The 57,671-nt window shown below is 33.8% G+C and carries 37 protein-coding genes (2 of these 37 cut by a window edge); 24 read left to right on the top strand and 13 right to left on the bottom strand.

The annotated features are described in order from the left end of the window. The 10 genes from DFQ06_RS05830 to DFQ06_RS05785 all read left to right on the top strand — a co-directional run. On the top strand, positions 1-122 hold the final stretch of the coding sequence (locus DFQ06_RS05830; protein ID WP_133966626.1) for a sulfatase family protein. It extends 1,561 nt beyond the left edge of the window; only the last 122 of its 1,683 coding nucleotides appear in the window; its start codon lies off the left edge, out of view; the stop codon is at positions 120-122. A gap of 10 nt (positions 123-132) precedes the next feature. Further along, entirely contained in the window at positions 133-1,752 is a 1,620-nt protein-coding gene (locus DFQ06_RS05825; RefSeq protein WP_133966624.1) for a DUF5060 domain-containing protein, read from the top strand. A 128-nt stretch (positions 1,753-1,880) separates the two neighbouring features. Beyond that, on the top strand, positions 1,881-3,428 hold the full coding sequence (locus DFQ06_RS05820; protein WP_133966622.1) for an alpha-L-fucosidase: 1,548 nt from the start codon (positions 1,881-1,883) through the stop codon (positions 3,426-3,428). A gap of 320 nt (positions 3,429-3,748) precedes the next feature. Continuing rightward, positions 3,749-6,121, top strand: a complete 2,373-nt coding sequence (locus DFQ06_RS05815) for a glycoside hydrolase family 3 N-terminal domain-containing protein (RefSeq protein WP_133966620.1) — start codon at positions 3,749-3,751, stop codon at positions 6,119-6,121. Between the two features lies 1 nt (position 6,122). After that, positions 6,123-7,529, top strand: coding sequence for a sulfatase-like hydrolase/transferase (locus DFQ06_RS05810; protein ID WP_133966618.1), 1,407 nt, complete (start codon positions 6,123-6,125; stop codon positions 7,527-7,529). 35 nt (positions 7,530-7,564) lie between these two features. Further along, complete coding sequence (locus DFQ06_RS05805) at positions 7,565-9,076, top strand: sulfatase family protein (RefSeq protein WP_133966616.1); 1,512 nt, start codon at positions 7,565-7,567, stop codon at positions 9,074-9,076. Between the two features lie 34 nt (positions 9,077-9,110). Then, positions 9,111-10,520 (top strand): 3-keto-disaccharide hydrolase, encoded by a 1,410-nt coding sequence (locus tag DFQ06_RS05800; protein ID WP_235833496.1) that lies wholly within the window; start codon positions 9,111-9,113, stop codon positions 10,518-10,520. A 14-nt stretch (positions 10,521-10,534) separates the two neighbouring features. Then, positions 10,535-11,854: a Gfo/Idh/MocA family protein gene (locus DFQ06_RS05795; protein ID WP_133966614.1), complete on the top strand. Its 1,320-nt coding sequence runs from the start codon at positions 10,535-10,537 to the stop codon at positions 11,852-11,854. Positions 11,855-11,858: 4 nt separating this feature from the next. After that, a complete protein-coding gene (locus tag DFQ06_RS05790; RefSeq protein ID WP_042504585.1) occupies positions 11,859-13,040 on the top strand; it encodes a Gfo/Idh/MocA family protein in 1,182 nt (393 codons plus the stop codon). 105 nt (positions 13,041-13,145) lie between these two features. After that, a complete protein-coding gene (locus DFQ06_RS05785) occupies positions 13,146-14,315 on the top strand; it encodes a cytochrome-c peroxidase (protein WP_133966612.1) in 1,170 nt (389 codons plus the stop codon). Positions 14,316-14,397: 82 nt separating this feature from the next. On the opposite strand, the gene DFQ06_RS05780 is transcribed toward DFQ06_RS05785, so the two are convergent. From DFQ06_RS05780 to DFQ06_RS05730, 11 genes are all read right to left on the bottom strand, one after another. Further along, the gene (locus tag DFQ06_RS05780; protein ID WP_133966610.1) at positions 14,398-16,557 is read right to left on the bottom strand and encodes a right-handed parallel beta-helix repeat-containing protein; all 2,160 of its coding nucleotides are present in this window, start codon (positions 16,555-16,557) and stop codon (positions 14,398-14,400) included. A 157-nt stretch (positions 16,558-16,714) separates the two neighbouring features. Then, positions 16,715-17,920, bottom strand: coding sequence for a carboxypeptidase-like regulatory domain-containing protein (locus DFQ06_RS05775; protein ID WP_133966608.1), 1,206 nt, complete (start codon positions 17,918-17,920; stop codon positions 16,715-16,717). A gap of 108 nt (positions 17,921-18,028) precedes the next feature. After that, a complete protein-coding gene (locus tag DFQ06_RS05770; protein WP_133966606.1) occupies positions 18,029-19,585 on the bottom strand; it encodes a sulfatase family protein in 1,557 nt (518 codons plus the stop codon). A 19-nt stretch (positions 19,586-19,604) separates the two neighbouring features. Then, positions 19,605-21,122: an alpha-L-fucosidase gene (locus tag DFQ06_RS05765; RefSeq protein WP_133966604.1), complete on the bottom strand. Its 1,518-nt coding sequence runs from the start codon at positions 21,120-21,122 to the stop codon at positions 19,605-19,607. 10 nt (positions 21,123-21,132) lie between these two features. Then, positions 21,133-23,988 (bottom strand): glycoside hydrolase family 2 protein, encoded by a 2,856-nt coding sequence (locus DFQ06_RS05760; protein ID WP_133966602.1) that lies wholly within the window; start codon positions 23,986-23,988, stop codon positions 21,133-21,135. Next, complete coding sequence (locus DFQ06_RS05755) at positions 23,985-25,244, bottom strand: glycoside hydrolase family 117 protein (protein WP_133966600.1); 1,260 nt, start codon at positions 25,242-25,244, stop codon at positions 23,985-23,987. Before DFQ06_RS05755 ends, DFQ06_RS05760 begins: the two co-directional genes overlap by 4 nt. 8 nt (positions 25,245-25,252) lie before the next feature. After that, the gene (locus DFQ06_RS05750; protein WP_133966598.1) at positions 25,253-26,605 is read right to left on the bottom strand and encodes a glycoside hydrolase family 28 protein; all 1,353 of its coding nucleotides are present in this window, start codon (positions 26,603-26,605) and stop codon (positions 25,253-25,255) included. Between the two features lie 24 nt (positions 26,606-26,629). Beyond that, positions 26,630-27,517, bottom strand: a complete 888-nt coding sequence (locus tag DFQ06_RS05745) for a family 16 glycosylhydrolase (RefSeq protein WP_074935642.1) — start codon at positions 27,515-27,517, stop codon at positions 26,630-26,632. Positions 27,518-27,548: 31 nt separating this feature from the next. After that, entirely contained in the window at positions 27,549-29,390 is a 1,842-nt protein-coding gene (locus DFQ06_RS05740) for a sulfatase family protein (RefSeq protein WP_133966596.1), read from the bottom strand. A 6-nt stretch (positions 29,391-29,396) separates the two neighbouring features. Beyond that, positions 29,397-30,776 carry a glycoside hydrolase family 28 protein gene (locus DFQ06_RS05735; protein ID WP_133966594.1) on the bottom strand — a complete coding sequence of 460 codons (1,380 nt, stop codon included), beginning with the start codon at positions 30,774-30,776 and terminating at the stop codon, positions 29,397-29,399. 4 nt (positions 30,777-30,780) lie between these two features. After that, entirely contained in the window at positions 30,781-32,082 is a 1,302-nt protein-coding gene (locus tag DFQ06_RS05730) for a sulfatase-like hydrolase/transferase (protein WP_133966592.1), read from the bottom strand. Between the two features lie 489 nt (positions 32,083-32,571). Between DFQ06_RS05730 and DFQ06_RS05725 the strand changes: the two genes are divergently transcribed. The 8 genes from DFQ06_RS05725 to DFQ06_RS05690 all read left to right on the top strand — a co-directional run bounded on the left by DFQ06_RS05725 (position 32,572) and on the right by DFQ06_RS05690 (position 45,539). Next, positions 32,572-34,218, top strand: a complete 1,647-nt coding sequence (locus DFQ06_RS05725; protein WP_133966590.1) for a sodium:solute symporter family protein — start codon at positions 32,572-32,574, stop codon at positions 34,216-34,218. A gap of 20 nt (positions 34,219-34,238) precedes the next feature. After that, positions 34,239-36,518, top strand: coding sequence for an FAD-dependent oxidoreductase (locus DFQ06_RS05720; protein ID WP_133966588.1), 2,280 nt, complete (start codon positions 34,239-34,241; stop codon positions 36,516-36,518). A 22-nt stretch (positions 36,519-36,540) separates the two neighbouring features. Then, positions 36,541-39,735 (top strand): glycoside hydrolase family 2 TIM barrel-domain containing protein, encoded by a 3,195-nt coding sequence (locus tag DFQ06_RS05715; RefSeq protein ID WP_133966586.1) that lies wholly within the window; start codon positions 36,541-36,543, stop codon positions 39,733-39,735. A 5-nt stretch (positions 39,736-39,740) separates the two neighbouring features. Beyond that, a complete protein-coding gene (locus DFQ06_RS05710; RefSeq protein WP_133966584.1) occupies positions 39,741-40,862 on the top strand; it encodes a glycoside hydrolase family protein in 1,122 nt (373 codons plus the stop codon). Between the two features lie 6 nt (positions 40,863-40,868). Continuing rightward, entirely contained in the window at positions 40,869-42,605 is a 1,737-nt protein-coding gene (locus tag DFQ06_RS05705; RefSeq protein WP_133966582.1) for a glycoside hydrolase family 2 protein, read from the top strand. Between the two features lie 163 nt (positions 42,606-42,768). Then, positions 42,769-44,070: a glycoside hydrolase family 117 protein gene (locus DFQ06_RS05700; protein WP_133966580.1), complete on the top strand. Its 1,302-nt coding sequence runs from the start codon at positions 42,769-42,771 to the stop codon at positions 44,068-44,070. A gap of 12 nt (positions 44,071-44,082) precedes the next feature. After that, positions 44,083-44,988, top strand: coding sequence for a sulfatase family protein (locus DFQ06_RS05695; protein ID WP_133966578.1), 906 nt, complete (start codon positions 44,083-44,085; stop codon positions 44,986-44,988). Positions 44,989-45,056: 68 nt separating this feature from the next. Then, complete coding sequence (locus DFQ06_RS05690; RefSeq protein ID WP_133966576.1) at positions 45,057-45,539, top strand: hypothetical protein; 483 nt, start codon at positions 45,057-45,059, stop codon at positions 45,537-45,539. 39 nt (positions 45,540-45,578) lie between these two features. Here DFQ06_RS05690 and DFQ06_RS05685 read toward each other — a convergent pair whose 3' ends face one another. Next, the gene (locus tag DFQ06_RS05685) at positions 45,579-46,595 is read right to left on the bottom strand and encodes a LacI family DNA-binding transcriptional regulator (protein WP_042504606.1); all 1,017 of its coding nucleotides are present in this window, start codon (positions 46,593-46,595) and stop codon (positions 45,579-45,581) included. Between the two features lie 109 nt (positions 46,596-46,704). After that, the gene (locus DFQ06_RS19385) at positions 46,705-46,842 is read right to left on the bottom strand and encodes a hypothetical protein (RefSeq protein WP_159140076.1); all 138 of its coding nucleotides are present in this window, start codon (positions 46,840-46,842) and stop codon (positions 46,705-46,707) included. A gap of 243 nt (positions 46,843-47,085) precedes the next feature. On the opposite strand from DFQ06_RS19385, the gene DFQ06_RS05680 reads away from it, so the two are divergent. From DFQ06_RS05680 to DFQ06_RS05655, 6 genes are all read left to right on the top strand, one after another. Continuing rightward, entirely contained in the window at positions 47,086-48,327 is a 1,242-nt protein-coding gene (locus tag DFQ06_RS05680; RefSeq protein ID WP_133966574.1) for a family 16 glycosylhydrolase, read from the top strand. A gap of 203 nt (positions 48,328-48,530) precedes the next feature. Continuing rightward, on the top strand, positions 48,531-51,149 hold the full coding sequence (locus tag DFQ06_RS05675; RefSeq protein WP_133966572.1) for a VPS10 domain-containing protein: 2,619 nt from the start codon (positions 48,531-48,533) through the stop codon (positions 51,147-51,149). A gap of 153 nt (positions 51,150-51,302) precedes the next feature. Then, a complete protein-coding gene (locus tag DFQ06_RS05670; RefSeq protein WP_133966570.1) occupies positions 51,303-52,865 on the top strand; it encodes an alpha-L-fucosidase in 1,563 nt (520 codons plus the stop codon). 80 nt (positions 52,866-52,945) lie between these two features. Beyond that, positions 52,946-54,787, top strand: a complete 1,842-nt coding sequence (locus tag DFQ06_RS05665; RefSeq protein WP_133966568.1) for a sulfatase-like hydrolase/transferase — start codon at positions 52,946-52,948, stop codon at positions 54,785-54,787. A 17-nt stretch (positions 54,788-54,804) separates the two neighbouring features. Beyond that, positions 54,805-56,598, top strand: coding sequence for a metallophosphoesterase family protein (locus DFQ06_RS05660; RefSeq protein WP_133966566.1), 1,794 nt, complete (start codon positions 54,805-54,807; stop codon positions 56,596-56,598). A 12-nt stretch (positions 56,599-56,610) separates the two neighbouring features. Continuing rightward, positions 56,611-57,671: the 5' portion of a family 16 glycosylhydrolase gene (locus tag DFQ06_RS05655; RefSeq protein ID WP_133966564.1), read on the top strand. It continues 205 nt past the right edge of the window; only the first 1,061 of its 1,266 coding nucleotides appear in the window; the start codon lies at positions 56,611-56,613; the stop codon falls past the right edge of the window.

Raw genomic sequence — 57,671 nt, 5'->3', positions numbered from 1 at the left:
ACAAAACGATTATTGCCGATTTAAAAGAGCAGTTAATAGCTAAACGTAAAGAGTTAAATGAGGAAGATGGAGCGAAGTATCCTCATATCCAAAAAGTGATTGATGAACATTGGAATGATTAAATAAAAAGATATGAAGTGTTTTTTTAAAGTAATTTTAGTTGCTTTGCTATGTTTTTCTATTAATGGTTTTAGTCAATTAAAAAAGGAAAACTATAAAACGAATAAAACATACCAAATTCCTAAATGGGAAGTATTAGATATTTCTTTTACAAATAATGTTGATGTAAAATCACCATATACAGCTAAATTTAAGGCCGTTTTCACTCACGAAAACGGTTTTATTCAAGAAGTACCAGGTTTTTATAATGGCAATAACGAATGGATTATACGCTTTTCGAGTAGTTTAGAAGGGCAATGGAGATTTGAAACCAAAGCAGACGTTAATAAATTATCTGGTAAAAAAGGAAAAGTAACAGTTACAGAAGCTAAAGAAAACAATCATGGTGCTGTAACTGTTAATAAAGAAGACCCTCAGCATTTTTATTATGAAGATGGAACACCGTATTTTTTATTAGCTTTTGAATGTGATTGGTTATACGCTTTAGATTATCATAATGATAAGAATCTTCCAAAAACAGAACATTTACTGAATTTAATAGAAGAAAGCGGATTCAATCAAGTTGTAATGAATGTGTTTTCGTACGATGTAAGTTGGAAGAAAGATGAAAAATTAAAAGACCATCCAGAGCATGAATTTGGAGGACCTAAAAATATATTTCCTTTTCTTGGTAATAATGAAAAACCAGATTATTCCGCTTTAAACCCAGAGTTTTTTCAAAAATTAGATCGTACCATTAGCTTAATGCACGATAAGAGAATAGTATCTCATTTAATGATTTATGTATGGAACAAACTTGTTGCGTGGCCAGACATGAACACGGAAGCAGATAACATGTATTTCGATTATGTTGTTAAAAGGTATCAAGCGTTTCCAAACGTAATATGGGATATCTCTAAAGAAGCCTTGTTTTATGGTAGGGCAGATGAGGCCTATATTCATGGCAGAATAGAACGTGTTAGAGCTAACGATGAGTTTAATAGATTGTTATCTGTACACGATTTTAAATACTGTTCAAGATTCCCTGAAAAGGTAGATTTTATTTCAACTCAAAATTGGGTTCATGATATTTATAATAAAATGCTCGATGCCAGAAACAAGTTTAAGGACAAACCTGTTTTTAATATAGAACACGGAGGGTATGAAGGGTCGCCGTATAAAGTGTTTACCGGCGATTATACCAATGCCGAAACTTGTTTACGTCGGAACTATATGTGCCTATTTGCCGGAGTATATACAACATACTATTGGCAAGGCGCATCATGGAATGTAATTATTTATAATCCGTTTGAGCAACCAGAGAGTTTTATTAAACCAAAATTTGAATATTTCGAGCATATGCAAAAACTGTTTACTCAATTCAATTTTAGTAAAATGAAACCAACACCATGGAAAAATGGAAGCGCTTATAATTTAACCGATGATAACGAAACTGTTTTACTCTATATCCATAAAGAAAACTATGGAATTGATGCGGCTTTTTTAAGAAAGGAGCATAACAATAGAACGGTTCAGTGGTTTAATACCTTAACGGGAGAATTTAGTGATATTGAAGCGGTTTCTAAAAACGGCAAATTTATATCTCCTTGGCAAGGAAAGGCCGATTCTATAATAATTTCAAGGCTTAAGTAGCCAATAGCGAGTGTTTTAAACATTTGCTCTAGTATAAAAGACATACGTTTTGTTGCTTTTAAGTTGATAATCAGAACTTCGTTAAATAATTTTTAAAAAACCGAAAACCATTTAACAATTTAGTAAATATGAATTTTAGAATATATAAGTTGTTCACCTATTTGTTATGTTCGATAGTTATTTTATCATGTAACAACGACAAAAAAAGTAACAAAGAAGTTGTTCAAACCCAAAAACCAGTTTTCGAGGCAAATTGGGAATCTATTAAAGCCAATTATAAAGACCCGGAATGGTTTAATCAAAAAAAGTTCGGAATTTTTATTCACTGGGGTGCGTATAGCGTACCAGCATATGGTTCAGAATGGTATCCAAGACAAATGTATATGGATACGGCCAACTTTAATGCACAGTTAAATACAGGCCGAAAAGGACCTTCTAAAGAATATTTGCATCATAAAAAAATATGGGGAGATCAAAAAGATTTCGGTTATAAGGATTTCATTCCTATGTTTAAAGGAGAAAAATTTGATGCTAATCAATGGATAGATTTATTTAAAGAAGCTGGTGCAAAATATGTAATACCAGTTGCAGATCATCACGATGGTTTTGCTATGTACAAATCGAATACCACAAGATGGAATGCTTATGACATGGGACCTAAACGTGATGTTTTGGGTGAGCTTTTTACAGCAGGAAGAAGTAAAGGCATGATTATGGGAGCATCTTCTCACTTTGCGTTTAACTGGTCTTTCTACAACAAAAAAGATCATTTTGATACTACAGATCCTGAATATGCAGATTTATATTCTTCAAAAGGAAAAGATCTAAAAGAACCGGTTTCAGAAGAGTTTAAAGCACGTTGGTGGGACAGAACAAAAGATCTTATCGATAACTATCAACCAGATATTTTATGGTTCGACTTTTACTTAGATATTCCAGATTATGCAGACCAAAGACCAAAATTAGCGGCTTACTATTATAATAAAGGGATTGAGTGGGGTAAAGAAGTGGTTTTACAAGATAAAAACTTCTCACACGAGGCATTTCCAGAAGGCACAGTTATTTACGATTTAGAACGAGGTAAATTACCAGGTATTAGAAAGTTACCTTGGCAAACAGATACGTCTATAGGAAAGAATTCTTGGAGTCATGTTACCAATTGGAAATCTAAAACGGCAAATGAAATAGTTGACGATTTAGTAGATATAGTAAGTAAAAACGGAAATTTATTATTGAATGTGGGTCCTAAAGCTGATGGTACTATTCCAGAGGATCAAAAAGAAATTTTGCTTCAAATTGGTGGTTGGTTAAAAACAAATGGAGAAGCTATTTATGATACTAAATATTGGAAAACATTTGGAGAAGGCCCTACGGAAGTTAAAAAAGGACACCATTCTGAAGGTAATAATGAAGGACTATCTTCTAAAGATATAAGATTTACAACTAAAGGAAATAAATTATATGCTATTGTGCTAGATTGGCCAGAAGATGGTAAAGTTAATATTACAACTTTAGCTAAAAATGCAGAATATGCCAAAGATTTAAATATTTCTAATATAGAAGTATTAGGAAGCTCTGAAAAAATTGAATGGACACAAAACGATCAGGGTTTATTGGTAAACATGCCAAAAGTAAAGCCAACTGATTTTGCATATGTAATTGCACTTTCGTTTTAAAAATTTTTGTTTCGCTAGTAGTTAGTTTTAAAAGTGCATTTATTAATTTAAATGTGCTTTTTTTTATTGTTGTAATCAATGCAAATCCAATTTATCAATACGTATAAGATTGTTTTGTGTACTATATTGTTTCCGTTACAACGAAGCTTTAAACATCGTTTTTACACATTCAGGCGGCTTGATAAAATATGGATTAACGTACAATAATTCATCCGTTATACTTTTTGGAACATACGTACTCCGCTTAAAATAGTTCAGTTACTACATTTGAGAGTATTATTATTTAAAATTAAATTAACAAAATAGACTTCAGTGTGTTTATGAAACAAAACCAAAAAAGTATAAAATCTATTTGTTTAATATTCGTATTTTTTAATCTATTGGTGATTCAATCTCAAGAAAACAAACCGTTTCTAACAGAAGAATTGAGTATTAAAGTCGATGAATTAATGGCAACCATGTCTATGGACGAAAAATTAGCGCAAATAACGGGTACTCGCCTAAGAGATATTATGGTAGATGGAAAAGTTTCTATTGAAAAGTGTAGAGAACATATTCCTTATGGTATTGGTCATTTTTGTCAATTTTCTTCAGGTTTAATATTGGAGCCAGAACAATTAAGAGATTTAGTTAGAGAAGTACAGCATTATTTAATGATGGAAACCAATACTAAAATTCCAGCCATTTTTCATGAAGAAGCTATAACAGGTTTTGCAACTCAAGGAGCAACAACGTTTCCACAGCAAATAGGAGTTGGATGTTCTTGGAATCCTGAAATTGTAAAAAACAATGCGAATTCTACTGCGCAAAGCATGCGTGCTGCGGGAGCAACATTTGCGTTATCACCTATGTTAGATTTAAGTCGTACTGCACATTGGAATAGACTTGAAGAAAGTTACGGAGAAGATGCCTATTTAACTTCTAGAATGGGTGTTGCTTTTATAAAAGGATTGCAGGGCAATGATTTAAAAACAGGTGTAGCAGCTACCGCTAAACATTTTGCTGGTTACGGAACGGCTAATGATAATGCTAAAGAATTATATGAGGAATATTTAATGCCTCATGAAGCGGCTTTTAAAATTGCAGGAGCTAAAAGTGTAATGCCTTCTTATGGAAAATATAAAGCATTAGCTGTTTCAGCAAATCCAACAATGTTAGACCAAATGCTGCGTAAAGAAATTGGGTTTGATGGACTTGTTGTAAGCGATTATGGTGCGGTTAATTTAATATACAAAGGGCATAAACAAGCTAAAAATTCTGCTATGGCAGGAGCTATGGCCATAAACGCTGGTGTAGATATAGAGCTATCTTCACCAATTGCTTTTCCCTTATTACCAGATGCTATAAAAGATGGGTTAGTTACAGAAGAGACTATAAATAAAGCGGTTAAGCGATCTTTAGTAATGAAAGCTAAATTAGGTTTACTAGATAAAAACCTTAAAATAGGTAAGGATGGTCCGTTAGATTTTGATCCACCTTCTAATCGAGAATTGGCATATAAAACAGCATCACAATCTATTGTTTTATTAAAAAATAATGGTGTTTTACCTTTAAATAGTGATATAAAAAAGATAGCCTTGGTAGGGCCCAATGCATCAACATATCATTGCTTGTTAGGTGATTATACGTATCAGTCTATGATTTCTTTTTGGCATAGTACAGATTTTGATCCCACAAACCCAAAGTTAATTACATTACTGCAAGGTCTTGAAAATAAGTTAGGAGAAAATGTAGAAATTAATGTAGAAAGAGGATGTGATTGGAGTGCGCCTTTAGAATCTAAAATAGATACGAGTGGTTTAGGAGATGATAGGTTGAGTAAATTAAAAATGCTAACGGTAAAAGGGTTGCCACAACCAGATTTACAGAAGGCAATAAAAATATCTGAAGAAAGCGATGTTATTATTGCTGCTGTAGGTGAAAACTTGTATTTGTGTGGCGAAGGTAGAGAACGAAAAGGCATTCGATTACCTGGGGAGCAAGAAGCATTTGTCGAAAAATTAATAGCAACAGGTAAGCCGGTTATATTGGTTCTGTTTGGAGGTCGTCAACAATTAGTAAGTAAGTTTGAAGATAAATGTGCCGCTATTGTTCAAGCTTGGTTTCCTGGTGAAGAAGGCGGAAATGCTATAGCAGATATATTGGTTGGTAATGTAAATCCATCTGCCAAATTATGCGTAACCTATCCTAAAACAGAATCGCGTGCAGAAATTAATTATAAAAATGGATATGGCAATGGTGATTTGGTTCAATACCCTTTTGGTTTTGGTTTGTCTTATACCGATTATCAATACTCTAATTTGAAAATTAAATCGAAAATAGATATTAATGACGAACGTTTTTCGGTGTCATTAAAGGTGAAAAATATAGGTGATATGGACGGCACTGAAATTGTTCAACTATATATGTCTCCAATTGATAAAGCATCAACTCAAAAACCTATTCAGTTAAAAGGATTTGAAAGAGTAAAGCTAAAAGCAGGAGAAGAGAAAACACTAACCTTTAATGTTTCGCCAGAGCAATTTGTGCAATATAAAAACAATAAATGGATCGTAGAATCGGGTAAATATCAACTTAAAGTCGGAGCATCTTCCACAGATATTCGGTTAGAAGGTGTTATTGAACTTAAAGGAAAAGATGTGATTCTAGAAAATGGTAGAGACGTATTTTTTACAATGAATAAAACTAAATAAAATGAAACAATTCAAGACTTTAAAATTAGTATTAGGTGCTTTTTTAATAAGCTGTTCAATATTAAATGTATCTGCACAGAAGAAAAATATTATTTTTCTTTTCGCAGATGATGCTGGGTATCACGATTTTGGCTTCCAAGGAAGTAAAACGTTTCCAACTCCAAACCTAGATAACCTAGCCTCTGAAGGTATGGTTTTTAATGAAGCCTACACGACAGATTCGGTTTGTGGACCATCGAGAGCCGGATTGTTAACCGGAATGTATCAACAACGTTATGGTATTGAAGAAAATAATGTACCTGGATACATGAGTGATTCTTCTAAATTATTAGGTGACGAAATGGGCTTGCCTTTAGGGATTAATACGGTTGCAGATTATTTGAATCCTTTAGGATACAAGTCGATTGTTTTAGGGAAATGGCATTTAGGTAATGCTGATAGATATCACCCATTAAATAGAGGTTTTGATGAGTTTTATGGTTTTAGAGGTGGTGCTAGAAGTTTCTGGCCGTTAAGCTTAAAAGCAGCTTTAGATCGCCCTGAAGATAGAATGGAAAAGGGATTTGGTTTGTTTGAAGAACCAAAAAAATATTTAACAGATGCCATTGCCGATGAGGCTTGCGATTTTATGGAACGCCATAAGGAAGATCCATTTTTTATGTATGTTTCTTTTAATGCAGTTCATTCTCCGTTGGAAGCCACCGATGAAGATTTGGCGAAAATAAAAGGTTTAACAGGAAACCGTAAAAAGCTTGCAGCAATGACCTTGGCTTTAGATCGTGCTTGTGGTACCATTCTTAAAAAATTGAAAGCACTTGGTTTGGAAGAAAATACACTTATTGTTTTTTCTAATGATAATGGAGGCCCAGACGGAACCGAAACATCTAATTATCCACTAAGTGGTTGTAAATCTAATTTCTTAGAAGGCGGAATACGCGTGCCTTTTATTATGAAATTACCAGGAGTAATCAAACGAAAAACAGAATACAAAAAGGCGATTAGCATGTTAGATATGGTGCCAACATTTGTAAATATTGCAGGTGGTAATGCATCCGAATTAAAAGGATTAGATGGTGTAGATTTAATGCCTTTTATCACCAAGAAAAATAATAACGCACCGCACGAAAGGTTATTTTGGAAAATTGAAAATAGGGGCGTAGTACGCGAAGGTGATTGGAAACTATTGCGTTACCCAGATCGTCCGGCAGAGCTATATAACATAGCCGAAGATATTACTGAAAATAATGATTTAGCTTTAAAACACCCAGAAAAGGTCCGTGAAATGTATAAAACATTGTTTAATTGGGAAGCTGAATTAGAACGTCCTTTATGGCAATTAAAACGCATTTACGAGGTTAATGCCGTAAAACGTATTGATGAAAAAAGAAACCCGGTATTAGATAAATAAAACTTGATTTGGTAAAAGAGAAATTCAATTTAATTATGAAAAAGAACACACTATTTGTTTATTTCTATATCGTTTTTACAACGTTTGTCTTTGCTCAAGAAAAACCTAATGTTATTGTTGTTTTAGCCGATGATATTGGACTTGGAGATATTTCATATTATCGAGAAAAACATTCTAAAAATATTATTCTTGAAACACCAAATATAGATAAACTTGCAAAAGAAGGTATGGCTTTTACAGATGCGCATACACCAGCAGCATTGTGTGCACCAACGCGCTATGCAATAATGTCTGGAAATCATTGTTACAGAAGTTATGCGCCTTGGGGTGTTTGGGGTGCTTATAGGCCTTCGCCAATAGAACCAAATCAACTTACTTTAGGCAAACTCATGAAAAAAGCTGGATATCAAACTTCTTTCTTTGGTAAATGGGGATTCGGGATGGATTTTGCAAGAAAAGATAACCCGAATGTCGTGTATGATTCGCCTCGTATTGAACATGAATTGGATGTCGATATTTCTAAAGTGATAGGTAAAGGTCCTGTTCAAAATGGATTTGATTATAGTTTTATGTATCCTGCAGGAATACAAGCAGAGCCTTATGCTGTGTACGAAAATGGCGTGATGATGCCTTTAAATAAAGACTCAGAAATTGTGTTAATCACCCAAGAAAAAATGAGCAAGCTTAATGTTAAACTTGATAAAAAAGAAGGCTTAGGCGATAGCTATTGGAACCCTTATAATTCAGGGAAATTATTAATAGATAAGGCTGTTGGTTTTATTGAAAATGCTTCAGACGAAGATCCTTTCTTTATGTATTATTGCTCACAGGCTGTGCATTTACCGCACACACCTTCAAAAAAAATGAATGGTACCAAAATAGCAGGCACAACACCTTCTAGTCATTTAGATATGGTGAAAGAATTAGATGTACAAATGGAGATGCTTGTTGATGCCTTGAAAAAGAAAGGTGTTTATGATAATACGTTAATCATCTTTACATCAGACAATGGTGGTTTATTAAAACCAAAAACCATCAAATCGGGACATCAATCGAACGATATTTATAGAGGAGGTAAAAATCAAATGTACGAGGGTGGACATAGAGTTCCATTTATCGCTTGGTGGCCAAGTCAAATTAAAGCAAATACAGTTTCGAATACTCCAATTTTAGGAATAGATATTATGGCAACTTTAGCCGATATCACAAATCAAAAAATAGAAGGAAATAACGCTATGGATTCTTCAAGTTTGTTACCGCTTTTAAAAGGTGAAAACAAACAAGTTCATCCGTTTCTTATGACGCAATCGGGTACCGGTAAACAAACCATTATTATAAAAGATGGTTGGAAATTAATTATTCAGCTTGATAAAAAGGACAAAACCGATCGTAATAGAATGCCATTCGCGTTGTTTAATTTAAGTAAAAACCCTACAGAAAATGAAAAGGACAACCTCATTACAAACCCGAAATTTAAGAATAAAGTAAATGAGTTGTTTCAATTATACAATGAGACTAGGGATAGCGGGGTAATTACAAGAACGTAATAATTTGAATAAATAGGAATAAAACTTATTTGAAATGAGAGAATTTTTTAATTACAAATGGATGTTTTTTTTAGTGTTAATTGTCACAGGGATTAATGCAAATAATAGCTATTCTCAGTCAAACAATGAGGGCTGGAAAATGTTATTTAACGGTAAAAATCTAGATGGTTGGAAACAACTTAACGGAAAAGCAGAATACAAAGTAATAAATAACGAGATTGTTGGAATCTCTACTTTAAAAACTCCAAATAGCTTTTTATGTAGTGTTGAAGAATATTCAGATTTTATTTTAGAATTTGAAGTAATTGTTGACCCAGTAGTAAATTCTGGTGTACAATTTAGATCTAAAAGTTTAGCTGAATATAATAACGGAAGAGTGCATGGCTATCAATTTGAATTAGACCCCAGTGAAAGAGCATTTAGTGGAGGGGTTTTTGAAGAAGGAAAACGTGGTTGGCTATATCCGTTATCTTTAAATGAAAAAGGTAGAAAAGCTTATAAAAATGGAATCTGGAATACTTGCAGAATTGAGGCTATTGGTAATACAATAAAAACATGGATTAATGGAGTGCAATGTGCAAATCTGGTTGATGATGATGCTGCCTCTGGCTTTATAGCCTTGCAAGTACACAGTATTGGCGGCAATAAAAGCAAAGACGGAAAACAAATAAAATGGCGAAATATTAAAATTAAAACCAACAATTTAAAAAAGGAGAGTTGGAGCCAAAACCCTCAGGTTGTCGAGCAAAGTTATTTGGTAAATACAATTACAGAAAACGAAGCACGGTTAGGGTGGCGATTACTTTGGGATGGTAAAACAAATAAAGGTTGGCGAGGTGCTAAGCGCATCGATTTCCCTAAAACCGGTTGGGAAATTAAAGAGGGTGTTTTAAGTGTTCTGGCTACAGATGGAGCGGAGTCAACAGGTCCTGGAGATATTATTACAGAAGATCTATTTAGTAGTTTTGAATTAGAATTGGAGTTTAGAATTACTGAAGGTGCAAATAGCGGAATTAAGTATTTTGTAAATCCAGAACTTAATAAAGGTAAAGGGTCTGCTATTGGTTGCGAGTTTCAAATTCTAGATGATAAAAATCATCCTGATGCTAAGGCGGGCGTTAATGGTAATAGAACCGTTGGTTCTCTGTATGATTTGATAACTGCTGAAGGATTAACAATTGCAGGTAGAAAAAAAGTTTTTAAAGGTGTTGGCAATTGGAACAAAGCTAGAATTGTAGTTAAAGATGGTAAGGTAGAACATTGGTTAAATAATGAAAAAGTTATAGAATACGATAGATTCTCCCAAATGTTTAAAGCACTTGTGGCATACAGCAAGTACAAAAACTGGGAAAATTTTGGACAATGGCCAGCAGGACATATTTTGTTGCAAGACCACGGAAATACAGTAAACTTCAGAAGTATTAAAATAAGAGAGTTCAATTAAATTAAATCAATAATATGGAATCGTCTAGACGAAAATTTATAAAGCAAACGGCTATGGGAACAATGGGGACTCTTATTGTTCCTCAGTTAAGTTTTGGTAAAAATATATTTAATGCAAACGAAACTATAAATGTTGCTGTTATTGGTGTAAGAAGTAGAGCCAAATCTTTAACTCAAGCTATACATAAATATGAGTATGTTAAAATTATATATACATGCGACGTTGATGATGACGTAATTGATGAACACAACATTTTTTTACAAAAGAATATTGGTTACGTGCCTAAAGTAGAAAAAGACTTTAGGAAAATTTTAGATGATAAGGATGTAGATGCTGTATTTATTGCCACACCAGAGCATTGGCATGCTCCAATGGCAATTATGGCATTACAAGCAGGTAAACATGTTTATGTTGAAAAACCATGTAGCCATAATCCTCATGAAAATGAATTATTAGTTGCTGCCCAAAGGAAATATAAAAAAATAGTTCAAATGGGTAACCAACAGCGTTCTGCTCAATCTAGTGCATTAGCTGTTAAAGAGATAAAAGAAGGTATTATTGGTAACGTATACAAAGGCGAAGCCTATTATTCTGCGAATAGAGGTTCTATAGGGACTGGTAAATTAGTTGATGTTCCTAAAACTCTCAATTGGGATTTATGGCAAGGACCAGCACTAAGGGAAGCTTTTAGAGATAATGTACATCCTTATAATTGGCATTGGTTTAAATCTTGGGGAACTGGTGAAATCCATAATAATGGAACACATGAGATTGATATATGTCGTTGGGCATTAGGTGTCGATCTTCCAAATAAAGTAACTTCCTTTGGAGGGAAATATACATTTGATGATGATTGGCAATTTCCAGACAATCAAGAAGTAACTTACCAATATGATGATAAATTAATTACATGGACAGGACATAGCAGAGGTAAAATTCAACCTAGTCAACCAGGTCGTGGAGCATCAATTTACGGTAGCAAAGGTGTTATAACATTAAGTAGAAATAATTATAAATTGTTTGGTTTAGACGGGGAATTAATAAAAACTGTTGATGAAAAAGTTAAAAGTGAAACTACTAATACCGTTGGTGGTGGTGGTTTGGATGTCACACATATTGCTAACTTTTTTAATGCCATTCGTTTAGGGGAGAAACTAAATGCTCCTATCGAAGATGCAAGTATAAGCACCATGATGTGCCATTTGGGTAACATTGCGCAAGATGTAGGTGAAACTATTAACATCGATCCCAAAACAGGCAAAATAGAAGGTAATAAAAGAGCCATGAAAAATTGGAAAAGGGATTATGAAAAAGGATGGGAACCAAAATTATAGGTAAATGAATAGAAGAAAGTTTATACATCAAGGAGGTTTAGTTTCTTTGGGTCTTTTAGCAGGGACATCGACTCTTAGAGCTTTTCAGTTTAATGGTTTTTCTAAAGAAACTATTAATATTGGAGTTATTGGAACGGGAGGGAGAGGTATTGGTCAAACATCATTAATCAATAAAATAGAAAACCTTGAGGTAGTTGCTGTTTGCGATATTCTTCCTTTTAGGTTAAAAGAAGGACTTAAAGCCACTAACAATACAGCAAAAACTTATACAAAATACAATGATTTAATAAATGATAAAAATGTTGATGCCGTTTTAATTGCCACACCATTTAGTGAGCACTACAAAATGGCTATGGATGCGTTGAATGCTGGTAAACATGTTTATTGTGAAAAAACTATGGCAAAAGGGTTGGTAGAATCGGAAAACCTTGTGTCTAAAGTATCAACAACCAATTTAATTTTTCAAGCCGGACATCAATATCATAGTTCAAGATTATATACTCACGTTGTTGGTATGTTGAAAGAAGATGTAATCGGCAATATAAAATCTTTTGAATGCCGATGGTATAGAAAAGGAGACTGGAGAAAACCAATACCAGAAGCAAAATATGAAAAAAACGTAAATTGGAGAATGTACAGAGAATTTTCAGGTGGTTTAACGGCTGAATTAAGTTCGCATCAAATAGATTTTGTGAATTGGGTATTGGATGAAAACCCAAAGAAAATAATGGGAACAGGTGGCGTTAATTTTTGGAATGATGGAAGAGAAACATTTGATAATACGCATCTTATTTTTGAATATCCTAGTGGCGTAAAAGCCCAATTTAAGTGTCTTACAAGTAATATTCCTGGAGGCTATCAGATAAAAGTAATCGGAGATAAAGGTGTTATTACACTTACTACAAATAAAGCTTGGATAAATTATTATAAGAAACCAGAAAAAGTAAAGTATGCCGATGTTGATGGTGTATCAGGTGCCACTGTTCCAAAAGATTATAATGATGAAAAGGGAACACCAATTAATGTGGTGCATTCAAATCCAAGTGAGCAAGCATTAATAGATTTTAAAGAATCTATTTTTAATAATAAACAGCCTATTTCTAATGTAGAAACGGGAGCTAATACTGCAAAGGCAGTACAATTGGCTATAGATGCTATGTTAACAGGGAAAGTACAGTATTGGTAGTTGATTTTAAAATTCAATTCAATTTATACTAGTAATTTTTCTGCTTACAATCCTATAGATTCAGTGTTGAACTACTTTTAAAGTAACAATTTAATTTAAGTATTAATGAAACGCCATATTAACATTTATCTTATCTTTTTGATTGTTTTTAGTGGTTGTTATAATTCAACTAAAAAAAACATAAAGGAGCTCATAGAACCTGATAATGATGGTTATATCCCCTTGCCTGAAAATGTTGCAGAACCTCGAGATAATATTTCTAATCCTGATAAAGTTAAATTAGGGAAATTGCTTTTTTACGATCCTATTTTATCTGGAAATAAAGATGTGTCGTGTGCTACGTGCCATCATCCTGAATTTGGGTTTGCAGAACCTTTAGATCTTTCTATTGGTGCAAATGGTAAAGGTTTAGGTTTTACACGGAAATTTAACGAGCCTAACCATATTCCTTTTGTAAAAAGAAATGCGCATACTATTTTAAATACGGCATTTAACGGAATAGATATTCAAGGAGTATACCATTCAAATGAATCACCGATGTTTTGGGATAATAGAGCGGAAGGATTGGAGGCGCAAGCATTATTGCCTATAGAAACATTAGAAGAAATGCGAGGTGATAAGATTTCTGAACATGATATATTGAATGTTATTATTGCGCGATTAAAAGAAATTCCGGAGTACGTTACTTTATTCGAAAAGGCATTTAAGAGAGATAATGCTATTGATAAAGTTAATTTAGGGAAAGCTATTGCGGCGTTTGAAAGAACGTTAATTACACCAAATTCAAGGTTTGATAAGTATGTTCAAGGTGATGAAAACGCTTTGTCTATGGCTGAAAAAGATGGTTTCGAATTATTTAAAGCAACCAAATGCAATTTATGCCATAACGGGCCTATGTTTTCTGATTATAAAACTCATATTTTAGGTGTTGTAGATAATGAGAAATTACCGTTCTCTGATGGTGGAGTAGATAGTACCTACGCTTTTAGAACACCAAGTTTAAGAAATTTGAGATATACAGCGCCTTACATGCACAATGGTAAATTAAAAGATTTACAGGCCGTTTTAGAGTTTTATGAGGATATTTCTAACGGACCTTCTAAAAACAATCATGTTCCAACAAAACATATCGATTCTTTAGCTAAGCAAGTCAATATAAAGGTTATGGACATGAGCTTAATTATTTCATTTTTGAATAGTTTAAATTCCGAAGATTTTGATAAAGACATACCAGAACAAGTTCCAAGTGGACTTCCGGTAGGAGGTGATATATAAGATGTTTATCGTTTTCTTATTGTTGAAATATCATTTAAAACTAGGGTTACCATTTAGCAACCCTAATTGTAAATTTTATCATTTATTTCTTTATAAACTTAGAATTAAATGAAGCACCATCTCTGGATTTTACTCTAATAATATATGTTCCGGTAACTAAATTTTCTATTGGTATTACAAATGTTGAATTATTTAAGTTTCCTTTTACCTCAGTACTTTTAACAAGAGCTCCAAGCAGCGAATAAACGTCTATGGAACCAGTTGTAAAGTTATTTGGTAATATGATGTTTAAGTTATCACGAACCGGATTAGGAAATAATTCTAGTTTCAATAATTCGTTATCGGTTGTGCTTAAAGCTTCGCCAGTGTCTTCTATGGCATTTACGCCAGCAGTCCATTGTGTACCTAATCTTTCATAAGCGCCAATATCTGGAGCAGTTCCTTTATAAGTTGTTGTAAAACTAGATATAAACCTTCCTGCGTCTAATACTGAGCTTCCAGCAGCAGGCATAAAGTTTTGGTTGTTTGCATCTTCAAAAGGCGAAGTATTTGTTATTATATTATCCTGAATATCGAAATCTGTAGCAGTTTCAGTAAACCAATTACCAGTGTTTGCAAAATTATTATAAATCTTATTATTTTCTTGAGTGTAACCATTTACCCAGGAGTCCATGGCGCGTTCTGCATTCCAAATAGTATTATGATAAAAGTCTAAATTTGTATTATTCCAATTTACTTGATATCCACTCCAAGATACATTCCAAATAACATTATGATGAACCGTATAACCCTTGCTATTATTATCTAAATAGATTCCTGCCGCTTTACCTGGATCGTTTGGATTATGCGAATAAGATGGAGCAGTAGCATCATGAAACCAATTATGATGGATTTCATTATTCTTTAAAGACGCATTTCCAACGGTATAAAATACACCAGAATCACTATTTATTTTTTGTGAAGCAGAAACGTCGTTATAGCCAATTTCGCAATTAGAACCAGATACATACATTCCATCTCTACCTGCATTGGTTATGGTGTTTTTTAATATTTTCATACCATTACCACTCGCTCTTAATGGAGAAGCGTGAATGCCAATGTAGTCTACATTGCTAATGTAGTTGCCTTCAATAGTACAATTTGAGGCAGCCCAACCTCCTATAACAATACCACTTACAGAACTATGGTCTAAAGTACAGCCTTTTATTAAGGTATTATCTCCAAGAACTTCAAGTGCTGCTTCACCAACTTGAGCAGATGTATTTGTTAAACTATCATGACCTTCACTACCGTGAATTATAGAACAATTTAGAATTTGGTTATTGTCTGCATTATTATGAATTTTTACACTCCCTCCAAAAAAGTTTAAACCTTCTAGCTTAATGTAATCGCCTTTTAATTCTGCGGCAAATTTAGATGCAGCATATTCAACGCTACCATTGGCAGGCATAGTTCCATTTGCAGTTTGAAGATAAAGTGTATTAGTTGTCTGGTCATAAAACCATTCGTTAGCATAATCTAGAGCTTCCAATTTATTAAATAAGTATAATTGTCCTCTATTATTTCCTGGGTTATTTCTCCAAACGGTTGGATTATGTGGTGTAAAAGGCCATTTTGTAATATCAACCTCAGTATAGTCTATCCTACTGGTTGTGCTAGCAGTTATTGTCCGTGTCCAACTTGCTCCAGAATGCGCGCCTAGGTAATATACCATGCCACCACTCCAATCAATATTAGGTAAATTACTTGCTGTAAAATGAGATCCGTCTCCGCCTGTTACAGGTGTGCAATCTATAGTCCAACGGTTATTATCTGTGTTATTTGGCCATCTTGCCAAATCCATATATTCGTTGTTGTGATATACGGCTCTAAAGCGGCTTTCAATGGCCATATTTACTGTGGCTTTGTAAATGTTTCCGCTATGTGCTTGCCAACCATTTACTTTATTGGTGGCTCTAATTTCAACATCTTCACCATCGGCAGCTTTAAAGGTTAAATAATTGTTAGAAGTTCCGTTTTTGTTGATTGTAAGTGCGTCTTCATAAACACCACCTCTAATAATACATACATCACCTGCAGACATAACAGATATCGCCTTATTGAAGGTTTTGTAGGGATTGCTTATAGTTCCGTTTCCTGTTGTGTCATTACCATTTGTAGCAACATAAATATCATTAGCGAAACTTATGGTGCTTGACAATAAAAAAAAGAGATAAAAATAAATTTGTGTAATTTTATGCATAGTGATTAATTTTGAGTTAATTCAAAATTAAATAAGTCTAGAACTTAGAAGTATGCTCTATCTCTTTTTATGTAAAACAAATGGTTAAAATGAATCTGCTAAAACTTTTAATTAAAACAGTTGTGTTTTATTCCTTTTAAAGCAAGAAATCAGGTGGCTATTTATTAATTAATTCAAACTGTTTTTCCAAAGGAACACCATAATTACTTTCAAGCTCACTTTTAATTTTTTTATAGAATTTAGTGTCTGGCGGCATACTTAGGTTTCTCCAAAATTGAGGATGATAGGGTAGGTCTAGAGATCCCATATCGGAGTCATCACCAAAACTTTTTATTCTAATTTTCTTTTTGTCAATTTCAATATTATAAACAAAAGCTTCAAGACGGTAACTCATTTTTTCTGCTTCTGTGTTCCAATATTGCTCAGGAATCATATCTCTTTGAAATCCCCATTCGTTGGCATAATAACTTAAATATAACTTTCCGTTTTGGTGCTTCTGATAAATATAAAGCGCCTTTTGTTTTTCTATCCTATAAACACTGTAAGTGTCTATGCCGATATATAGCTTTATTTTATTCCATTGCTTTTTACCTGTACCTTCGAGTATAAGTACATCTTCACCTTCATAAGATGAATCGCCTATTTTCTTCCAAGTAAATTTCTTTAAGTTTGGTTGTTTTTCAGATGGTCTTAAAGGATTTCCATTTGCCATATGATTAATAGAGTGTGTCCATTGCACACGTTTCCAAATTCTATAATCTGCAGATTTTCTAGCTTCAGCCACTTCAACGACTCCTAAAGGATATGCTGGTCCGCGATCTCTGATTTTTATATAGTTTTCCACAAGAAATTTAGATCTGCCGCCTTCGGTTGCTGCTCTTCTGTAAAGCATCTCTATTTTATGAGGTGTACTTATCGTATTTTCTTTTAAGCTTTTTTGTGCGTTTAAAACATATTCTAACGGATTTAGAAGTTTAATCTCATCCATTTCGAAAACACTTTCAACTAAAACAATTTTCTTTTCTTCTTGGTTTAGATAATCTTCAACCTTAATTTTAATAGTATCGTACCCTAAACAGGAAATGGAAAGACTATCTTGTAGTTCGCCTTTTGTTACCAACATTGAAAACTCACCATCTTCTGTACTGGAAGTTCCTAAATATTTTTCAACTATTCCAACAGCGGCATAGGGCACAGGGAAGTTTGTTTCATCTAAAATAATTCCATCAATTTCAACTTTGCCTTCTTGAGATTGACCAATAGTTGGAGTTAGAAAAAAGAGTGTTATTATTAAAAGCGGAAAAAGATTCTTTAAAATTGTATTAAAAATGTTATCATTTTGAGCGCGTGTAATGTATACCATAGTTTATATTTTTATCAGAAATAAGTTGTTCTGTAAAAATATAAATGAGGTTCGCTTTGCGGCATAACAAATGTCTATTAGTTTACCACATATAGTTTCTGGTGATTCTTAATAAAAATCCCAGAAATCGTATTTTTCACCTTGGATGTTCTCTTTTTTATCCCCAATTTCAATGGCTTTTGCTTTCATTTCTAAGCGCATTTCTGCAATAATTTCTTTGTTTTCAGGGAAGAAAGACAAGTCTTGTGTTTCCCACGGATCTTTTTTAATATTGAATAATTGCGTAACTCTAGAACCCGCAATAGATGCTCCGTTTTTATTTGAAAAATCGTTAGCTCTTACATATTCAATTAATTTATAATCTCCTTTTCTGAAAGCTCTTTGAAACTGCCTGTAAGCATGATAAGTTGAGTTTCTAACTTGGTTTACCTCATTTTTTATTACTGGTGTTAGACTTTTTCCAGAAACAGAAGCAGGGATTGGAATCTGCACAAAATCGCAAATTGTGGGATAAATATCATGTATGTAAGATAAAGCGTTAAAGCGCGTTCCTTTGTTTTTTATTAAGTTTCCTGAAAAAATTAAGGGTACATGAATACCATCTTCATCGTAGATGTTTTGTTTTCCCATTAAGCCATGATTTCCAACAGCTAAACCACTATCTCCAGAAAATACAATTAGTGTGTTTTCGTATTGCCCACTTTCTTTTAGAGCAGTTATTACTTTACCAATTTGCGCATCTAAATGGGTTATTATGGCATAATAATCTGCTAATTGTTGTTTTGCAACTTCAGTAGTTCTTGGCCATGGCGCTAATTCTTCATCACGCAAAAACATATGTCCATTATCAAATGGATGTTGTGGCATATAAGAGGGCGGTAATGTTATATTTTCGGCAGGATACATGTCTTTATATTTCTGTGGCGCTTGACGCGGATCGTGAGGCGCATGAAAAGCTAAATACATCATAAAAGGTTTTTTACTTTTATAAGTATTAAAATAGTTGGAAGCTTCATTTGCAATAACCTCTGAGGTATGCGGGCCGTTTTCTTCTGTTCCGGTTGGTCCTCTTTTGGCATCCTTTGGAACGGGTTTACGAATAATGTTTCCTCGATCGTCATAACCCAAAAGGTAGGCATCTTCTTTTTTAAATGCGCCTGCTTTATCCCAATCGTAAAATGGCATTCTAAAATGATCTACAAGATAAAGACCTCTTCCCATTATTTTATCTCCCGATGTAAAACTACGTTTTAGCGATTCGCCATCTTGGTGCCATTTGCCAATAATATGAGTGTTGTAACCTTCTTTTTGAAAGGTTTCTCCAATGGTTTTACTTTTCTCCAGAATTTTATGCCCAGCGCCACCTAATTCAAACAAATTGGTTCCAGTGAGTAACATCGCTCTACTTGCTACGCAGGTTGCTCCTGTAAAAGCGCCCATTAAATAGGTGTTATCAAACGTTACTCCATCTGCAGCCAAAAGGTCTATGTTGGGCGTTTTAACATCCATACCGCCTAAGACATGAACACCAGAGTAGCGATGGTCGTCTGTGAAAATGACTAGTACATTTGGTTTTTTACTACTTTTTTGTCCAAATGAAAGTACTGAGGAAAGTGCAAAAAATATAAAAAATAATTGCTTTAGTGTGTTAAGATACTTAATCATTTTATTTGTATTTATAATGTTATTCTAATTCAAACTTAAAAACAGTTGCGAATTTGTTCATTTCAACATCTGGCATAGTTAAATAAAAACTCTCTGAGGTTAGTTTCCAATCAACTTTCACATCACTACCTAAGAGTTTAATATTTTTGATAGGTGAAGGAGGAATGTTTCTATGATATCCACCTATGGCTCTCATTTGAATTTTTTTACCGACTTCGGGTTTTCCTAGAAAAAAGACATACATGGCCTTTTTATCTTTAGAAATGGTGAAGCGAACATCGTCTGCTGTGTATTTAATTTTTGATGATTGCCCACCGTGAGAGCCATCTACCGCTTTTGCGGGTCCATAGCCAAATATGGTATGTGTCCGAGTTCCATAAACAGCTTCACCATGCACTTTTAACCAATTACCAATTTGTTTTAAAACGTTTCTTTGTTCCTGATTTATAACACCATCTGCTCTTGGAGATACATTAAGTAAAACAATGCCATTTTTACTCCAAACATCAATCATATTTCTTATAACTAAATCGGCAGTTTTATATTTATGGCCTTCTACATACATCCATTTACTTTCACCCAGAGTAATATCTGTTAACCATGGCATTGGGTGAATGTCTCTTCTTCCACCTTGTTCAAAATCTAGCACACTATACTCTAAAGGTAAATCATCTTGTTTATGGGCAGTAATAACTTCTTTATTATGTATTAACCCATTATTAAAATGATGTGCTGCCATTTCCATTCTTTTCTCTTCAGGAATTAAGTTTAGCCAAGAGTCAAACCATAAAATATCAGGATTGTATTTGTCAACAACTTCATTTACTTGGTTTAACCAATATTGGTTAAATTCATCTATCGTTTCAAAATTGCCAAAAAGCTTGCGTAATTTAGGATCTGTAGTTGCTGTTGGTAAATCTGGATGATATACATAATGACTATCATAGGCTGTTTTCCATGCCTCCGGTTTATTGGCATTGCGTTGTCCATTTCTAGCATGATGAAACGTAGCAATGGTTTTCATATTTCTTTGCTTTAAAGACTTGAAAAGTTCACCAAGAACATCTCTTTTTGGTCCCATGTCTGCCACATTCCAGGGGTTAACTTCACTATCCCACATGGCAAAACCATCGTGGTGTTGTGCTACTGGTCCAGCAAATTTTGCGCCAGCCATTTGAAATAAATCTGCCCAATCTTCAGAGTCAAATTGTTCTGCTTTAAACATCGGTATAAAATCTTCGTAACCAAATTCAAAAATACTACCATACGTTTTATCGTGATGTTTACGAACATTTCCTTGGTCTTTATACATGTTGTGCGGATACCATGCGCTTCCGTAAGCAGGTACGCTATATGGACCCCAATGAAAATAGATTCCTAGTTTGGCATCTTGAAACCATTGTGGTGCGGCTTGGTGTTTTTTTAAAGATTTGAATGTTGGTTCGTAACCTTTATCTACTTTTTCTACTTCGTCATTTTTTTTACAACCAATAAGAGAAATGAGGATTATTACTATTGAAATTTTTATAGAGCTCATTTTTGGATTTTTAAAATTCAAACGTCAATTCGATTAGTATGGGATTATCATCGTTTCCAAAATAGTTTTCAGAATTTCCTTGAGGGCCCATTTTATCCCCTGTTTGAAATTTAGTTCCAATTGCAGGAATATTTTTTATGAAAGATATATCGCCTTCAGGAAAATCTACAGATACTCTATGGTTAGGATCCTCCTTTGGTTGCTGCGGTGTTAACAAACGTAAATAGATGTGTTCTGAATTACAATATACCGTAAAACCATTATTGTTTTTACCTTTTACTTTAGCCCAATATAAGTTGGAGAAAAACCCTTTAAATTCAGGATATACAAATCCAGATTCACCGGTTACCGTATTGTTGTATTTGTTTTGCCAAATTTTAAATTTTGTTCCTTTCATTCGGTTTCGCCAAACACGATAAGGACCATCACCTAGCCATTTCATTCCACTCACTTCAGATTCTGGAAAAGAAAACGTAATGCCTTTAAATCCTTTTACAATTTTCTTTCCTTTTATTTCAACATATAAATCTAGAAGCCCATTAGGGTAAACAGTCCATTTAATTACATCTGAACTATATTCTTTATGACTTGCCCAACTTGGTGATTTATCAGTTTTTTCAAAAATTGTAACAATTTCAACTTTGTCTTTAAGTTGATTTATTTTTACAGATTCTATATTGTCTTTATGGTTAAAAATTATAGGTCCGTTGTTAAAAGGAATAATGACATCATTTTTTTTAACTTTTTTTAATAGGCTTGTTTTCTCTGAAAATGTGTATTTAATACCATTTGATTTTATATGAATCAGCCCATTTTCAACCTTAGCTGTTATAGCTCCAGTACTTTTATATTCAATAATGCCATCATTTAATTGTTTTGGTGTTTTTACTGGATAACTCCAAGTAAAAACCTCCATGCCATTAGGATCAATGGCTGTTAAATACAAAACATCTGACGATTGCCAGTTGTTAGGTTTGTTAACTACAAATTCACCTTTTTGTGAAGGATTTAAATTTGGTAATTTCACTTCAGATTCAGAAAGTATTTTTATTTTATCCGTGCCTTTTGACCCTTCAAATTGAACCCATTTTGCAAGTATTTTACATTCGTTTAAATTGGTGAAATGATATCTGTTTTCAACTCTAAATACACCATTAAAACTTGGTTTAATAAATCGATTTTCTATATAAATAGGTGACCAAACTTCTTTAATAGTAAAATAACTAGCCTCTTTTTCGCCATAAGGCCCAACAATGCCATCGGCAGCGTGATTCCCGTCGGTATCAAGAATATTATTTTTATCAGTTCTTACCACAGCTTCATCCGCGAAATCCCATAAAAAGCCACCGGCAGATAAAGGCATATTCCACATTTGCTTCCAGTAATCATCTAGTCCAGCACCGTGACCACCATCATATAAACCATGTAAGAATTCTGTAGGGAAATATATTTTATCTTTTGCATAGGAATCATAAGCAAAAATATGATAGCTAGGGTAGTGCATGGTATTGGTTTTTCTGAAAATATTCCAAGGATGTAATACTTCTCTTTTTTGAATATCCCAAATGGCATAATCATCATCTAATTCGGTGTTCCATCCAGTTTCGTTACCATTTGCCCACAATAATATTGATGGATGGTTTACATCCCGAATTACGGTTTCTTTTACTATTTTTTTACCTACCTCTGTGTCGAGATGCGGAGAATGCCATGTGCAAACTTCATCTATAACAAATAATCCTAAAGAGTCGCATGCTTCTAAAAAATGTATATCTGGAGGATAATGAGACATACGTACGGCATTCATGTTCATGTCTTTCATCATTTTTACATGCTGAATACTTAATTCTTTTGAAGTAGTGCGACCTGAAGACGGATAAAAAGAATGACGATTTACTCCCTTGAATTTAATACGTTTGCCATTTACATAAATGCCATCTGCTTCAACCACCTCCACAGTTCTAAAACCAATTCTTTCGTTTACGGAATGTAAAATATTTTTATTTTTATCTAAGAGTTCGATATTAAGAATATATAGATTTGGCTTTTCAGGATTCCAAGTTTTTATATTTTTAGCTTTAGTAGAAATATGCCATTTCGCGTTTTTAATTTGACTTAATTTGAGGGGTAAATTTTGAAGTTTATTTCCATTTAAATCTGATAAAAACAAGTTGATAGATTCAGTTTTTTTAGACGCAGAAAAGATATCTACATTAATATCTCCATTGGCCTTTGCATCAATAGCAACACGTTCTATATGTTCTTTTGGGGAAACTTTTAAGTATACAGGTCTGTAAATACCTCCAAAAATCCAAAAATCTGCATTTCGTTCAGCAAAATTTATAGAAGTATTACTAGACACTTTGTTTACTTTTATTTCTAGCAAATTTTGTTCTCCGTATTTTAAAAGTTTAGAAATATCATACTTGAATTCGTAAAAAGAGCCTTGGTGTATTTCGCCAGCAGGTTTACCGTTTAACTTTACTTCGGTATCTGACATAACACCTTCAAAAACAATTTTTACATCTTTAGATTTCCATTCTTTAGGAACTGAGAATTCGTGCTTATATAACCCATGTTCATCATGTAATTTTTTGTCAGTTTTATAATCAAACCCATAATTGTAATTCCCGAAACCCTGTAATTCCCAACAAGAAGGTACACCAATTTTTGTCCATTTTTTACTATTCATACCTTCTGAACAGTAAAACTCCCACTCTACCATATGGTCCTTGTCTGTGCCAGATAAATAATGTATCTCTGTAGTATGGTTATTTATTATCTTTTGTGCAGATAGTTTGCCTACACATAATATGAAAACTAAAACAATAAAAAATGGCTTGAAATTATGAGAATGATTAATCATTTTCTATTATTTTGTAATTTTTGGTTTTCTTCGTGTATTCTCGCTTTTTGTTTAGGATTTAAACCTTGCTTAAAAAAAACTTCTGGACTATGATAAACATGATGTTTTTTCATAGCAGGATCATTAACATCTAAACTTAAATCACAATCAAAACGCGCTAAAATAGCATGATTTGTAGCCCAACCATTATAACTTGTAAAATGAGAAATACCCCAAGTAATACCACGACCATCTTTAGTATCTGTAAAAGCGTCTGGAATATATGGGCCAGCCGCAGCAGGCATTAATTCTACTAAAGAAGCTATTTCAAAATTAATACCGTCTTTAGAAAACTGTATGGTATTATGTTCGTTTCCATCTCTAATAGTTAAGGCTGCAATACCTTCTTTAAAAGGGAAAAGTGTAGTTTCATGTCCTGAAGTTAAAACGGGATTTAAAGGGTTTTTTGTAAATGGACCAAACGGACTTTCGGCAGTTGCCAAACCTTGCATTCTTACTAAATTAGGCTTCTCATTAAAATCAGATTTGTAATACAAGTATATTTTACCTTTATAAACTAAAGGGTATGGATCGTGAATTGAGTATTGATCCCAAGTGTCTTTAGGTCCATTTGGAATTACAATTTCATTAGTTGCAGTCCAAGGACCATCAGGAGAATCGGAATAAGACATTAAAACCGGACAATCGTCACCACGTAAACCACTGGCTTCACTAAATCCTTGGTAGTACATATAATATTTTCCTTCCCATTTTAAAATATCTGCTGTAGATACCGAACGATGCCCTAAATTTGGTTTTGGTGGGCGAGGTATAGCGACACCTTGTTCTTCCCAAGTAAAACCATCGGTACTGGTAGCGTACCATATTTCGGATAAATCCCAATCTGCAGATGGTATGGTTTCTGTACTCAATTTAGCGCCTTTTGGAGGGGTTTCTGTTTGCCTGTGTGTATACCAAACATAATATTTTCCGTTTTCAAAAATCACTTTAGAGGGATCTCTTCGGCTTATAGTTCCATCATGATTACTGTAATCTAAACCTTTTATTTCTGTATATTTAAATTGCGTGTAAAGCTCGTTATCTTCTGGTCTTGGTGCCATGTAATTGTCGTAATTACGCTCCATAGCTCTACTTAGAGGTTGGTTTGGTTTTTCTTTTGGTAATTTAAAAGGGAAACTTTGTGAGGTGACTTGACAGGAATTGAGAAATAAACCTGATGTTAATGCTACGAGTAAAAGGGTTTTATATGTTTTCATGATTTATACTATTCTATTATTAACGATTTGCTTCTTTGATCTGGTGAATTAACCTTGAAATTTACATTTGAAATTTTTAAATCTTCAATGTGTCTCGCATACAATCCGTAAGCTGGTAATACTTTGAAAAAACTGAATTCTGGATATCTGGTTTCGTCTTCAGGAACATTAAGTCCATCATCTTTTTTTCCACCACCAGGTAATGTAATATTGATGTTTTCTAATTTTAGGTTTCCAATTTTATGGTTTGGAGTTCCTGTTATTAAAATTCCAGAAGGCGGTGATACTCGAGATTCTTCTAAACTCCTGGTAGTTGCTGTTATATTTTTTATAAGTACATTATTTATAGTGCCAACAGCTTGTTTTTTTGCAGTTCTATAGGTTTTTAATCGTTCACCTAAACGCACAAAAATGGGCATATCTACATTGTCCATTTCAATATTTTCTATGGTAATGTCGTGAATATTGGCACCGTCGACACTTAGTATTTTAATACCACCACCTTTATTGTCGTAAATTTTACAATCTCGAATATCGATGTTATAAAAATCGCCCATGGATTCTGTTCCAAACTTTATGGCTCCCCAATCGCTTTTTAAAGTACAATTTGATACCTGAACATCGTGGGTAGCTAGTGGACTAGTAGATTTTATACAGATAGCATCATCTCCAGAATTGATATTACAATTTTTGATAACCACATCGTGACTCGAATCTAAATCTATACCATCATTATTTTTATTAGCATGATTGTAAATAGAGATATTATCGACTAAAATGTCATAAGATTGAAAAAAATGACAAGCCCAAGCTGCAGCTTCACGAATATGAATATCTTTTAAAGTAATTTTATTAGACTTAACAAAACGTAATAAAAAGGGGCGGTTTTTCCCAAAATTATTATCTGTAACACCTAAGGCTTTTTTAGTTTTTGAAAGATTTTTAGCTAGAAAAGCCGCTCCGTTTCCGTCTATTGTACCTTCACCTGAAACACCAATATTTGTTGCTTTTAGCGCACCAATTAAGCAAGTGCCGCGTTGTTGACCAACGGCATCTACAAAGGTGTCTATACTTTGATAATCTTGTGGATTAGAACTACCTACTAATTTGGCGTTTTTTTCAACCGTAAGGGTTACATTATCTTTTAAAATTATGGTTCCGCTAATAAAAATACCTTCTTTAATAAGTACAATACCACCGCCGTTTTTAGAGCAGTTATCAATGGCCTTTTGTATGGGTTTTGTATTAATGGTTAAGCTATCGCCCTTAGCTCCATAATCTTCTATATTGTATGTTTTAGAATTTGAAGAACAAGCCAGTAAGGCAGTAACAAAACCTAAGAATATTAAGCTTTTTAACATGCTATGTTGTTGTTTTAGTTATATTTATTTTTCGTCTAAAGTCCAAGATCTAACCCAGTTGTATGTGGTTGTTCTATCTTCTTCAGAACCCGTCATGCCGCCATCTTCAGGAACTGGGTTCCAATTATAAGTTTCAACTACCATTCTTAAATACATTTCAATATCATAATCTGCAGGAGGGGCTACTTTTCCTTGTAATTTACCATCTAAATAAAATAATACTTCATCTTTAGATTTCCACCATACACCATAAACATGAAAATCATCATAAACTTTTCCGCCTATTAAACCGCCCGATTTATTAGATCCTTTTTCGTAATCACAGCCCTCAGGAATGTTTCTACTGTGTGTATTTGAATTCATGCTTTGGTCAAAATTTTTCATCCATTCTGCCGGATTTGTTATTTGCCCAACGCTTTCTTGAATATCTAATTCCGTAGTTCGTTTATCGCAACCCTCAAATCCTTTACCTTCATTAATCAACCAAAATGTAGAAGACATAAAGGTTTTATTGGCTTTCATTTCACATTCGTAAAAGCCGTAAGTCATGCCGTTTTTAGAACCAACATATCCGCCACCGTGAGTAAATACTTTATTGTTTTTGGTAATAGGTTTTGGTAATAATTTGGTTGTTATTTTTAAACTACCATCATCTAATTTTATGTTTTCTGCTTGAAATAGGCCAGGAGCTCTACCTATCCAACCTTGACCAGAAATTTGCCATTTATTCTCGTCTATTTTTTTGCCATCAAATTCATCAGACATGTTTTTGATTAACTTCCACTTTGCGTTTTCTGGTTTTGGATCTTCACCATTCTGGAAATAAGGCCCTTTTTGTGCAAAAATTGTATTTGCTGTTAATAGCAAAAGTAAAATTGAAAATTGCTTCGATCTTTTAAGTATAGCTTTCATGTTTTTAGTTTAAAAGTTGGTTTATATGTTATTATTTTGAATTTATATAGGCCACTCGTTCTGAAATCAGTTTGTTTTCGAGTAGTTTCTTATTTATTTTACTGGTGTTTATGCTGAAGTTGTATTGCTGATAAAAATCTTTTTGCAATGCGATGGCATTTAAAATCAATAAGGCTTCAGTGTCGTTTTTAGACTGATAAACCGTTTCAATCATATCTTTGGTTGTGTCTTTCAAACCGGTAACACCAAAGTATTCGGCTGCTCGCATTCTATTTATTAATTGAGTGTCCGATTTCATTATGTTTTCAATCTGAGGTATAAATGCTTTAGCTTTTTCAGCAAAGGTTGTACAAACAATTAATGCCCAATAGCGTTTCCAAGGATCATTGGATGTTAAATGTTTTGAAATTTTAGATGAAGCTTTATCATAATCTAACAAGGCTAAATTTGATATGTTTAAATAGCTTTTAATTTCTTTTTTGTGAGCATTACCAAACTCTACTGGATTTTGAATAGCATTTTCAAGCAAATAAAACTCAGGATAGAATGATAAATCTGGCTGACATTCCATCCATGAAATTAGAGTTTTACGCATGGTTTTTAATTCAGCTTGATACCCTTCTTTATCAGCTAAATTGTTAGTTTCAAAAGGATCTTTTTCAATATCATACAGCTCTTCAACTGCTTTAGTTTCAAAAAACTTAGATTGTGTTTTATTTAGTTGGCCTGCCTTAAAAAGATTAAACCATTCTGCATATGCCATTTGCTTGTAACGGTAAGCATTCATTAAGCCATCAATATTAAAAGGTTGAAAATTACGAATGTATTTGAGGTTGCCTTTTCTGTAACTTCTAACCATGTCGTACTTTTCATCAAATCTATCGGCGTAGCCAAAAGTTTCATTTCTTTTCGTAATGGTTTGCTCTTTGATGTTATCTCCCAAAAAAGGTTTACCATCCATGGTTTTAGGAATTTCTATACCTGCGATATTTAGAACGGTAGCTCCAAAATCTACAAAGCTCACAAAAGCATCCGTTTGACTTCCTGCATTAAAAATACTTAGGTTTTTATACTTTTCGGGAACATGTACAACTAATGGCACTTGTAAACCTGTTTCGGTTAAATAACCTTTACTGAATGGTAGCACACCACCATGATCTCCATAGTAAAAAATAATGGTGTTTTCTAAAAGCCCATCATCTTTCAATTTATTAATTACAGCACCAACTTCGGCGTCCATGGCTTGTATCTTGTCTCGATAGTAGGCATTGGTGTATTTAAATAAATCGGTTTGTGGATGATTTGGTTGTACAAAAACAGAATTAGGGTTGGTATTGGTTTTGGTGGTATTCATGGTTTCTTCAGAGAAATGTAAAGTACCTTCATGAGTTGTACCAATATTGAAAACATAGAAAAAGGGTTGTCCTTCTTTTCTGTTTTTCCAAGTTGCTTTTTTTGAAGAATCGTCCCAAACATCATCCGGTTTATTGATGTTGTAATCCTCTTTTGCATTATTGGCTGTATAGTAACCAGCTTTTCTTAAATAAGCAGGAAACATAGTTTGATTATTTGGTAAGGTCACTTTTCCTTCTGCTCTATGATAATGTGTTGCTAATCGGGGACCGTAGCTAGAAGTTATTAATGTTGAGCGCGCCGCACTACAAACGGCAGCATTAGAAAAAGCATTATTAAAAACAATGCCATTTTTTGCTAATCTTTCAATATTTGGTGTTTCAATACCGTGCTCATCAAACAGTTTCATATAGTGCTTAGAATTGTCTTCAGAAGTAATCCAAACAATATTTGGTTGTTGTGCTTTTAAAACGGAGTTAAAACACACGAACATTACAATAATTAATAACCGATATTTCATTTAATTTTAAAATTTTAAATGGACTTCTTTTCTATTTAAAAAGATAGCTTTTGTACTAGAATTCACAATATCATAAAAAACAACAGGTTTTCTGTGATCTTCATTTATAGTTTGCAAATGAAAATTATTGATGCTTAATCCATCCACATGTCTCGCATAAATTCCAGAAGCAGGAAGTGTACCTACTTTACTGAATTCAGGCCACCAATTACCTAACGTTTCTAGTGTATATTCTTTTAGATTTATTTTATTTGCATCCTCTTTTGTGCCACCACCAGAGACTTTAAATTGAATATTATTTAATTGAATATCTGTGATATAATGCTCTGGCATACCTGTAATAAAAATGGCGGAATTTTTATCTAAAGCACTATTATCTGCAATAATATTACTGAAAATAAAACCGTGCATCGCTTTCATAGGTTGCATGTCTTGTGGCGCATCAACGCCTGCACGTTGTTGGCAAAAGGTCATAAATATAGGGCGTGGTACGTTTTTCATAATTAAATTATTGAAAACCATATTTTTCATCTCACCACCTTCATTCATTTGAATTTTTAAACCCGAATCTTGTATATCGTGAAATGTACAATTACTCACCGTTACCGATTCGAAATCGCCTCTAGAAGCTAGACCAATACGCATTCCTGCCCATTTACTTGTAAAAACACAATTGGTTATTACAATGTTTTTACATGGCTTGTCTGGTCTTGATGTTTGTAGGCAAATAGAATCGTCGCTTGTATCGAAAGACGAATTAGAAACACGCACATTGGTACACCCATCAAAATCCAAACCGTCGCCATTATTGTTAACGCGGCTTATAATTTTAATCCCATTAACCACAATGTCATTGCAGTACAACCAAGCAGAAGTCCAAGCGGCTGGATTTATTAATGTGACATCTTTTAGTTTGATGTTTTTACAATTAAGAAAGCGCATCATCATCGGGCGACCGCCTTTTTTCTTAGTAAAATATTTTGAATGCCCATTAGCATCAATAGTACCATAACCTTCTATAGCAAACGATTTAGCGTCTCGAGCAAATATGAGACAGCGATCCATATGGGGTTCGTTTTTATAGGTGTTTTTGTGGGTGTCTGTGGTATAGTCTTCATAATTTGAACTTCCTAATAAGGTTGCTCCGTTTTCAATATGAAGTGTTACATAATCTTTTAAATAAATAGTGCCAATAACCACTGTTTTACCAGACGGAATTATAACTTTTCCTCCACCTTCTTTGGAACATAAATCGATGGCGTTTTGCACAGCTTTAGTATCTAGAGAAACACCATCTCCTTTGGCTCCGTAGTTTAAAACATTATGGTCTTTAGCTACAATCTGTATGGAAAAACTCAAGCATATTATTAGTAAGAAGTTTTTCATATTATTAAATGTATTGATTGTAAAAGGCTGTTAAATCCGTTTTGTCTGCCGTTTTTAATTGCCATCCTTTCATTTCTTTTAAAAGTTTAGAAATGAGTGATTTCGATGTCTTCTTACTAATTAAATTTTTAGTTTCCCATGGATCGTTTTTTATATCGTAGAGCTCTAAGTTGCCTGTTTTAGGGTAAATTATTAGTTTTTTATCTTCGGAAATAATACCTCTTTGATTATCAAACATCGCTAAGTATATAGAAGCTCTCGCTTTTCCATTTTTAGAAAGTAAAGGCTTTAAACTTTGAAAGTCTGTAGGTTCGTTAGATTCTAGTTCTAATAAATCTAAAAGAGTAGGAGCAATGTCCTGTAAATAAACGCGGGCAGTAATTTTACTATTAGGCGTAACCGTTGGAGCTTTAATAATTAGTGGCGCAGTAACGCTAGGTTCGTATAAACATACTTTACCTGCAACTCCATTTTCTCCAAAATTAATACCATGATCTGATGTGAAAACAATAATAGTATTATCATACACGCCTTTATCTTTTAGAGATTTAATAATATCGCCAATGCGGGCGTCCATATGTGTTACCATGGCATTATTTTGTTGAACACGTTGTTGCATGGTTTTAGACCGTAAAGGATCTGGTGCGTATTGATATTTTACATTTTTGTTTAAAGGGGTATTGTCTACAACACTAGGAGGAAGTTCTATACTATTTGCAGGATATAAATCGTAATAATTTTGTGTGGTTTGCCTTGGTACATGAGGCGCATTAAAGGCTACATAGGCAAAAAACGGTTTATCATTTTTGTAGTTTTTTATAAAGTTAACAGCTTCGCTTGCAGTAATATCGGTAATATGTCCGGCTGGTGCGTTGTATGTTTTTAATTGCCCAGGCTGTATGCTTCCAGTTTCGTCAAAAATAGTTTTTACGGGTTTTCCCATGGCATGCCATTTGCCAGTTATATAGGTGTAGTAACCATTATCGTGTAATTTTTCGGGTAATGATTTTGGAGCATTTTGCTTATTAATTTTTTGCGATTTCCATAAGTATTTCCCGTAAATAAGCATGGTTCTACTAGGTATACAAACGGCTGGCGACCAACATCCCATATTATAAGCAGATGTAAATGAAACCCCTTCATGGGCTAGTTTGTCAATATTAGGTGTTACCATGCTATTATTTCCATAAGCACCAACAGCTTGGTTGCTTTGATCATCAGATTCTATAAATAAGATGTTCATTTGAGCAAAACCACTTAAAATACAGCTAAAATAAAGTGCGACAAGCAATCTGTTTTTTTTCATATGTACATATTTCAAGACAAAGTTTTTATGAAAATTATAAATTTAAATAGCCTTTAATTTGTCAGAAAATAAAATTATAGATTCATTAAACAATAGTGTGCAAGAGATATTTATAATACTACCATAAATGATTTATTTTGAAAAACAAAGAAATCGCCAGTGGTGTTATTCTACTTTAAATCAGGCGCTTAACATGTTTTGTTGATGTGTAGTCGTGTTCTTTTTTTTATAATTAACTTCAGTTTTATTATCGATTTTTAAGAAATGATTCACGTTTATATAGTGTTAACTAAAAATTAGCAAATCAACCTTCAATAATTAAAATGAGCTATTGATTAATTTTTATCAAACAAATAGAGTTTTCGGAAACGTTTCCGAAAACTAAATGATTTCCGGAAACGTTTCCGAAGGTGTTTTTTATACATCGAGTTGTTTTGTTAAATAATTTAAGGTTACTTGCTTTAACTTTCTAAACTAAATCAATCAAAAATGTCTAACATTGATATTGTTGTAATTCTTGTTTTTACGCTTCTCGTTTTTATTTGCGGGATGAGTTTCTCTAAGGCAGGAAAAAATATGAAATCTTATTTTGCAGCTGGTGGCGCTCTTCCTTGGTGGATGAGTGGCTTATCACTTTTTATGAGTTTTTTCTCTGCAGGTACATTTGTCGTTTGGGGTTCTATAGCCTATTCAAGCGGTTGGGTGGCAGTAACCATTCAATGGACTATGTGTATTGCAGGAGTTATTATCGGTTTTTTTATTGCACCTAAATGGCAAAAAACAAAGGCGCTTACAGCTGCCGAATTTATTACAGACAGATTGGGTAAATCTACCCAAAAAGCATATACCTATATTTTTCTTGTAATTTCAATATTTACTACGGGAGCCTTTTTATATCCTGTTGCTAAAATTGTTGAAGTTTCTACAGGAATTCCAATAACCACAAGTATTATTGTTTTAGGGGTTTTAATATTAGTTTATACTGCTGTTGGCGGTTTGTGGGCTGTTATTGTTACAGATGTATTGCAATTTATAGTTTTAACGGCTGCGGTGCTTATTGTTGTGCCTTTATCTTTTGATAAAATTGGAGGTTTAGATAATTTTATTTCACAAGCGCCAGAACAATTTTTTGAGTTTACAAATTCTGAATACTCTTGGGTGTTCATGATTGCATTCGGACTGTATAATTTATTTTTTATTGCTGGAAACTGGGCCTATGTCCAGCGTTACACGAGTGTTGCAACACCTAAGGATGCAAAAAAAGTAGGTTGGCTATTCGGTGCTTTGTACACGATAAGCCCATTAATTTGGATGTTACCACCAATGATTTACCGTGTTTTAAATCCTGAATTGGGTGAACTAGCCGATGAAGGTGCATATCTATTGATGTGTAAAGAAGTACTTCCGGTTGGTATGTTAGGCTTAATGCTTGGCGGTATGGTGTTTGCAACTTCTAGCTCGGTTAATACCACACTAAATATCTCTGCAGGTGTATTAATTAATGATATTTATAAGGGGTTATTTCCTGAAACTAGCGATAAAAAATTAGTAAAAACAGCAAGAATAGCAACTATTCTATTAGGAGTTTTAACTATTATTATAGCTTTATTGGTACCACTTTTAGGCGGTATTGTAGAAGTGGTTATGAGTTTAGCAGCTTTAACAGGTGGAGCTATGTTTTTACCGCCTTTGTGGGCGCTTTTTTCCAAACTTCAAACAGGGAAAACAGTTTTAAGTGTTACCGTAATTTCTCTTGGTATCAATGCGTTTTTTAAATTTTTTGCACCAGATTTAATAGACTTAACTTTAGGTAGAGCCATGGAAATGGGCGTTGGTATGGGGATTCCTATTGTATTACTGTTAGGTATTGAATTGTATTTAAAATATTCAAATAGTAGTACTTCAGCTTATGATGTGTATGAAACTAAAAGGCAATTAAAAGTAGCAGAACCACAAGAGGCTGAAGATGGCAGCAATAATAAAGGAACAAGAGTTATTGGTATTGGTGTAGCATTAACAGGCTTATTAATTTTAATACTATCGGTTATAGGTGAGTCGGCTCAACTTTTAGTTGGAGGCATGGGTGTTTCGGTACTTGTTTTAGGATTATACATTATCAGGAAAACAAAAAAATAGATTTAAAAAGTACATAACAGATGATTTTAGAAACATTCAATAAAAATGTTAGAGATTGTAAATCAGTAACTATTAATACCGATTTTGTAATTGTTGGCGGTGGAACCGCTGGTGTTTGTGCAGCTATAACGGCAGCAAGAAAAGGCACCAAAACTATTTTAGTGCAAGATCGGCCGGTTTTAGGTGGTAATGCATCATCAGAAGTACGGTTATGGATTTTAGGCGCAACGTCTCACATGGGAAACAACAATCGTTGGGCACGTGAGGGTGGCGTAATGGATGAAATTTTAGTGGAAAATCTATATAGAAATCGAGAAGGAAATGCTGTTATTTTTGATACCGTTTTGTTAGAAAAAGTGCTTGCAGAGCCTAATATTACATTACTTTTAAATACTTCGGTTTACGATGTTACTAAATCTGGAGATCATAAAATAGAATCTGTTAAAGCGTTCAACTCTCAAAATTCAACAGAATATAATATTAATGCACCTTTGTTTTGCGATGCTTCTGGAGATGGCATTGTGGCTTTTAAAGCAGGCGCTTCTTTTAGAATGGGAGCAGAAACTAAAGAGGAATTTGGAGAGGCCTTTGCACCCGAGAAATCTTATGGCGAGTTACTTGGTCACTCTATGTATTTTTACAGTAAAGAGACCGAAAAGCCTGTAAAATATATTCCGCCTGCATATGCTTTAAAAGATATTACAACCATCCCGAGATATAAAGCCATTGGTAAAGATGATAAAGGTTGTCGTTTTTGGTGGTTTGAATATGGTGGCAGACATGATACTATTCATGAAACCGAAGAAATTAAATACGAACTTTGGAAAGTCATTTACGGCGTTTGGGATTATATTAAAAACTCCAGAACTTTTGAAGGTGTTGAAAACATGACTTTAGAATGGGTAGCAACTGTTCCTGGTAAAAGAGAAAGTCGTCGTTTTGAAGGCTTGTATATGATGACGCAACAAGATGTTATAGAGCAACGCAAATTTGATGATGCTATTGCATTTGGAGGTTGGGCAATTGATTTACATCCAGCAGATGGCGTTTATAGCGAACTTTCGGGTTGCACACAATGGCACTCTAAAGGTATTTACGATATTCCGTATCGCTCTTTTGTGAGTAAAGACATTGATAATTTATTTTTAGCTGGCCGTATTATAAGCGCAACGCATGTTGCATTTGGTTCTACTCGAGTTATGGCTACTACTGGGTTTTGCGCCCAAGCCGTAGGTATGGCAGCATCTATGTGTATCGATAAAAACTTGAAACCAGCAGAGATTTTAGAAAATGGAGAAATTAAAAATCTTCAGAATGAATTGAATAAAATCGGGCAAAGCATACCAAATGTTCCTATTCTATCTACTAGTAATTTAGTAAATCAAGCAAAACTAACGAGTTCTTCAACGTTAAGTATTTCAGAAATACCTTTTAATGGCAATTGGTTTAATTTATCAATTTCAGCAGCACAAATGTTGCCGTTAAAAGTCAATAAAAATTACAAAGTTCGAGTTTTAGTTAAGGCTGAAGAAAAAACAGATTTAAAAGTAGAACTAAAAACTTCTATTAAACCTGAAAACTATACACCAGAAGTTATTTTAGAATCTCAATTATTCAATTTAGAACAAGGAGAACAATATATAGATGTTGAATTTTCTAATACTTTAGAGAATAATCAATACGGATTTATCACATTTTTATCTAATGAAAAAATCAGTATTAAAACGAGTGATAATAGATTTACAGGAGTACTTTCTGTGTTTAATGGTGTTAATAAAGCTGTTTCAAATAACGGAAAACAAACACCTCCTGATAATATAGGAGTAGATACATTCGAATTTTGGACACCACACAGAAGGCCAGAAGGGAAAAATATTGCAATGGAAATTTCACCGGCTATTGAAGCTTTTGAAGTTGAAAATTTAAGCAACGGATATGTACGACCAGGAAAGACAGTAAATGCATGGGTTGCAGATATAAATGATAAAAAGCCAACTTTAAAAATTGAATGGGATTCTGAACAAGAACTGTCTGAAATTAAGTTGTTTTTAGATTCAGATTACGATCACCCAATGGAATCTACACTTATGGGACACCCGGAAGATATCGTTCCTTTTTGTTTAGGTAATTATAAAATTAAAGATGTAAATGGTACTGTTCTTTTTGAAAAAGAAGATAATCATCAAACTATAAATACTTGGCATTTCAAACAAAAACACAAAACAAAAGGGATTATTATCGAGACCGAAAAATCGCAAACACATGTGCCTGTGTCTATTTTTGAAATTCTAATTTCCTAATAAAGGAAACACATCATTCAGCATGAAAAATTATTATATAAAATATCATTTCGCGTTTCTTTTAACTGCATTAACCTTGATAGGTTGCGGAAATTCCGTTGTAAAATCGGATGATTTAGTTGAAGTAAATAAGATGACTTTAAATGGCGATTGGAAATTCCATACCATTTATGGCGAAGGTTCTAATTATCTAAATATAGTAGAAACTGAAAATGATATCATTATTGATAATACCGATGCTAATGTGGAAGTACATGGTAAATGGGAAACTAAAAAGACTGCAGCTAGAAATTCAGGATTTTATAAAACCGATTATGAGCAACACAATTTTTCGATAACCAATTTAAAAGGAGGACAGAAAGACGATGATTCTTATTTTAGGTTTTATCCAAATTTAGAAGCTTCAGGATATTATGAGGCATTTACTAAGTTTCCGTTCGCGTCGCATTTAACGGCTCAGTACAATATTAAACATGCTCAAGGTACAACCACAAAATACATAAGCCAAAGAACGTTTTGTAACGAATGGATTAGCTTAGGGATTTTTGATTTTAATAGAATAGATAAGAATTATGTAGAGGTAACAGCCATTGTAAGCGGTAGTGTTGCGGCCGATGCTGTTATGTTTAGGCCTGTTGCTAAAGAGAAATACTTAAAAGCTAAAAAAGAGCCAAATCAAGTGTTTTTATCTGATTTTGATGATTCCGATTGGGACGATTTATCGGTTCCAGGACATTGGGGAATGAACAATGCATATTCAAACTATACGGGAAAAGGCTGGTATCGTAAAAGTATCACCCTTCCTAAATCTTGGACAAAAGCTTCGGATGATAGATATTATTTAAAATTTGATGGCGTGTATCATCTATCAAAAGTATATCTCAATGGGCAGTTTATTGGTAAAAATAGGGGAGGTTTTACACCTTTCGAATTTGATGTAACCCATGCGGTAAACTTCAATGGAGAAAATGTAATTGCAGTTCAGGCAGATAATAGTTCCATTGTTGGAGCAACCTGGAATTGGGGTGGTATTATTAGAGATGTTACGCTTTCGCAAAATAAAGATGTTCGTATAGATTATCAATATATTCATGCCGATCCTAACTTAAAAACGGGAGCAGCACACTTAAAATTAAAAGTAAAAATTGAAAATAATGCTTCGGAAAAAAGAAAGATTACCGTCTATTCTAAAATAATTAATAAGGTTACCATTGAGACTTTAAAAGGTGCTATAGACATTGAATCAAACAGTACAGCAGATTTACTTTTAGAAACTAATTTAAAAGCTGAAGACGTAGAATTATGGCATTTCGATAACCCGAAGTTATATCAAATGGTAACGACTATTTCGGAGAACAACGTTGTTCTAAATGAAAGAAAAGATAATTTCGGAATTAGAAAAGTAGAGCTTACCGATTCTAAAATGATATTGAATGGTGAAGCTGTGCGATTGGCAGGATTCAATAGAGTGAGCGAACATCGTTTTTGGGGATCATCTGAGCCTTTAGAAGTTTTAGAAAAAGATGTAGATTTAATGAAGGAAGCCGGTGCTAACTTTATGCGAATTATGCATGGTACTCAAAATGAAAAACTCATTGAATTGTGCGATTCAAAGGGCATTTTATTATTTGAAGAAATTAATGTTCGAGATTTATATAATGATGAATTTAGAGCAAATTATTATCCGGTTTCTAAACTTAAAAACAAAAAATCAATCAATATTAATAATGAAGATGAGGAGGTTTTAATGTTAGACGAACCTTATGTTAAACTTACGGATAAACATAATATTAGTGTTTCTGAAAAAAACTATGCACTTTCTAAATATTGGTTAAAGGGTATGATTGAACGAGATATTAATCACCCAAGTATTATAGGTTGGAGTGTTGGTAACGAATTAAATAATCACAAAGCATATGTTATTGAAGCCATAGATTATATTAAAAAGGAATTAGATCCTTATAGGTTAATAACCTGTGTGAGCAATTCTGGTCAAAAGGAAGAATACACACCCGAAACCGACCCAAATACCTATGTTGATATCATTATGCATAACATGTATCGTTGGCAAGGGGAACCACAAGATATTTTGAATACCCTAAGAACAAAATGGCCCGATAAACCTGTATTTATTTCAGAATTTGGTTTTGATCCTTTTCCGTCAACAGCGCTAGATGGTGATAAAGAAATATTCTCAGAATGGACCAATCATTTCCGACATAAAAATGAATTTGTTATAGGGACTTCAATGTGGACATTTAACGATTATCGTAGTGGTTATGCCGCAACAACAGCAGAAGAAAATCGTGTTTGGGGTATTATTAGTTCTTGGCGCCATAAAAGACGCTTGTTTAATCGTATAAAAAAAGAGCATTCACCTGTTTTAGATATTCAAGTTTCAAACATAGATTTTGAAAAAAACACGGCCAATATTGTGATGCCTATTAGAGATACTGGAGATTATCCTAGCCATAGTATGCGCAACTATAAATTGGAATATCAATTTAAAAATTTAAAAGGCGAAACGGTTTTAAAGCAATCTCATGATTTGCCTAATTTAACTCCAAAGGATGGAGAATGGAAAAGTGCTATTTCTTGGGGGAAATTACCAGAAGATATTTTAGATTTCACCATAAGTTTAATAACTCCAACTGGCTATTCAAGATTTGATAAAAACATTTCTTTTCAAAATGCAATCACGCCCGAAATATCTCAAATAATCTCAGGGAACAATGCAGTAAGAATTCTTTTTGATGCCGTTCCAAATGCTACAGAATATTTTGTAACATATACCAACGCATCAGGGAAAGAGCTAACCTCATACAGAACCATTACAAACGCCATAGAAATAGATAGTTTAATCAATAAAAAAGTATATAGTTTCAAACTTTATGCGGTTAATGATAAAGGAAGTAGTAAGCCGTCAAAAACAGTAGAAATAACACCTAACGGAAACGAATTGCCACCTATTATTTGGGATGCTTTTATAGCTGATAGAAAATTAGTGATTGGTTATTCTAGCGATTTTAATGATGGTGATTACACGGTTCAATATGGAGCTTCAAGTGATAATTTAGATAAAGAATTTGTAACAAATGTACGAGGCATGCTGTCCATCGATTTAAATGGCGAAAAGGAAATATTCTTTAAAATAAAAAGAAATTCTGATGGAAAGGAAAGCAATTGGTCCCAAATAGTTAAAGTAACAACAAACTAAATAATATGAAACATCAAATTTCAATAGTATTTTTAATTTTAGCCTTAATAGGTTGTACAGATAAAAAAAGTAAAAAAGCACTTAACCAAACGTCAAGTGTAAAAATTGAGAACTATAAAATAGAGTTAGGGAAAGTATCGCCAAAATCTGTTTTTGTAAATGATACTATGAGTATTTGGGGAGGCTCTTTAGTTAAAGGTGAAGACGGGTTGTATCATATGTTTTATTCGCAATGGCCTAAGAAAATTGGTTGGGAATGGGTAAATTATTCTATTATCTCTCATGCTGTTTCAAAATCGCCATTTGGTCCGTTCATTCATAAAGATGATGCGTTACCAGACCGTGGTGCTCAATTTTGGGATGGTTCTACAACGCACAATCCTACCGTTCATAAATTTAACGGAAAATACTATTTGTATTACATGGGGAATACTGGCGATAAAGAAATTGTGAGTGTACCTGGTAAACCTAAACTTAATTGGGTGCACAGAAATAATCAACGTATAGGTGTTGCTGTTGCCGATAGTCCTAACGGGCCATGGAAACGTTCCGATTCACCGGTTTTAGACATTTCTTCAGATGAAAATTCTCATGATGCTTTAATGACATCGAATCCGTCGGTTTGCCAAATGGCAGATGGAAAAATTTTAATGGTTTATAAAGCCGTTGGAAAGAAAAATAAATTACCTGCAGGAGGTCCTGTGGTACATATGGTGGCCATTGCAGATTCACCTGTTGGTCCATTCAAAAAATATCCAGATCCAATTTTTACTTTTGAAGGTGAAACATTTCCTGCGGAAGATCCTTATATCTGGTATCAAGATGGAAAATATAGAGCCATTGTAAAACGAATGAAGCATGAAGGGAATAAACGTATTTTCTCATTAGTGCATTATGATTCTGAAGATGGAATTAAGTGGGATCAAGGAAAGTATTTCGAAATATCAGACAGAACAGTTACATGGGAGAATGGCAAAACAACCAAATTTGAGCATTTAGAGCGTCCTCAAGTATTTATGGAGAATGGCGAGCCAGTGGCTTTATTATGCGCTGCAGATTCTCTAGATGTTAATAATGTTAGACATTCATTTAATATTCAAATCCCAATAAAAATTACAAAAGAATAATAAATCATGATGTCAAAATCTATTCTTTTCGTTTTTACACTCAGTCTATTGATGTTTTCCTGCAAGGATAACAATAGTGCAGAATATGATGATTATCAAAAAGTAATTTCATTAAATGGAACTTGGCAGTTTTTGGCCTCTAATAAAATACAAACTAAAGATATTATTAAAGCACCATATTCCGAATGGGACACAATTCAAGTTCCTGGGAATTGGGATACCCACGAACGTTATTCTGAATATGTTGGTAAAGGTTATTACCAAAGAGAATTTAATATTCCTGAAAATTGGAAAGACAAGCAAATACGTATAAAATTTGATGCTGTTTACGAGCGTTCTAAAGTTTGGTTAAATGGAACTTTACTAGGTGAGTATGTTGGAGGATATTTACCTTTTGAGTTTAATATAACCAATCAGATAAAACTAAAAGAACCTAATTCTATACTTGTAGAGGCAGATAATACTTACAAACGTGGTGCTTGGTGGGCTTGGGGAGGTATTAGCCGAAATGTTTCGTTAGAAGCAAACGAAGATGTTCGATTAATATATCAGCATATAAGCTCAGTACCAAATTTTGAAAACAATAAAGTACAATTTATTGTTAAGTACAAAATAGAAAACAATAGCAACAAAGAGGTAGTAACTAAAGTTAAATCTAATATTTTGGGTGTTGCCGAACCAGAAGAAATTTCTGTTAATATAAATGGAGGAGAAACTAAAGTTGCTGTTTTAAAATTTACAGAAGATTTATCTAACGTAAAACTTTGGCATTTTAAGACACCAAATCTTTATGAATTTAGTAGCATATTAACGATTAATGGAAAAATAATAGATAAAAAAACGGATAAAATCGGAATTAGAAAGTTTGAGGTAAAAGGAGAACAGTTTTATTTAAATAACAAAGCTGTTAGGATGAATGGTGTAAACCGCGTACACGATCATCCAGATTTTGGTAACACAGAGCCCTACCATTTAATAAAACAAGATATGTTAGATATTAAATCTTTAGGATGTAATTTTTCAAGATTAATGCATGCGCCATTATCCGAAAATTTATTAAAATTCTGTGATAGTATTGGTTTTTTAGTTGTTGAAGAAATTCCTGTTTGGGGTGATGATGATGAACAAGCGTTTCCTAACAATCCGCTCACAGAAAGATGGATGAAAGAGATGATTGAAAGAGATTTTAATAATCCATCTGTAGTAGCTTGGAGTGTAGGGAATGAGTTGAGAAATCCAGGAGAAGATTGGAGTGATAAAGCATTAACCAAAGCGCAATATGGCTATGTAGATTCTATGCTAGATTATGTTGTTACCTTAGACAATACACGTTTAAAAACCTACGTAACTATTACCTCTTACAGAAAAGGTGAGATTGGTACGGAGCCTTATGAGAAAGTCGATTTTATATCAATGAATAGTTATGGTAACGCACCTGTATTAGCTGAAAAAACCCATAAGAAATTCCCAGGAAAACCCATTTTTATTTCAGAAATAGGTATAGGACAAATAGGAGCAGCACCGCATGGAAAATTGAGTGATGAGTTGGTAGATTATTTAAAAGAATTGAAAACATATCCATACGTAACAGGAGTTTCGCTATGGAGTTATAACGATTATAGAAGTAATTACAAAGGGACACCGCTTTCCGGTTTTAGAGAATGGGGCATTGTAGATGCCCGTAGAAATAAAAAAGAAGCATATAGTCAATTAAAAGAAATTTATAAATATTGGCAAGAATAGATTAAGATGGAAAGAGTACTGGTATGTAGGCAGTTTGTTTTTTACCTATGGAAAACGCCTATTAGAGAAGATCAAATTACAAATTCTACTTTCGAGTTAGATTAGTTTCTTTACCATCCCATAAAAAGATAAGTTCAAAATAAACACTATAAAATCAACGATAATGCTACTAAATAAAATTAAAAAAATCACCTTATTGTTTTTGGGGCTATTAGCCATTTCGTGTTTTCAAAAAGAATCTAAAGTTGAAACGCCTGCTAAGGTTGAAACTTCAAAAGTATTTCCTTTTAAAATGCCAACAGAGAAACCTAACATACCGTTAAGTGCATCTTCAGAAAGAATGTTCGATTATCCAACACCGCGAGTTCAAGATAATGAGCTTTTTTCTCAATTTAAGTATACACGCTTAAAAGGTTTTGATTATAATAATGGAGACGGAACTATATCGCGTCGTGACCCGTCTAGACCAATTTTTGTAGATGGTAAATATTATGTGTGGTACACAAAACGTAACACTATTGTTCCTCCAATAGGATGGAATCGTGCAGCTGAAGCAACTGATAAAATTCCTTCAACAGATTGGGATTTATGTGATATTTGGTATGCCACAAGTGAAGACGGTATTACTTGGGAAGAACAAGGTGTAGCGGTTTCTAGACCAGAAAAACCAAAATCAGGATGGCGCTCTGTAGCAACTCCAGATATTTTAGTTTGGAAAGGTAAATATTATTTGTATTACCAAGCTTTTGATGAACCTAGCGGACTTAGAGGCGATTTGTGTCCGGTTTCAATTTCTTATGCCGATTCACCTAATGGACCTTGGACGCATGGTGGTGATAAAGTAATTCCTTTTGGAAAAGAAGGGGAATGGGATCACAAAGCAACTCACGATCCACAGCCTTTAGTTCACGATGGTAAAATTTATGTGTATTACAAAGCGGCTTATAATAAATGGCCAGATAACAGAACTAATTATGCTGTTGGACATGGTTTAGCTATAGCCGAAGATCCTCTAGGTCCTTATAAAAAACATGCTTTAAACCCGGTGATGCAATCGGGTCATGAAACCACTTACTGGCCATATAAAGGAGGTATCGCAACTTTAGCCATTAAGGATGGAAATGAACGTGAAACAATACAATATGCAGAAGATGGTGCTAATTTTAAAATAGCATCTAGTGTGTCTTTAACGCCTACAGCAGCGGCTCCTTTTGTAGCAGATGCCTTTACAGATACAAAAGATGGAAGAGGTTTTACTTGGGGCTTATCACATTTTGTAAACGCTGGAAAAGGAGATAAAAGGCATTCTATTATTGCACGTTTTGATTGTGATTTAAGTTTAGATTACAACGAGCCTGCTTTTAAAAACACAGGTGTTTGGCACAAACCAGAAGTTTACTTTGCTCAAGGTGTGGGTAGTATTAACAAACATCCGGAGGGACGTGGTGCTAACAAAAAACACTAAATACCTATAAAAATGAATTTTTTAAAGCATCATATTTTATCTGTTTTATTCATGTGGGTATTAAGTATGCAGGCACAACAAAGGCCAAATATTTTATGGATAAATGCTGATGATTTAGGATTAGAATTAGGATGTTATGGCAATTTGGATGTAAAAACACCCAACATCGATCGCTTGGCAAAACAAGGTGTACTTTATAAAAGAGCGTATGCTACAGCACCTATTTGTTCTGCTAGTCGCTCTTCTATGATTACAGGAATGTATCCAACAAGTGTGAATAGTCAGGATCATAGAACTATTAATATGACACTATTACCTGACGGTATAGAGCCGATAACAACCTATTTTAGAAGAGCAGGGTATTTCTGCTCGAATGGAAATTCGCATAATATGTCTAGGGGAGGAAAAGGTGATTTTAATTTTTTAGCTGAAAATATTTTTGATGGAACCGATTGGCGACAACGTAAAGAAGGTCAGCCATTTTTTGCTCAAGTTCAAATTCACGAACCCCATCGAGATTTTGTTAAAGATAAAGAACATCCAATTTCAGCAGATAACGTAACATTACCTGCTTGTTATCCAAATCATCCACTGCTTCGAGCAGATTGGGCTATGTATTTAGAAAGTGTGCAAGCATGTGATAAACAAGTCGGAATTATTTTAGATCGATTGGAAAAAGATGGATTGGCAGAAAATACAATTGTGTTCTTTTTTGGTGATAATGGTCGTCCACATTTACGCGATAAACAGTTTTTATATGAGGGCGGACTGCAAGTACCATTAATCGTCAGATATCCAAATCATTTTAAGCCAAAAATAGTTGAAAAGGAGTTGGTTAGTTTAATTGATGTTTCGGCAACTTCGTTAGAATTAGCAGGAATAAAAGGACCTAATTATTTACAAGGAAATGTTTTTTAGGAAAAAAAGCTTCAAAAAGAGAATTTGTTTACGGGTTTAGAGATAGGGCTGGAGATGCCGTTGAAAACATGCGTAGCATTTGCAATGGACGATACAAACTCATTTGGAACCGCACTCCTGACCGTCCTTGGATGCAATTAAGTAGTTATAAAAAGGGACAGTATCCTGCATTCACATTATATAATATATTATATAAAAAGGGTGAATTAGAATCGCCATTTAATCAGTTTATGACTGCGACTAAGCCTGAGGTAGAATTGTACGATCTCAAGAAAGATCCTATGGAGTTTTTGAATTTAGCAGATTCTAAAAAGCATCAAAAGATAAAGCAATTACTGTTCAATGAACTGTCTGTCAATATGGTTGCTTTTGAGAAAAACATGATAGTAGAGCGTGCAGAAACTATATTGAAAGCAAAAGAATCTTCACTAAATTATTATAGAAAACTGATAAAAAAATATAACCCAACTTTTGATGAAAATACTTCAGATGAAGACCTTTTAAAAGCTTGGGAAATGAAATTATTAAATTCAACTAATTATGAAAATTAGTTAAGAAGTCTTTTAATTTTTAATAAACTAAAGCCTACTTTATATAATTTTTACAGACGATTCTCTTATGTTTAATGTTCCATTTAGAATAATGGTTTGTGGTAAGTAAGCGTGTGGGTTTTCTATTTGATCGAGTAACATTTTTGCAGCCTCAACTCCAATATCATGGGTTGGTTGCATCACCGAGGTTAGCGGTGGATTTATAAGTCCGGCTAATTTACTTTCTGTAAAACCAACAAAAGCAATATCTGTTGGAATTTTATATCCATTTTCTTTAAATACCATCATAGCACCAATAGCAGGAGGATCGCAAGACGCAAAAATAGCGTTCGGAATTTGATTGTTCTTAATCATTAATTCTGCTGTCGCTTTACCAGATTCAATAGTAAATCCAGATTTTATAAAGTGATTTGATGTGAGCTCTATTTTATATTTTTTGTGAGCATCAATAAAACCTCTTTTTCGTTCTTTTGATAATGTAAGAGACTCCAAACCTTCTAAATGTACAATGTTCTTGTAACCTTGTGTTATTAAGTGCTCAGTTGCAAATAAGGCCCATTTGTAATCGTTGAAGAGTATTTTAGAAGATTTCAATTTGGAATTTACGCGATTAAAAAATACTATCGGAAATCCTTTATCTATTAAAGTTTGGTAATAATCGGTGTTTTTGGATTCACTGGATAGTGAAATAATTAAACCATCGACCATATTATCAACTAATGTTTTTACATTTTTTATTTCAGACTCGTAACTTTCATTGGACTGCGTAATTAAAACTTGATAACCTTTCTCGAACAATATTTCTTGAGCTCCAATAATAACTTCTGGAAAAAATCCATTGATAAATTCCGGAACTACAATACCAATATTAAAAGATCTTTTTTGTGTTAACTTTTTCGCCATAGGGTTTGGGTGGTATCCCATTTCTGTGGCGGTTTTTAAAATTAATTCTTTGGTTTCCTTCTTAATATCATACTTATCATTAAAAGCACGTGAAATGGTAGAAACAGCTAAGTTTAATCTTTTAGCAACATCTTTTATAGTAACATAATCCATAGAGAAGCTTTAATTAACTAGATCAATGTGTATTTCTAATTCCGTAATAGATAGAAATCATTAAATTGATAATAATCATTTTTTAAATATACATATAAATCGATTATTATCATTTTTTCAATTGAATTCCCGAAACTCGATTAATCATTCTTCTAAAGTTTTGTTGTGGGCTTTTCTTACTATAAATACCTGTAAAAAGCACAGCATGCATCATTAAAAAGGTCGCTACTTCATTTATATATTCCATTTATTTAAGGGAATTAATATTTTACGGAAACGCTTCCGAAAAAAGAAAACGGTTTCGGTAACGTTTCCGGTTGGTTCATTTTAAAAAATACCTCTTAAATATATTTAAGTTTGGCTATATTAGAACATGCCGGAGAAGTAACAGATGCCGCTGATGGAACAAGTATGAAAATAGATTACGTTAGATATTACAAAGAAAAATAATTTTAGCAATTTTGCTTTAAGTAAAACAAACATCATAATTATGAATAAATTAATAGTTGTAATTACTTTTATTTTGTTGGGTTCTAATGTATTTGCTCAAGAATCAGAAAATGGCTTCGATTACACAAAATGGGAATTAAAATGGGAGGATGAATTTGATTATGACGATTCTAAATTAGAAGATAATTGGGCATCTCAAAATAGCTCAAGCGGTCATATTCTTTGCAGCCGCTGGAGAGAAAATGCAGTAGTTAGAGATGGCGTATTGCATTTAGATATTAAAAAGGAAAAAAGAGGAGGTCAAGATTGGACAGCCGGAAGTATTTGGACGCGTAAGCAGTTTAAATATGGATATTTTGAATGCCGATATAAATATGCCGGAGGAGAAGCAACTAATAACTCCTTTTGGTTGATGACAAGAGGAGGTGAACCTGCTGAAGGTAAAAAGTTTGAAATTGATATAAATGAAGGTCATTATCCTAACGAAGTAAGTACAAATATTCATAACTGGTCGGATTTCACATTATTACCTAACGGTAAAAAATCGCATCCAAGTTATAATGAAATGTTCTTTTTTGGAACCAAACCCGATTATTCTATTCAATTAGAAATTCCTGTTAAAACAGAAAAAATACGTTTTACTTCTAAAAATAGCTCTAGGTTTAATCTAGGAGAATTTAGAGTTTACGGTGTAAATGAATCTGGAGAATACCCAACCGTATTATCTGAAACTGCAGATAACGATATTGAGGGTTTAATAAACTATGCACGAGCTAAAAATGTAAGCATTACTTCAAGTGGTTCTTATCAAGATAACGCATCAGAAAAAAAGTTAGTAGACGGTAACCCGTTTACCTCATGGAGTACGCAACAAGAAGGTGAAAAATGGGTAGAGTTTACTTGGCAGCAACCCATAACAGTAGGTTGTATTCAGTTTACAAATGGATGGAGAGATAAAAATAAAACTTGGCATAGTTTAGTTAGTAATTACAAAGTTCAATATTTAAAAGGTGGTGAATGGAGAGATATTTCTGTTTTAGATGCGAGTAAAGAAAATGATTTTTCTGAAGAATATCATACCTATGGTTTGGAATGGAATGAAAATGAGTTAGTGTTCTATTTTGATGGAAAAGAACTAAGAAGAACAAAAAACGAATTTTGTTATAGTGAAGCGCCTATCTTTTTAAGTTTAGCTTTAATTAAATGGCACGGCGTGTTAAAAGATGATTTGGATGGTAAAAGTATGAAAGTTGATTATGTTAGATATTACCAGAAAAAATAATGCTCAAAACATATAAAATAATACCGGTAAGTAATATAACTGTATGTTTTACTTGGGTTTAAGAAGGAAACACCTCATTTAGTAAATGTTGGGTGAACTAAAAATGATTAATATTTAGACCATATGTTCTGTTGGTAAAAACATATCTGTTTAAAAATTGAAAAACTTAAGGGTAGTTTTATTGAAATAATTTTTCAATAAATATGAAAAGAAATTTCACATTAATAACTGCCCTTTTATTTGGGAGCGTAGTAGGTTTTTCTCAACAAAAAAAGACTGAAAGTTCTACTGCTTTTTTCAAGAAAATTAAAACTGAAAAAGTAATTTCAGACCCATCTGTTGTTTGGAAAAACTTCGGACCAGGAATGTCTGGCTATAACGAAGAGTTTTGGTGCCATCCTACAGATCCAAACGTTATGTTTATGGGGCCAGATATGCATGTTAGCTATGGCACTTGGGATAATGGGAAGTCTTGGCATACCATAAAAGATTCTGATGGTCTTGGTTTAGATATGGAGCGTGTTCTCGATATTACATTTTCTGAACAAAATCCCGATTTTGGAGTCGCTATAGAGCGTGCCGGTGGTGTGTATACCTCAAATGATAGAGGTAGAACTTGGAATTTAATTTACGATATTCCTAGAACTAGCGGAAAACATGTAAGTAATGCGCATACGCAAGTAGCTATTAATCCTGAAAATGATAAAGAATGGTTAATAGGTGCAGGCGATTTTTGGAATGTAAAAGATAATCACAGAAGTTTAGCTCAACCACATGGAAATATTCATGAAAGAGCAAGCTATGGCTATATTTTAAAAACGAAAAATGGAGGGAAATCATGGTCTAAAATTGCAACAGATATTTCTGGAAATTTAGATGTGGCTAGAATTATCTATCATCCTAAAAAGCCTTCAACTATTTTTATAGCAACTAATTATGGTTTTTTTGTAAGTGAAAATTCAGGAGATGATTGGAAAGCAGCGAACAAGGGACTACCAAATAACTTACCTCGCGATTTAACATCATATTACAACCCTAAAACAGGCGATTTCGAATTGTTTTTAATAGAACAAACGGTTTATAAAAAATCAGGAAATACAACAATATCTAAAGGAGGTGTTTATAACAGTATAGATGAAGGAAAATCTTGGACAAACATTACCGGAAACCTAGCTATTGATTTAAATGAGATTAGTTTTTCTTCAGAGATAGATAGGTATTACAACACTATTGGTTATTGGTTTGGACAAACTAAACAACAAATTAAAGCAGAGCTAAAAGAATTACCTACAGAAGCGTTACCGGTTTTTAATAGGTTGGTGGTAAATCCGTTAAATAAAGATGAAATTTATGTTGCTTTTAATAAAAAACACGATAAAAGTTTTGGAGCAGGAGATCTTTGGAAAACAGACAACGGTGGTAAAACATGGATTGTTTGTGCTAGAAACGGTATGTACTGGAAAGCTAAAAAAGATAAAGCCTATTGGGCAAGTAGAAATAACCCAATAGGAGATAATATTGAATTTGCACACTTGCAAGTCAATATGGATAACGGATCAGAACGTTCCGGAAATCGTATGTTGGCTATTAATGTAAAAGGAGAAGTATTTATTGGTATAGATCAACAAACTTTAAAATCTAAAGATCATGGTAAAACTTGGCAACAAGTAGACGATTTTGAAACCTCGCCAGGAAGCAACAAATGGATTGGTAGAGGCGATAGTGATTTACCTGGGAGATACATGTTACACGAAACAGGAATTAAAGGAAGACGCTTATTAGCTAGTGGAGAGCATGGTTTGTGGCAAACAACAGATTTAGATGGTTGGCCAGATAAACAAGCTGTGGCTGTAGAACAAATAGATGGGCAAGTGCACGACCATAGTGGAATGCATGGGCAACATTCAACTTCCACTATGGCAGTTCACCCTAACGATCCAAATACAATTTATTCTTTGGCTTGGAGACAAGAGCATAGAGGAAAATTACGTAGAACGCAAGATGGAGGAAAAACTTGGGAAAATATAGCGACTATCTTAGAAGCAGACAATCCGTTTTATAGAGGTTTGGTAACTCAATATTCTTTAACAATTGATCCTAAAGAACCCAAAAACATGTATTTCTGTACAGTGTTTAAACCTATTGCAGAGGTAGGAAACGGAATGGCAAAACTAACCAAAGGAGGATTAGGTTTTTATCGTTCCTTTGATGGAGGCTATACATGGGAATTAAGCAATAAAGGTTTTCATAAAGGAGCAAGTGTAAGAAGAATTAAGCTAGATCCTGAAAACCCAAATATTATTTATGCTGCTTTAAATGATAATATTGGAGGTTTATATAAATCTATAAATAAAGGAACGTCTTGGGAAAAAATGCGTATTCCATCAGAAATTAAAGCTGTAAACAATGTGTTTATAGATAGAAATAGTCAGAACTTATACATAGCAACGGGCAGACGTACTGGAACCTATGAAGAAGGAGGCGTTTGGAGAAGTAAAAACAACGGCAAATCTTGGGAACAAATTTTTAACGCGCCTTTTGTATGGCAAGTAGAAACTTCTCCATTAGATGAAAAATTAATTGTAATTAGTGTGGCTGGACAAGCAGGACATATGTCTAAAGAGTTTATGAATCCTGGGATTTATCTGTCTCAAGATGGAGCAAAAAGCTGGACAAAAATTAACAATGGCCTTGGGCAACCTAATAAAATGGTAGATGTAAAACCAGATCCGTATAATAAAAATGTACTGTGGAGTGCGGCATGGGGATCAGGTTGGTTTATTACTTACTTAAACGGATCGACAGAAGGTTGGTCCAAATAAAAAATCTTTCAAACTCATATATACAGCAAGGTTTTTTTAGTGTTTTAGAAAAAAAAACGTTAAAAAAACCATTTGTTATTGTCTTTTACACAAGTGAATAATGAAAGAATATGGTTTCTGCGACCTTTGTATATGTATTTATAAATTAATCAAATGAGACTTATTAAGCGCCCTTCGTTATTCTTATTCATTCTAGTATTTTGTGTTTCAAATTACATAAATAGCCAGAATAGAGAATCTTTTAAAGAAAATTGGAAATCAATAGAAACAGTAAATCAAGCACCAGATTGGTTCAAAGATGCCAAATTTGGAATCTATGCACATTGGGGACCTGTATCATCTGCTTTTGAAGGTGCCGATCCAGATAAATGGTATGCAGGTTGGCATGGGATGAAAATGTATGTAGATGGCAAGATTGTGCCTCAGCCTAATGGAAAACCTTCTAATAATTTCGTACATCATTCAAAGAAATATGGACATCCAAAAGATTTTGGTTACAAACACATTATAGAACAATTTGAAACTACTGGTTTTGATGCTAAAAAATGGGCAGATTTGTTTGCGAAATCAGGCGCTAAATTTGCTGGTCCAGTAGCCATGCATCACGATAATTTTGCAATGTGGGATAGTAAAGCAACACGTTGGAATTCTATGAATTACGGAGGTATAGATCCTTCGGCGGCGTTAAAAAAAGAAATTGAAGCCAAAGGTCTAAAGTTTATGGGATCTTTCCATCACGCATTTACATGGAAATACTTTGCGCCGGCTCATGCACACGGCGGTATTGATCCAAAAGATTATGATTTATATACAAATCCACATACATTAGATTCTGATACTCCAGATGCTCAGTTTTATGAAGATTGGTGGGCGAAGTTAAAGGAGTTTATTGATGTTTATCAGCCCGATTTAATTTGGTTTGATTGGTGGTTAGAAAACATGACGGAGGAATCTCGTCTTAAATTCTTAGCTTATTACTATAACAAAGGTTTAGAATGGAATAAAGATGTTGCTGTTTGTTATAAAGAAACCACATTTACAGAAACTACAGCTATAAAAGATTACGAACGCGGGCGTCCAAATCAGCCAAAAGAAAACCCATGGTTAACAGATACATCGCCCGGAGCATGGTTTTATCGCCCTGGAGCTCAGTTTAAATCTCCAAACGAATTGGTAGATATATTGGTAGATATTGTTTCTAAAAACGGTTTAATGCTGTTAAATGTACCACCAAATCCTGATGGATCTATTCCTCAGGTTATGGAAGATTTACTTATAGATATGGGAGCTTGGTTAAATATAAATGGAGATGCTATCTATGGCACACGCCCTTGGATTGTTTTTGGTGAAGGCCCAACACGTTTACCAGAAGGAGGACATAAAGTAGAAGACAAGGTTAAAATAGCTTACAAGAATACCGACATTCGATTTACTAAAAAATCGGATAAAGAATTCTTTGCTATCGTAATGGATAAGCCAGAAAACGAGATTGTAATAAAAACATTAAGCACTGAAATTGGAGCATTAAATTCTCGAATTTTAAAAATAGAATTGCTAGGTAGTAATGAAACTATTAAATGGGAAAGAACTAAAAAAGGACTTGTTATTCAATCTCCCAAAGCATTCCCAACAGATTATGCTCATGCTTTTAGAATTGTTTTAGAAGGTTACACCGAAAATAATATTGGTGGTGATGTTGGTGCTCACGAAGATTAAAGCATTATAGTTTGTGTTTAATAAATAAATTTTAACCGACATATTTTGAATAAAAATACTCTAAAAACAAAGTTTATATAATGAAATTTAAAAAGATAAGTAAATTACTGTGTGTTGTGTTTTTGGTGACGTTTAAATATGTAAATGCACAGCAAACAGAACAACCTAAACCAAATATTTTATGGGTATTAACAGACGATCAGCGTTATGATGCTATTCGCGCTTTTAATAAAATTCTAGATGGTCGAGAAATGAGTGCATTGGGTTATGTAGAATCACCAAACGTAGACAAATTAACTCAAATGGGGACTACTTTTATAAATACCTATTGTCAGGCAACAGGTTGTGCTCCTTCGCGAGCTTCAATGATGACGGGACGTTATCCTTTCAGGTCTGGAGTTTATGAGTTTGAATATCATAATAATCAAGCAGAACATTCTAAACCTAGCTTGCCAGAACAAATGGCCGATTTAGGGTATGAGACTTTGCATATTGGTAAACTTGGTTTTCGTTTAAAAACAACGAAAAATGGAAAATTAAAATCTGCTGAAGTGTTCCAAAAGAATATTGATTTTAAGCAATTAAGGCGAGATGGTTTAACCGATTGGGGAAAAGATTGGTTTTACGAATTGGATGGAAAGAAATTTGATAAACCAATTAAGAATTTAGAGTTTTTTGTAACTCCTGAAGGTAAATTTGAATACGTTATACCTAAAGATTTAGAAAGCAAGTTTACCAAGTATAAAGGTACAGCTACTACATCTGTTGCAAAGTATGATTTATTTAGAAAATATAGTAAAAGAGATCCAAAGTCAGATTACAGCGGGATTATCTTAGCAGGTGTTAGTAGTCGAAAAGCAGGAAAAACAAGAGATGGTTACTATGCTTCAATATTTGAAGATTATCTAAAAAATGAAAATCAAGAATTCACTGTAGGTTCTAGAACCTTTAAAGGTGTAAATACAGAGAAGCCGTTGTTTTGCCATATCGGATTCGATTTTCCTCATACGCCCGTATTGCCTCCCGCAAGTTATAGAAACCGTTTTCAAAAATATACTTATAAGGTTCCTGCTTTTAATAAGAAGGAATTAGAAAACATGCCTAAGCAATTAAAAAAACAAATTAATAATGCGTATTCAGATGACTTTACAGATGAAGAAAAGCAAAAAATGATTCAAGATTATTATGCCTTTTGTGCTTATGGTGATGCCTTAATAGGTGAAGCTACAGATGCTTTTATTAAATATAGCGAAGCAAAAAAGCAACCTTGGGTCATTGTTTACGTTTGTGGAGATCATGGTTGGAAGTTGAACGATCACGGATCTGTTTCTAAATTTTCATCATGGGAAATTGATAGTCATAATCCAATAGTAGTGGTATCGTCAGATAAAAAAGCATTTCCAGCAGGAAAGGTGGTAAGAGATTTTACTGAGTTTGTTGATATTGCTCCAACCATTTTAGCAGCATCGGGTGCTAAATTAGAAGATGAAAAATTTAATTATTTAGATGGTTTGGATATGGCTAAAATAGCATCAGAATCAATTCCGTCAAGAGATTATATTGTAGGTGAAAGTCATGCTGTTACAGGTCCTAGAGCTTTTATTCGAACTAAAGAATATGTGTTTTCAATGCAAACGCGTCCTGATAAAAAACGTGGCGAAAATATGGATTGGGCATTACATGCGAGTTATAAAGATTTAGATCCTGCATTGTATGATATGAAAAACGATCCGAATGAAATCAACAATTTAGCCTTTGATAAAAAGTATGCAAGCATTGCAGAAAAAATGAAAGAGAAGTTGATAAACGTTGTTTTAGGCGACAATAGAGTTGAAGTGAAATGGGGGAAACGTGGTGATGGAACGGAGGTGTTTCGCAGCAATTTTGCTCCTGGAGCTCATGATTACAAACTAAAATTATAACATAAAGCGAATAAAGAATGAAAAAGAATATTCTGTTTTATATCTGCTTTTTTCTTGCGTTAAGTTTGGTTAAAGCACAAAAATCTACGGAAATATCTAACGTTAAAAAAAGGAATGCAATCTGTTTTGCTTTGTACACGGTACATGAGCAAACTTTAAAGCTAACGGCACAATTTTACCCTGTAAAAGATTACAATCCGTTTACCGCATTATTACAAATTAAGAACAATAATAAATGGGAAGATGTTCAGGAAGCGAGAATTCAATATCCTGGTTATACAGCTCATTTCAGAATAGATAATTGGGATGATACTCAAGAAAAAGAATACCGAGTAGCTTATAAAAATCAATTTTTTTATGATGGTATAATACGCAAAAATCCAAAAGATAAAGAAGAACTTATTATGGCGGCGTTTTCTTGTTGGTCCATTTATAAGAGACATGGCGGACAAGGACCTGCAGATGATATTCTTAATAATTTAAATACCCTAAAGCCTGATGTGCTCTTTTTTGCAGGAGACCAATCTTACGACCATAGTGACCATTACGGATATTGGTTAAAATTTGGAGAAGTTTTTGGAGATATTATTAGAAATACACCAACCATTGTTATACCAGACGATCATGATATAGGGCAAGGTAATTTATGGGGAGATGGCGGCAGAAAATCACCAAATAGAGACGGGAATCTTGGAGGTTACTATATGCCTGTGGAATATATTAAAGAGGTGGAGCGTGCACAAACAAGTCATTTACCCGATCCTTTTGATCCAACACCAGTAGAACAAGGCATTGGAGTGTATTATACAGATTATAATTGGGGTGGTATAAGTTTTGCGATTTTAGAAGATAGAAAGTTTAAATCTGGTCCTAAACGTGTTTTAGAGAAAGGACGTTTTGAAGACACTCGCGAAATGGATGTACAAGGAGCAACCTTGTTAGGAGACCGACAATTAGATTTTCTAGAAGCTTGGACTACCGATTGGAAAGATGCCGAAATGAAAGCCGTTTTATCTCAAACCATTTTTGCTAACGTAACTACACATTCGCCAACATTGCAAAAAAAGCAACGGTATAGTGTAGATTCAAATGGTTGGCCTCAAGCAGGTAGAAACAAAGCATTGTCTGTTATTAGAAAAAGTTTTTCATGTATGATTGCTGGCGATCAACATTTGGGTTCGGTTTTGCATCATGGAATTGAAGATTGGAATAATGCAGGATATTCTTTTGCAGTGCCTGCAGCTTCAAACTTTTGGATGCGTTGGTTTAAACCCGATGCTCCAGGTAAAAATCATGTAAAAGGAAGGCCTAATTATACCGGCGAGTATTTGGATGCTTTTCACAATAAAATAACGGTACACGCAATAGCTAATCCAACACATGAGGATAATACAGCAAAAGAAAACCTATTAAATGGCAGGGCTTCAGGATATGGTATTATTCGTTTTAATAAAGCGTCTCGCCAAACTACTTATGAGTGTTGGGCAAGAAATGTAGATATGTTTGCACCTAATGCAAAGCCTTATGATGGATGGCCGGTAACCTTCAATCAACAAGATAATTTTTTAATTAAAAATGGTTTCGAATTACCTGAGTTACAATTGAACAAAACGAATCAAGTTGTTACCATTAGAAATCAATACACCAAAGCCGTAGTGTCTTCTTTAAGAATAAAAGGAAATACTTATAAACCAAAGGTTTTACAATCAAACATGTATGCTATTGAAGTAGGTGAAGGAGCTAATGTAAAACACCTTTTTGATATTGAAGCCATCAAGAAAAACAATAAAACAATCAAAATAGATTTATAAAACAACACTGCTATGAGAAAATATATAGGCTTACTCCTAATATTTGCGAGCATATGCCACGTAAATGCACAATCCGGACCACCAGAACCACCAATAGGGAAGCGTTGGGTAATTAACCCTAGTTTTTCAGATGAATTTAATGGTGAGACTTTAGATTCAGATAAATGGTACGATTATCATCCTTCATGGAAAGGTAGAGAACCAGGTATATTTTTGCCTTCACAGGTATCCGTGAAAAATGGTTTTTTGCAAATTAAAGGAGAGAAGTTAGAAAAAGATACCATTGTAAAAGCCTATGGTAGAGAGCTAAAATTTAATATTGCTGGAGGTGCAGTCGTTTCAAAAAAAACGGCATTTCTTGGGTACTATGAGTGTCGTGCAAAAGCGGCCGCAACTACCATGTCCACTACATTTTGGTTTTCGACCACAGGTGCTGAAGACGGCCCGAATGGATGCGATAAATATGGTCAAGAATGGGATATACAGGAATGTATTGGTAGAAGCGGTGATTTTGCAGGTAGTTTTTTTTCTAATGGCATGAATTCTAATGGTCACTTTTGGTACACAGACTGCGATAAGAAAAGGCACGATTTAAGAGCGCCGGCTGTAAAGTTTGTTAATAAAGAGTTAGCCTCAAAAGATTTTCATGTGTATGGTGGTTGGTGGCGAGATGAAAAAACAGCAACACTTTATTACGATAATAGAGCTCCTAAGCACATGAAGTTTTATGATGGGATAGTTGACAAGCCTTTTAACAGACCTATGTATATGCGATTGGTATCTGAAACGTACCCGTTTCCTTGGATAGAATTACCAACAGATGAAGAATTAGCAGACCCTAGTAAAAATACAGTGTATTATGATTGGGTAAGAGGGTATGATTTGGTTGATGTTGATGCTAAAGATATCGATCAGTCTTATGAGAAGGGTTTAAATTTATATAATGAAAGCATCATTTTTTCGGAAGTAGAAACCGTAATAGAAGTGACCGACGGGTTGAAAATTCCTTTAAGTTTTAAGGCAAATGAACACAGGAAAATTTATATAAAAATTTCTGAAACTACAGATAAACT

The sequence above is a fragment of the Algibacter lectus genome (assembly GCF_004368925.1).
GTDB lineage: Bacteria > Bacteroidota > Bacteroidia > Flavobacteriales > Flavobacteriaceae > Algibacter > Algibacter lectus.
Note: the sequence above shows the minus strand (reverse complement) of the source record. Positions and strands in the feature narration are given on the sequence as shown.

Coding starts and splice junctions, on each gene's coding strand:
- DFQ06_RS05780 (WP_133966610.1), bottom strand. CDS start 16,557: ATGCATAAAATTACACAAATTTATTTTTATCTCTTTTTTTTATTGTCA.
- DFQ06_RS05735 (WP_133966594.1), bottom strand. CDS start 30,776: ATGAAAAACTTCTTACTAATAATATGCTTGAGTTTTTCCATACAGATT.
- DFQ06_RS05825 (WP_133966624.1), top strand. CDS start 133: ATGAAGTGTTTTTTTAAAGTAATTTTAGTTGCTTTGCTATGTTTTTCT.
- DFQ06_RS05775 (WP_133966608.1), bottom strand. CDS start 17,920: ATGGTATACATTACACGCGCTCAAAATGATAACATTTTTAATACAATT.
- DFQ06_RS05675 (WP_133966572.1), top strand. CDS start 48,531: ATGAAAAGAAATTTCACATTAATAACTGCCCTTTTATTTGGGAGCGTA.
- DFQ06_RS05820 (WP_133966622.1), top strand. CDS start 1,881: ATGAATTTTAGAATATATAAGTTGTTCACCTATTTGTTATGTTCGATA.
- DFQ06_RS05725 (WP_133966590.1), top strand. CDS start 32,572: ATGTCTAACATTGATATTGTTGTAATTCTTGTTTTTACGCTTCTCGTT.
- DFQ06_RS05715 (WP_133966586.1), top strand. CDS start 36,541: ATGAAAAATTATTATATAAAATATCATTTCGCGTTTCTTTTAACTGCA.
- DFQ06_RS05805 (WP_133966616.1), top strand. CDS start 7,565: ATGAAAAAGAACACACTATTTGTTTATTTCTATATCGTTTTTACAACG.
- DFQ06_RS05790 (WP_042504585.1), top strand. CDS start 11,859: ATGAATAGAAGAAAGTTTATACATCAAGGAGGTTTAGTTTCTTTGGGT.
- DFQ06_RS05690 (WP_133966576.1), top strand. CDS start 45,057: ATGCGTAGCATTTGCAATGGACGATACAAACTCATTTGGAACCGCACT.
- DFQ06_RS05810 (WP_133966618.1), top strand. CDS start 6,123: ATGAAACAATTCAAGACTTTAAAATTAGTATTAGGTGCTTTTTTAATA.
- DFQ06_RS05680 (WP_133966574.1), top strand. CDS start 47,086: ATGAATAAATTAATAGTTGTAATTACTTTTATTTTGTTGGGTTCTAAT.
- DFQ06_RS05740 (WP_133966596.1), bottom strand. CDS start 29,390: ATGAAATATCGGTTATTAATTATTGTAATGTTCGTGTGTTTTAACTCC.
- DFQ06_RS05730 (WP_133966592.1), bottom strand. CDS start 32,082: ATGAAAAAAAACAGATTGCTTGTCGCACTTTATTTTAGCTGTATTTTA.
- DFQ06_RS05765 (WP_133966604.1), bottom strand. CDS start 21,122: ATGAGCTCTATAAAAATTTCAATAGTAATAATCCTCATTTCTCTTATT.
- DFQ06_RS19385 (WP_159140076.1), bottom strand. CDS start 46,842: ATGGAATATATAAATGAAGTAGCGACCTTTTTAATGATGCATGCTGTG.
- DFQ06_RS05785 (WP_133966612.1), top strand. CDS start 13,146: ATGAAACGCCATATTAACATTTATCTTATCTTTTTGATTGTTTTTAGT.
- DFQ06_RS05815 (WP_133966620.1), top strand. CDS start 3,749: ATGAAACAAAACCAAAAAAGTATAAAATCTATTTGTTTAATATTCGTA.
- DFQ06_RS05720 (WP_133966588.1), top strand. CDS start 34,239: ATGATTTTAGAAACATTCAATAAAAATGTTAGAGATTGTAAATCAGTA.
- DFQ06_RS05745 (WP_074935642.1), bottom strand. CDS start 27,517: ATGAAAGCTATACTTAAAAGATCGAAGCAATTTTCAATTTTACTTTTG.
- DFQ06_RS05750 (WP_133966598.1), bottom strand. CDS start 26,605: ATGTTAAAAAGCTTAATATTCTTAGGTTTTGTTACTGCCTTACTGGCT.
- DFQ06_RS05705 (WP_133966582.1), top strand. CDS start 40,869: ATGATGTCAAAATCTATTCTTTTCGTTTTTACACTCAGTCTATTGATG.
- DFQ06_RS05665 (WP_133966568.1), top strand. CDS start 52,946: ATGAAATTTAAAAAGATAAGTAAATTACTGTGTGTTGTGTTTTTGGTG.
- DFQ06_RS05800 (WP_235833496.1), top strand. CDS start 9,111: ATGAGAGAATTTTTTAATTACAAATGGATGTTTTTTTTAGTGTTAATT.
- DFQ06_RS05660 (WP_133966566.1), top strand. CDS start 54,805: ATGAAAAAGAATATTCTGTTTTATATCTGCTTTTTTCTTGCGTTAAGT.
- DFQ06_RS05700 (WP_133966580.1), top strand. CDS start 42,769: ATGCTACTAAATAAAATTAAAAAAATCACCTTATTGTTTTTGGGGCTA.
- DFQ06_RS05710 (WP_133966584.1), top strand. CDS start 39,741: ATGAAACATCAAATTTCAATAGTATTTTTAATTTTAGCCTTAATAGGT.
- DFQ06_RS05685 (WP_042504606.1), bottom strand. CDS start 46,595: ATGGATTATGTTACTATAAAAGATGTTGCTAAAAGATTAAACTTAGCT.
- DFQ06_RS05770 (WP_133966606.1), bottom strand. CDS start 19,585: ATGATTAAGTATCTTAACACACTAAAGCAATTATTTTTTATATTTTTT.
- DFQ06_RS05670 (WP_133966570.1), top strand. CDS start 51,303: ATGAGACTTATTAAGCGCCCTTCGTTATTCTTATTCATTCTAGTATTT.
- DFQ06_RS05755 (WP_133966600.1), bottom strand. CDS start 25,244: ATGAAAACATATAAAACCCTTTTACTCGTAGCATTAACATCAGGTTTA.
- DFQ06_RS05795 (WP_133966614.1), top strand. CDS start 10,535: ATGGAATCGTCTAGACGAAAATTTATAAAGCAAACGGCTATGGGAACA.
- DFQ06_RS05760 (WP_133966602.1), bottom strand. CDS start 23,988: ATGATTAATCATTCTCATAATTTCAAGCCATTTTTTATTGTTTTAGTT.
- DFQ06_RS05695 (WP_133966578.1), top strand. CDS start 44,083: ATGAATTTTTTAAAGCATCATATTTTATCTGTTTTATTCATGTGGGTA.